This window comes from Parageobacillus sp. VR-IP (genome assembly GCF_013357975.1).
Classification (GTDB): Bacteria; Bacillota; Bacilli; order Bacillales; family Anoxybacillaceae; genus Saccharococcus; species Saccharococcus caldoxylosilyticus.
The window spans coordinates 115,344-171,340 of the sequence record NZ_JABVYQ010000006.1; the positions used below are offsets into that span (position 1 = coordinate 115,344).

Consider the following 55,997-nt stretch of genomic DNA (forward strand, 5'->3'; position numbering starts at 1 on the left):
TCTTTTAGCATTGGAATGTTTGTTTTAATTCCTTCAATTTGATAATTTTCTAGCGCCGCAAGCATGCGTTTGATCGCTTCTTGGCGGTCGTTGCCTTTCGTTATGAGTTTGGCAATCATGGGATCGTAAAACGGCGTGACCGTCATGCCGCTTTGCACCGCCGTTTCATTACGCACGTATTCCCCTTGCGGCAGCCCGAAGACCGTGATTTTCCCTGGCGACGGCAAAAATGTTTTTGGATCTTCCGCATAGATGCGCACTTCGATCGCATGGCCGTCGCGGCGGATATGTTCCTGCCGATAGCGAAGCGGCTCACCCGCGGCGACGCGCAACTGTTCTTCAACTAAATCGAGTCCGGTAATTTCTTCGGTAACCGGGTGTTCCACTTGCAGTCTCGTATTCATTTCAAGAAAATAAAAGTTTTTCTGTTCATCGACTAAAAATTCAATCGTTCCGGCGTTCGTATAGCCGATATGTTTGGCAGCCTTGACAGCGGCTTCCCCCATTTTCCGCCGCGTTTTTTCATCTAAAAACGGCGATGGTGCCTCTTCGACGACTTTTTGGTGGCGGCGCTGAATCGAACATTCCCGCTCCCACAAATAAATGCAGTTCCCATGTTTGTCGGCGAGAAGCTGAATCTCAATATGACGCGGATTGGCGATATATTTCTCTAAATACATCGCCCCGTCGCCGAAGAATGAAGCGGCCCGCTTTTGATTGCCGGCAAACGCTTTGCGCAGCTCGTCTTCATCGCGCACGATTTGCATGCCGATGCCGCCGCCTCCCGCCGAAGCCTTTAACATAATCGGATAACCGATCGCTTCAGCGGTTTTTACCGCTTCCTCGACATCTTGAAGAGGAAAGGCGATGCCGGGTACGATCGGCACTCCGGCCGTTTCCATCGTTTTTCTCGCTTCAATTTTGCTTCCCATTTTTGCGATCACATCCGCTTTCGGCCCGATAAAGACGATGCCTTCTTCTTCGCAGCGGCGGGCGAATTGCGGATTTTCCGATAACAATCCGTAGCCCGGATGGATGGCTTCCGCTTTTGTCGCTTTCGCCACTTCAATAATTTTCTCGATATTTAAATAGCTTTCGCTTACGCGTGGCTTTCCGATCAAATGTGCCTCGTCCGCCAGCTTGACGTGAAGCGAGTCAGCATCTGCTTCCGAATAGATCGCCACCGTTTGAATCCCTAACTTTTTGCATGTACGAATCACCCTTACCGCAATCTCCCCGCGGTTGGCAATCAATATTTTTGCAAACATCCCATCACCCTTTGTCTCCTTAGTTAGTTTCGTTTTATTGCGAGCGAGACGGCGAAATAACGCGCCGCTTCGCCAGACAATTGTTTTAGTTCGTCAGTCTGAGACGCTGTTTCGCCATTTCACGCAATTTAAATTTCTGTATTTTTCCGGAGGCTGTCATCGGATACGAGTCGACAAATTCGATATAGCGCGGGATTTTATGGCGCGAGATTTTCCCGCGGCAAAACTCGCGAATTTCTTCTGCAGTTGCCGTTTGTCCTTCTTTCAAAATAATCCACGCCATCACTTCTTCTCCATATTTTTCATCCGGCACACCGACGACTTGAACATCCAAAATTTTTGGATGTTTGTATAAAAATTCTTCAATTTCACGCGGGTAAATATTTTCGCCGCCGCGAATAATCATGTCTTTTAAACGTCCTGTGATCCGGCAATATCCGTTTTCATCCATCACCGCTAAATCGCCGGTATGCAGCCATCCATCTTCATCAATCACTTCTTTCGTTGCATCTGGATTGTTGTAATAGCCTTTCATCACGTGGTAACCGCGCGTGCATAATTCCCCTTGCACACCTGGCGGCACTTCTTTATTTGTTCCAGGCTCAACGATTTTCACTTCGACATTTGGCAGCGCACGACCGACCGTTTCCACGCGCAAGTGAATCGGGTCATCCGTTCTTGTCTGTGTGATCACCGGCGATGATTCTGTCTGACCATAAGCAATCGTAATCTCTTTTATTCCCATTTTCTCGATGACCGCTTTCATCACTTCAATCGGGCAAGGAGAGCCGGCCATAATTCCCTTGCGAAGCGTTGATAAATCATATTTTTCAAAATCAGGATCGTTTAATTCGGCAATAAACATCGTCGGCACCCCATGCAAGGCCGTGCATCTTTCCGCTTGCACGGTTTGCAACACTTGTTTCGGGTTAAATTCCTGCACCGGCACCATCGTTGCCCCGACCGTAGCGCATGCCAACGTGCTCATCACGCAGCCGAAGCAATGGAAGAACGGCACTGGGATGCAGAGGCGGTCACTTTTGGTGAGCTTCATGCACTGCGCAACATTATAGGCATTGTTGACAATATTGTAGTGGGTGAGCATCACGCCTTTCGGGAATCCCGTCGTTCCCGAGGTGTACTGCATGTTGGTGACATCATGCGGATCGAGCGAGTTCATCCGTTCATCAAGCTGTTCTTCCGGCACATCATGCGCCATCGCAAGAATGTCGTTCCATGTAAACATCCCCGGATAGCGTTTCTCCCCAATGAACACGACATTTTTCAATTTTGGCAAACGCTTGGACTGAAGCTTTCCAGGCTCGCATGTGCGCAGCTCCGGAACAATCTCGTAAATAATATCCACGTAAGAAGAACCGCGATATTGTTCGATTAAAAAGAGCGTCGTCGAATCGGATTGTTTTAATAGATACTCTAATTCTGCGGCGCGGTAGTTTGTATTGACAGTAACAAGCACTGCTCCCATTTTTCCGGTCGCAAATTGACAAGCGATCCATTCCGGCACATTGGTTGCCCAAATCGACACATTTTCCCCTTTTTCAATGCCAAGCCGCATCAACCCGCGCGCCACTAGACGGCAATAGTCATTAAATTGCCTATACGTCATCCGTAGGTCGCGATCTGCATACACAACCGCCTCATGATCCGGATGCAGCCTCGCTTTTTCCTCCAGCAGCTTCCCCACCGTGACCGTCAGCATAAACCGTCTCCTCCCCTTTGTCCAGATTCATTTCTAGCTATATGCGCATTTCCCGGTATTTAGCATCCAAGTTGACGAGCGATGACCAGACGTTGAATTTCGGACGTGCCTTCCCCGATTTCCATTAGTTTAATGTCGCGCAAATGGCGCTCGACTTCATACTCTTTCATATAGCCATAGCCGCCGTGAATTTGAATCGCCTGGTTGCAAACGCGAAAGCCCATTTCCGAAGCAAACAGTTTCGCGAACGATGCTTCTTTTGTGAACGGTTTGCCTTGATCCTTGAGCCATGCCGCTTTATACACCATATTGCGAGCGAGCTCAATTTCCATCGCCATATCGGCAAGCTTAAATTGGATCGCTTGAAATTTTGAAATAGTCTGACCAAATTGGACACGCTCTTTCGCGTATTGAAGCGCTTTCTCAAATGCCGCTTGGGCAATTCCAACCGCCAATGCAGCAATGGAAATGCGGCCGCCATCAAGCGTGTATAAAAACTGTTTAAACCCTTTTTTCGGATCGCCAAGTACGTTTTCTTTCGGCACGCGGACGTTTTCAAACACAAGCTCACACGTATTGGAAGCGCGGACGCCCATTTTGTCGTAGTTCGAGCGAATCGTAAACCCTGGCGTATCCGTTGGAACAATAATGGCGGAAATAATATTTTTGCCGCGTTCATCTTTTCCCGTTACCGCCGTGACAATCACCTGTCTGGAATATTGGGCATTGGTAATCCAGCACTTTTCGCCGTTAATCACATATTCATCTCCATCCAATACCGCTGTAGTGCGTGTGCCGCCTGCGTCAGATCCAGCGTTTGGTTCGGTCAAGCCAAACGCTCCCAACGTTTCTCCTTTCGCCATCGGAACAAGCCACTTTTGCTTTTGTTCTTCCGTGCCGAAATAATAAATTGGGCTTGCGCCTAAGGAAACGGCAGCAGCATAGCTTAACCCGGTGCCGCCGCAAGCACGGCCGATTTCTTCGACAGCGATGGCATAGGAAATCGTATCTCCGCCCGAGCCGCCATACTTTTCTGGAAACGGGATGCCTAAAAGCCCCAATTCTCCCATCTTTTTAAACACTTCAACAGGAAAATACGCTTCTTCATCCCATTTCGCCGCGTATGGCGCAATTTCCTTCTCGGCAAAGTCACGAACCATCTCTTTAATCATCTGCTGCTCTTTTGTTAATTCGAAATTCATTCTCTCTCCCCCATTAGATTTATCATTTATCTTAAAACCGACTAGTCGGTTTTAATCATTAGCAATAGAAACAGATGACAACTGCCTCTGTTTCTATTTAGACCGACTAGTTGGTTTCTTTACAAACACACACATTATTTCTCCTTCGAATACGAATGAAACAAAGACGGAAGCAAAAATCGAGAAATGGACGGTTTTTCCTTCATTTCTTCCCTCAGCACGGCATGCAAAATAAAATCAGCAAAATATTTCGCGATTTGCTCGATCGTAAGCGGGCCTTCTGGGTTATACCATTTATACGTCCAGTTGACCATGCCGATAATCGACATGCCAGTAATTTCAACAGATAGTTCGGGACGGAATTCTCCTGCTTCGATCCCCTCGCGGATGACGCGAAAAATGACTTGTTTGAATTCATCACGTTTTCGGTTGATCTTTTCCGAGTATTCCGGCTTTAAATATGTGCTTTCCTGATAAAAAACAGTAATATGAGGCTTATATAAATGAAACACTTTAACAAATGACTGGATAATGGCATATAAGCGCTCTGTCGGAGTTTTGTAGTTTTCATACGCTTTCTGCGCCTTATTCAAGACATACGTAATAAATACGTCATGAATGTGATAAAGCAGCTCGTCTTTTGACTTAAAGTTATGGTAAAAGCCGCCTTTTGACGTATCGCTTTCCGTCACAATGCGGTCAACGGTCACGCCGTGATACCCATATTTTTCAAAGAGGCGAAGAGCAGTGTCAATAATTCGGTCTTTTAGCGGTTTTTCTGCCATGAATAATCTCCTTTGCTTTTATATTACCACTATTTTCTGAAAAATGAAATATTTTTTATTTAATTATAAAATACGGAATGGTTGCCGGAATTGTCAACTATCGTTTATCATCAATCATGTAACGAAAAAGAAAGGAACGATACGATGGCAAAAATATTAGTATTAAATGGCAGTTCAAGGGAAAACGGAAATACGGAACAGCTTACAAACATGATGTTGGAAGGAATCTCTTGTACCCACGTTCATCTTAAAGACTTTCATATTCAGCCGATTGTTGACAAACGCCACGATCCGGCAGGGTTTACGAAAGTTGACGATGATTATGATCAAATGATGGAGCTCGTTCGCCAACATGATGTTCTTGTTTTTGCGACTCCCATCTATTGGTATGGAATGAGCGGGCATATGAAACAATTTATCGATCGCTGGTCACAAAGTTTACGGGATACACGATTTTCTTTTAAAGAAGAAATGAAAAAGAAAAAAGCTTTGTCGTGATTTGCGGCGGTGACGATCCGTATATAAAAGGTCTTCCGCTCGTTCAACAGTTTCAATACATCTTCCAATTTATCGGTTTGGAATACGTCGGCTATGTGATCGGAGAAGGAAACGCTCCTGGAGACGTTTTGCACGATAAACGAGCTATCAGCCAAGCAAAATACTGGAATGCTTTTTTTCAAGCTCTTTAAAAATTCCTCCGTTTTCAGCGGAGGAATTTTTTCTTTATCCCCCATACGTTATTAATTGCTTCGCTGCGCGGCACGTCTTTTTCATGCTTGAACGTGCCAAACTTTCCCAACGTCTCGTCCCCCCTTATGAAACAAACTCGAGAATCGTCTCAATCACTTCTGTTTCCCAACGATGACCGTCAAACGTATGGTTGGCTCCTTCAATCAAATGGATGGTGGCGCGGCTGCCATAACATAATTGCTTATACAGATGGCTGACGCGGTATGGTACGACATCATCCTTCGTTCCATGAATGAGCAGCACAGGGCCGTCGTACGGCTTGGCCCGCTCAAATACGTTGATCGTTTGTAAATCCTCTAAAAACGCGCGTCCAACTAAGTTTCCCCCGTGATCAAAATAAGGAGCGGTCGCATCGATATTTCCTTGCCGAATCGTCTCCACGATCAACTCGTACATGTTTCCTGCCGGCGCCATAAGAATTAATTTGGCGACATCGTTCGGTCTTTCGCCGGCAACGACACTGGCAACAAGCCCGCCCATGCTGAGGCCGAGCAAACAAATGCGCGATGGATTAATGCGTGCATCGCGTTTGACAAAGTCGACAATCGCATGCGCTTCCTCTATTTCTTTGGATACGGTCATCTCTTCAAAGTCACCGTCGCTTTCCCCGCTGCCTAAAAAGTCGAAGCGGAAGCTGGCGATTCCTTTCTTCTCAAGTGCACGTGATATTTTTAAAAACAAACGATGCGGTTCTAGCTTCGTACCGGTAAATCCGTGAAACAAAATAACGGTAGGGATCTTTTCATCCAGCGCTTTTTCCGGGATATGTTCCATCCCGCGCAACGTCATGCCACGATGAGTCAATGTAATCGCTCTTTGCACCTTGCCCCTCTCCCTCCTGATTTTCTCTATAAATACTATTGTTCGCTATATTTGTATGCGATTCCTCTATGACATATAGGCGGTTTCTACAATTTTATACATAATCATGACGGTTTTTCCAAAACATAAAGATGGAGGTGGCTTCTTTTGGAACCGATGTTATGTCCGAACTGCAAAACAAATCGAACCCGTTTCCATTTAATCGAGCAACATCCGCGAGCAGTAAAGCTCAACCCACAAACAGGCGAAATTGAACAAGAATATACGAACGAGGCGTTAGAACCATTCCATCTTCCATATCGCGGCCCAAGCTACCGCGTCCAATGTGGCACATGCGGGCTCATTGAAGATGCGGAAATGTTTATTCAGCGTGCAAAATCTTCGCAAATGAGGTGACCAATATGGCAAACAAAAAACAAACTCCATCATCATTGGTCGACCAAAAACAACTTGTTAACGACAAAGCAAAAGCAATGAGAGAACAAGGCGACCAACATATTCGCCGCGTCACTCCAAACGGAGCGGACGGGCAATAATCATGAAAGGTGGGCCTACTTCCCAAGTCAAAGTAGGCCCACCCTTTTCTAGCGATACATCGTTCATGTTCGGATATCGCGAAAACCAAGATGTTTGTAAATGCTGCCTGCCTTTGAATTATTGTAAAAATAAGCATAATGTTTTCCCTTCGTTTTGCGTTTACGATCTTTCATGGATTCAAGCTATATTTAACTAAAAGCAGGCAATCATTATATACATAAATTTATGTAAACTGATGATAAACGAAACAGATGGAGGAAAAATAAATGAAATTTGTCGACGAGCTATACGAATACTATAAAAACCGACTCACAGGTGATGAAGAAGATGCGGAAGCGATGACGATGTCGATTTTGGAAGAGCTCGATCGCAACGATTTGCTGCAGCTCATTGAAGAAATGACCGATGAGGAATTAATGGGGATGATGGGGCTTTACATTCTCGAAGGCCTAAAAGCGAAAATGGCGCATGATGGAATCGGACAAACAAAACTACGAGATATACCAAACGTTCATTGAAAACAATATGGGATGGCGTGACCACACCATCCCTGAGGCGGTGTTATTGGAAAAACTCGACGTCATATCCTTCTTTTAACAATACCTGGTGAATTTGATGAATATGATCTTGATTTTTTGTTTCGAGCGAAAAATGAATTTCCGCCTGTCCCGGCAATACTTTTGCCCCAATGCGCTGATGGTGAATGGACATGACGTTTGCTTCTAATTCGGCGATAATGCGCAATAATTTATTGAGCTGGCCCGGTTTGTCGGAAATGACGGTCGTAAACGTGACAAACCTTCCGGATTCGACAAGACCGCGTTCAATAATGCGCGAAATAAGGGTAACATCGACATTGCCTCCGCTTAATATGGCGACGACTTTTTTTCCGGTAAATGGCAGCTTTTGATATAACAGCGCTGCCAGCGGACACGCCGCCGACCCCTCGACTAACAGCTTGTTCCGCTCCAGCAAATATAACATCGTCCGCGAAATTTCCGCTTCTTCGACGCAAACGACGCCATCTACGTATTTCTCAATATATTGGTACGTGATATTTCCTGGCTTCTTCACCGCAATCCCATCAGCAATTGTATCCGAGGAGGCAATCACCACCGGTTTTTTATGGCGAAGGGCCGCCGTCATTCCCGGACAGGCCGCTGATTCGACGCCATACACTTGGATCGACGGTTTTAACTGTTTTAATGTAAACGCCAATCCTGAAAGCAGACCGCCGCCACCAACCGGGCACAGGACAACATCAACATCCGGAAGCTGCTCGAGAATTTCCAAGCCGATCGTTCCTTGCCCTGCCATTACTGCCAAATCGTCAAACGGATGGACAAACGTCATACCGCGTTGCCGCTGCAGTTCAAGCGCATACTCAAGCGATTCGTCAAACACATCGCCATGCAAAATCACTTCTGCGCCGTACCCTTTTGTCGCTTCGACCTTGCTTAACGGCGCCCCTTTCGGCATGACAATCGTACACGGGATGCCGATCATGCCGCCGGAGTAGGCGACCCCTTGGGCATGGTTTCCTGCCGATGCGGCAATCACCCCACGTTTTCGTTCTTCTTCTGTTAACGACATAATTTTATTAAACGAGCCTCGCACTTTAAACGAACCGGTTTTTTGCAAGTTTTCCAATTTCATATATACATTATTGCCGGATAAATTGCTAAACGTTTGCGAATGCTCGAGCGGGGTTTGATGAACAACTCCTTTCATTTTCTCTCTTGCTTCTAGCACATCATTTAACGTTAGCATCGTTTTCATCACCTAACTATTTTCATTTCAGCTATCACACTAATCATTATATAAGAAAAATGAACAGTGCTACAAACTATACTGCATATAGCGCTTTTTTCCCTTCATTAAGTGAAAAGCGTATAAAATAAACCAACAAAGGCGCTAATCCCAATAATGGTCCCAGCCTCCACAGGACTGATTCCTTTCACCTTGGTTAAATAAATCGACAAAAACAGAATCGTCATAAACGTCGCTGTCCTTGCAAACAGCGTACCGATGATAATATGTAAGCTGATTATGTCATGAAAGAATGTTTCGCATATGTTTCCTTCTAGTGCATATATATTTTGCAAATCTTTCCTAACTTTATTATGATAAAAAAGTAGCGAACTTCCGGAGGGAATAATATGAAAAAGAATCGATTTCTTCCCCTTTTATTTGCCATCATGTTTTTAGTGATGTCAGGATTTGGAATTATTATCCCTGTACTCCCCTTTTTAGCCGAAGACGTCGGGGCGACTCCGACACAGTTAGGAATGCTTATGGCGGTTTACTCCCTAATGCAATTGTTGTTTGCCCCGTTTTGGGGGCAGATGTCGGACCGCTACGGGCGCAAGCCGATTTTATTCATCGGCATCGCTGGTCTATCTCTCTCCTTCTTTTTGTTTGCTATCGCTAAAACGCTTGCCATGCTGTTTATCGCCCGCATTATCGGTGGAATACTGTCAGCGGCTACGATGCCTACGGCAATGGCTTATGCGGCCGACGTCACCACGTCGCAGGAACGCGGAAAAGCGATGGGAGCAATCGGTGCGGCTACGGGACTTGGGTTTATTTTCGGCCCGGCAATTGGCGGCATTTTTTCAAAAATGAATTTACATACCCCTTTCTTTATTTCAGGCTGTCTTTCCGCCATCACCGCCTGTTTTGTCCTGCTGTTTTTAAAAGAATCATTATCAAAAGAAAAACAATCGTCTGGTTCAAAAACGAAAGAACCAATGTGGCATATGCTCAAAGGACCTCTCTTGTTTTTATATTTGCTGCAATGGTTCATTACGTTTTCGCTCGCCGGGCTGGAAGCGACCTTCGCTTACTTTGCCGCCAAACGCGCCGGATTATATTCTGCACAGCTAGGGTACATTTTTATGATTATGGGCCTTGCGAGTGCTGTTGTCCAAGGGGGACTTATCGGCAAATTGACTCGCAAATTCGGTGAAGGCCGCGTCATTCAAGGCGGCATTATCGTATCTGCCATCGGATTTGCCTTGATTTTACTTGTTCGTAATTTTCTGACCGCTGCCATCTTTTTATCGGTATTTGGCGTCGGCAACGGCGTCATCCGCCCTTGTGTATCGGCGCTTGTCACGAAACACGCTCCAAGCGGCCAAGGGCGCGCCACCGGGCTTCTCTCTTCCTTTGACTCACTCGGGCGCATTGTCGGCCCGGTAGTTGCCGGTTGGATGTTTACGAAAATGATCGAACTTCCTTATCTTTTTGGCATTGCCTTATCTATTTGCGCACTCGTTCTTTACTACCTATTTTCCAAACAATCAAATGAGATGCGCCGTACATTATCTTAGGGGAAATCTTTCCCCTTTTTAAATTGTTTATTTAGTAAATATTTTAATAAAAATTATGAATATTCATACTATTTTTGTATAATGTTGAATGATAAAATATTTTTTCATTACACGTAACTGAAATTTTATCACAATATTTCGATTAGCGTAGTTTTTCACTCTTTCATAACCTAATTTCTAAATTTACTCACAAGCCCCCCTCTAAACCGAATAGGGACGGAAAAAATTCATATCACAACCTTGCAAAAACCGTCAGATTTATTCAAAATTTGCTTATATAAAAACAAACAATACGGGAAAGGATGAAACAGATTGACGGAAAAATGGTATTACACTTCCCCAACAACTAGCGAATGGACAACAACGATCACAAGCGCAAAAAAAGACGGAGATACATACATTATCACATTGTCAGAAACGGCCTTCTATCCCGAAGGCGGCGGGCAGCCGTGCGACAACGGAGTGATCGCCGATATCCCTGTGCTTGAGGTATTCGAAAAAAATGAAGAAGTATATCATCGCCTCCCTTCCCTCCCTGCTGCATCAACTGTTCGTTGTCGGATTGATATGGCGCGCCGTCTCGACCATACCCAGCAGCATAGCGGCCAGCATTTATTGTCTGCCGTGTGCATCGAACTGTTTGACGCGCATACCGTCGGATTCCATATGGGCAGTGAAGTCGTAACGATTGATTTAAATGTCCCGTCTTTATCGGAAGAGGCGCTTACGGCCATCGAAAATCGCGCCAATGAATTGATTTACACCAACATCCCTGTCGAAACCTATTACGTAACAAAAGAAGAAGCACGCCAGCTTCCGTTTCGCAAGCTTCCTAAGATCGAAGGAAATATCCGCGTCGTCGAAATAAAAGGGATTGATGTTTCCGCCTGCTGCGGCACGCATGTATCGCGGACGGGGGAAATCGGCATGATTAAGCTGTTGAAAGCGGAACGCCACCGTGGAATGACCCGTCTCTCGTTTGTTTGCGGCAAACGTGCGCTTACCGATTATCAGCTGTCCCATCGCATCGCGACCGCTGTTTCTCAGCAACTGGGGACGAATCGGGATATGCTACTTGACGTTCTCGGCAAATGGGAAGCGGAAAAGAAAGAGTTGCAAAAGCAGCTTGAACAATATAAAGAGATCCTATTTGCCATAGAGGCGGAAAACGCCGCTCAACAGGCAAAGCAAGAACAAGTCGTCATGCGCGTTTATAAACAATATACCTTAAAGGACATACAAACCATTGCCAACATGATTGCCAACCGCTATGAAAAAACGGCGGTGCTGGCTACAACATTAGAGCAGCGCATAGTGATCGTTAAAGCGCTTTCCCTTTCTCTGCACATCGGAAAGTGGCTCAAAGAAATACTGTCATTATCAAGCGGAAAAGGTGGCGGAAACGAGCGGCAGGCGCAAGCCGTTTTTCCTTCCGAAGAAGAGATGCAGAAGTTTCTCCGTTTATTGCAAGACGATATCAAAAAGGTGTGCGCCTGTGATTGACGCTCACTTTCATCTTGACCAGTATAGACATATTGAAGAAAATATAAAAACATGGCGGGAAGCAGAAGTTACGGGGTAGTAGCGGTTTCCACCGATTTGCCCTCCAGCTATCGGGATACTGGAATGAAAACAAAAGCATGCGAAACGATCGCCTCCGTCATCACCGCCAATACGAAAAGATTGCGCCTTCAATGATAGTCAAAATAAGTGTATTTTTATACAATAACTAACGGATGTTCAATTAAGGAGTTTGGAATGATGGATGATTTATCCTACGAAAACCTGAAACAGCGAATAGCAGAATTAGAACAACAAATACAATGTTATCAAAATTTTATTAAAAAAATTCCATTTCCATTTGTTTTCACCGATTACAAAACAAGAATAAAATTAGAAAAAAGCCGCGAAAAAGCAGCGCCAATCATGAAGCCGATTCCTGCATCTCCGGCAAAAGAGGCAGAATTGCAATGGGACATCGATTTTTATCGAGACATACCGTTTGAGAAAATCGAAACATTTTTAACGCCGATTCTTGACCTTGTTCCTCATCATATTGTGTTTGTCGATGGCAACGGCATCATTACGCTTTGCAACTTGCAAGCGGCCAACGATACCGGGGTGGACCGCGACACGATTATCGGAAAACATATCCGCGAATTATTGCAGCTGCCCGATGAGCTCATTGTGACACTGCAGTCCATTGAAAAAAAGGAACCGATCTATAATCAGGAAGTATTAGACCGCTTTTACGGCATCATTAATACGCGCATTATTTATAATGACGACGGTTCAATCAAACGGGTCATTAGCATGTTCCAATCGTTAAACATGATGAAGGAAACCGAAAAGCTCGCCGTCGCCGGCCGCATCGCTGCTGGGATTGCCCACGAAATTCGCAATCCACTGACGACTGTTCGCGGTTATTTGCAATTTTTGAAAAACGATCTTCCAGAGCGAATTATTTCGCTTATCGATCGTCTGCTTATTCCCGAGCTGGATCGCGCCAACAACATTATTACTGACTTCTTAAGCACCGCAAAGCCTGCGGATATAAAAATGGAAAAAATCAAACTCAACCAATTTATTCGCAAAGACGTCGGAATGCTATTGCAGAGTGAAGCTTTGTTAAATAATGTAAATGTTTATTTTGATTTAGCTGACCAGCTAGATCGGTGTGAAATAAACGGTGATAAAAATCAGCTGCTGCAAGTGTTTTTAAATTTATTCCGCAATTCGGTCGAGGCTAAAGTAAAAAAGACGATGAATGTCACTATTTCTAGCAAACGATCAAACAACATGGTGCAAATTCAATTTTGCGATGACGGGCCGGGCATACCTCCGACAGTGATTGATCATATTTTTGATCCGTTTTTCTCGACAAAAGAAACAGGCACCGGCCTTGGGCTTTCGCTATCGCGAAAAATCATCGAACTTCACAAAGGAACGATGAAAGTGCAAAGCAGCGACAAAGGCACATGTTTTTTTATTGAGCTTCCCATTGACGATAAAAAGCTGTCCGTATAGTAAACGGGGCAGCTTTTTTGCTTGTACTTTTATTTAAAAGTAGTTTCTTCTTTATACTTTGTATTTAGAACAATGTTTAATAATAAATCATATTGCAAGGCAAGAGATTTCATTCTTGTTTCTTCCTTTCTTTTCTATTATTCTATATTAATAGTGCAATCTTTTTTATAGAAAAGAGGCTGTTGGCGATGCAGCAAACGATGACGTATAGAGAGAAAATCGTTCAATTGCTACATATTTTTCTTCCCGTATTCATCACCCAAGTCGGCCAATATGCAATGAATTTTGCCGATGTCACTATGTCAGGTCATGCCAGTTCCAAAGATTTGGCGGGAGTCGCGATTGGATCCAGCTTATGGGTTCCGGTGTTTACCGGAACGAGCGGCATTTTGCTGGCGCTAACCCCCATCGTTTCCCAGCATCTTGGAGCGAAGCGGCATGAACAAATTCCCCATGCGGTTATCCAAGCGATGTATTTAGCGGGTGTGATCGCACTTTTTATCATTGCCATAGGCGCCATCCTTTTGCATCCGATTCTGAACCATATGAATCTAGACAACAAGGTGCAGCGCGTCGCTTTTCACTATTTAATGGCCCTTTCCGTTGGCATCATCCCGCTCTTTCTTTACTATGTTTTGCGCTGCTTTATCGATGCGCTCGGGCAGACAAAAATGACGATGTTTATCACTTTAACGGCGCTGCCAATCAATATTTTGTTCAACTACTTGCTTATTTACGGCCAATGCGGATTTCCAAAGCTCGGCGGCGTCGGTACCGGCTATGCAACCGCCATTACCTACTGGTATTGCTTTTTTATCGCCGTTATTATTGTCCGGAAGTTTCAGCGTTTTGCCTGCTACCGCCTGTTTACGCGTTTTTATCCTCTCTCTTTCGCTGCGTGGAAAGAGCTTTTGAAAATTGGCGTGCCGATTGGTTTTGCGATTTTCTTTGAAACGAGCATTTTTGCCGCCGTTACGTTGCTGATGAGCGAATTCAGCACGACGACGATCGCCGCCTATCAAAGCGCTATGAATTTTGCTTCGTTGCTATATATGATTCCGCTCAGCATTTCAACCGCTTTGACCATTGCCGTCGGCTTCGAGGTCGGGGCGAATCGCTATCAAGATGCGAAGCAATACAGCTATCTTGGCATCGGCATGGCGGTAGCGACAGCAGTCGTAACATCGCTTTTGCTTTATTTTTTCCGCGCCGATATCGCCCGTATTTATACGAATGAGCCTGATGTTTTAGCGCTGACGGCACAATTTTTACTGTATGCGATTTTCTTCCAGTTTTCCGATGCGGTCGCCGCTCCCATCCAAGGAGCGCTTCGCGGCTACAAAGATGTGAATGCCACATTTTGGGCCGCCTTCGTCGCCTACTGGGGCATTGGGCTTCCGCTCGGTTACACGCTCGCCAACTTTACTACTCTAGGAGCGTTTGGCTACTGGATTGGGCTGATTTCAGGGCTTGCTGCTGGCGCGATATTTCTCTTTTTCCGCCTTCTTTCTATCCAGCGCCGCTACGGATGCAGAAACGAACAAGGCTGACATGCATCCAAGCTGTCAGCCTTCCATTATTTAATACTGTTTTTTATATATTTCAATACTTCGCGATCGATTTTTCTTTTTCCGGTTCGCGCTCCTGAAAAAATGCGTGAAACGGAAAAAGCCTAAGTTTCTCCAACTTCACTTTCCTGCTTTCTAAAAAATATTGGGAAGGTGCTGTACCCCAGCCTCTTCCCATTTGTCGATGTGACTAGTTAACCATTAGCACCATGTTGCTCCGACGATGATGAGCAAGATGAACAAGACGACAATAAGCACGAAGCTAGAACCACGGCCATAGCCGAAGCCGCCATAGCCGAAGCCGCCCCAGCCGCCGAAGCCGCCCCAAGGGCCGCCCCAGCCGAATAAGCCAAATGGCATCATTCTTCACCTCCTTTTACAAAATCACTGGTTGTTAGTACACCCAGCCACCAATACACGCACATCCAACAATAATCAACAAGATGAACAAGACAACAACTAGCGCAAATCCGCCACCGTAAGCTGCACTCACTTGAAAGCACCTCCTTCACTTTTGTACTAGTAGACTATTCAACAAATGGATAAATGGTTAGATGTTTTCATAAAAATAGGTATTTGCCGGGCCGCCAGAAAAACAAAAAAAAAACGGACTGGTTCTTCCAATCCGTTTTTACACTTCAAGGGAATTCCGTTTCATCCATTTGTCATGCAACCATTGCATTCTCTTTGTTTTAGCGAAAGAAAAAATAATAAGCGCCCCCCAAATGCAGCTAAACGCATACATGTGCGTTTTCGTAAACGCCTCATGAAATAAAAACACGCCAAGCAGCAAGCTGATCGTCGGGGCAATATATTGCAAAAACCCTAGCATGGTCATGGAAATTCGCCTTGCTCCTTTTGCAAAATATAAAAGCGGGATCGCGGTTGCCGGACCAGCCCCAAGCAGCAATACCCCCTGCCAAATGGTCACCGATGACAGCAAAGAAGGGGCATCGTTATACAGAAGCAGAAGATAGACAAAGGAAATTGGTGTCACCGCCATCGTCTCGAGCGTCAAACCAACGGCAGCATCGAAGCTTGCCAGTTTTTTTACCAGTCCATAAAATCCGAACGAAAAGGCAAGCGACAGCGCAACCCATGGGAATGTACCGTATTGAAAAGTCATGATACAGACTCCGAGGCAGGCGAGCGCAAAAGAAATCCATTGCCATACGTTAAGCCGCTCTTTTAACACGATCATCCCCAATACAACACTCACGAGCGGGTTAATATAATATCCTAAACTTGTCTCGACAATATGGCCATGATTGACCGCCCATATGTATATAAACCAGTTTGCGCTGATTAAAATGGCAGCCGCGCTGATTCCCCCCACTAATTTTGGCTGCCTGCAAATGGCAGACAGCTGATGGCGCCACGCTTTCAGCTGCCGGGTGGCCCACAGCAGTCCAATCATAAACAGAAACGACCAGATGATGCGGTGCGCTAAAATTTCCAGCGACGGGCGGACTTCCAACAGTTTCCAATACAATGGCAGTATGCCCCATAACAAATACGAAAACGCCGTATAGATGATTCCAATTTTTTCTTCGTGTGATTGGCTCACTTGCTCTATCTCCTTTTACTTTTATTGCTTCCGTTTCATTATAACCCCATTTTCTGTTTCCTTCCAAGAAAAAACGCCTGTAAAAGAGGCAGGCGTTTTTCCTAATTATCTAATTGCCGCTAACACGATGATCAGCAAAATAAACAGCACGACGATTAATGCAAAGGAAAAACCGTAGCCATAGCGATGTCCTCCGTATCCGTAGCCATAGTAATGCGGCACCCATCCGTCATAGTACCACATCGTCCTCTCCCCCTTTCCTCAATAATGAACGATACATGTACAACCAACAATAATTAACAAAATAAACAGTACGACAATAATCGTATAACCGCTGTCGAATATGCCGCTCACGGTGGGCACCCCCTTCGTCTGTTCACCGCCATTATATGCATCCGCCCACTCCTTCGGGCGGGCTATCGCCCAATTTCACGAAAAAAAGATGGGCAGTGTTTCTGCCCATCTTTATTTTTCTTTTGTACCGGTCTCCCCCCACCAGCCTTTTTTCTTAAAATAAAGCGCAATCAAAGCAGCCGTTGCCGCCATCAATAAAAGGGCAAAACCATAGCCGTATCTCCACTTTAGTTCCGGCATTACCTCAAAATTCATGCCGTACACCCCGGCGATAAACGTCATCGGCATAAAAATCACACTCACTAACGTTAATGTTTTCATAATGACGTTCATATGATCGGATTTTAACGAAAGCTGCAAATCGAAAATGCCAGACAACGACTCTTTAAACGTATCCAATGCCGCCGTAATGCGGGCAAAACGGCCAGCGACATCTTGCATATAAGGGTTCGTTTCGGCATTGATATATGGAAGCGTTGTATGCTGGATCGTTTTCATCATCTCTTCTTGGGCTTCTGCCACTTGACGCAACTCATGAATACGAATTTTCCATCGGTAAATACTACGCCCGATTTCATTGGCAAACGGCGTTTTAAATACTTGTTTTTCCAATGCCTGAATGCGGTCGGCAATATCATCAATGACTTGCAAAAAGCGGATAGCAGTGATATCTAAAAAATGGTATATTACATATCCAGGATGTATGGCATGTTCACGGTGGTGAAGCAGCCGTTCCTTTACTTTTTCTACCAGCGGGTCATCTTCTTCCATATAACTAATGACATACCGTTCTGTCGCAAGCAAGCGAATTTTTGCCGTCTGCAGCTCAGGACGAATGACAAAAAGCGCCAGAAATAAATGCTGCCCATATTCGTCTACCATGGGAATATCCGTTCCGAACAACAGCCGCTGTTTTGCTAGCGGATGAACGGAAAGCGCGTCTAACAGCCTCTCTAAATCCATTTTCGAAGCTTTCGTAAAATGCAGCCAACACGCACCATTTCCAATAGGGGCATGATGACGATATTGCCCCTCTATTTCCAGTGTCTGTGTAGGATGGTATGCCATCGTCAAATTCCTTTCTTTCATAAAGTTTGCATATTATAGTGTTTGCATTTTTATATAAAAAAACCTTAACCGCTTGGAAAGAAGGCGGTTAAGGGGTCTTCTCCGGTTCAATATGGACATGCGTCGCCTCAATGTTATAGCGTTTTTTCATTAATCGCTCCACCTCATCGGCGATTTCATGGCTTTTGACAACAGTCAAATACGGATCAACATGGATCGTTACTTCAAGAACAATGTCATTCCCTAACATCCTCGCTTTTATATCCGCAACATCCTTTACTCCATCAATAGCGGCAATTTCATGCTTGTATGCCGTTAACGTTTGTTCATCAAACCCATCGGTTAACGTATGGGATGTTTCCATAAATACTTCCCAGGCCGTTTTGCAAATAATTCCGCCGATGATCACCGCAACAAGCGGATCCAGCCATAGAAGCTTGATTTGTACACCAGCGATGCCGATGACCGTTCCGATGCTGACAAGCGCATCGGACAAGTTGTCTTTTGCAACGGCGGTAAGCGCCTGGCTGTTGGTTCGCTTCGCCAGCCGCATATTAAAAGAATAGACAAATAACATTACAAAAGCAGAGGCAACGGCGACGAACGCAGCAAGCAATTCCGGCGCATTTCCCCTCTTTTCCGGCCGGAGCAGCGCCGATACCCCTTCCACCATGACATCGATGCCGATGGACATCATCATAAACGCTGCAATTAAAGAAGAAATATTTTCCGCTCGTGAATGACCGTATGGATGATTGTGATCGCGCGGTTTTTTTGCAATTTTCATGCCGATATAAACGGCAACCGAAGCAATAACGTCGCTCAAATTATTCCAACCATCCGCTTTTACCCCATCGGAATGGGCGATATAACCGACAAACAGCTTGCTAGCGGCTAAAGCGACGTAAGCAACGATGCTAATGAAAGCCCCTGCTTCTGCCTTCCCTTTTCTTTCCACACACTTCACCAACCTAGTCGTCCTTTCTGCATTTATCAGTGTACCAGCAAAAAAGCGTGTGAGTCTACAGCAAAAAAGTTGACTAACGGAAGGAGTATAGAGACAGGCAAATTTTTTCCCGTTTGGATAACTTTTTTGAATAAAAGCAAATTGCTAAACAACTGCGTATGATAAACCAATCAACTAAACAAATAGTGGGAAAGGAGAATATAGATTGACAACTTATCTCGATATGTTGGCAGAGATGGGAGTCGACGGCGCCCACCCCGGCGGATTTGATTTAACAAAAAATATATTACGTAAACTAAAAATTGACTGCCATACTGCTCTTCTCGATGTTGGCTGCGGAACTGGACAAACTGCCGCCTATATTGCTGAACAATACGGCGCAGACGTAACGGCGATTGACATTCACCCTATTATGCTGGCAAAAGCGAAAGACCGTTTTTCCAGCCTAACACATCCCGTCCACCTTCGCCGCGCTTCCGTTGAAGCTCTCCCGTTTGCCGACGGGCAATTTGATATCGTATTATGCGAATCCGTTTTGGCATTTGTTTCTATTCCTCGGGCATTAGCAGAAATTTATCGGGTGCTAAAGCAAAACGGGGTCCTCGCCGCCATTGAAGCGTGCCATTTGCAATTAACCGATAAAGAAAAGCAAAAAATCGCCGCCTTTTACGGTTTTCGCCATTTGCTTACCAGCCAAGAGTGGAAAAACGAATTGCGGAAAAAAAGTTTCCAGCATATTGACATAACGTACTCGTCGGCTAGTCATCCCTCTGCCGCGCAAACCCCATTTCTCATTACGGCCAATATGTCCTTGCCAATATTAAAAATGATAGAAACCCACCAGCAAATGACAATACAATATGGCGATCGACTAGGTTATTGTGTATTTTCTTGCCAGAAATAGTCATTGGTACAGACGTGTCCATCTTCCTTCACGTACAATGCAATTGTAGCATTTACAAAGGAGGGAGATAAATGTCGCCACATTGGTACCATGTTTGTTGCCGCTACCGCGGTCAAGTGGTACGGATCCATGATAAATTTGGAAACGTCCATGTAGGACGGATCACCCGTGTCACCCCAACCCATGTTTATATTGCACCGGTCGGCCCACGCAACCTTGGCGGATTTGGCTACGCCTTCGCAGGCTGGGGATGGGGATGGGGGTGGGGCTTTGGAATCGCCCTCGCTGCCATCGTTGCCATTGCCTTAATCGGTTTGTTCTGGTGATAAATTTTTCTTATATGTAAAAAAAAGTGGATTACTTCTAAAGAAGCAATCCACTTTTACATTTTTTTGACTATTTTGAAATATTCTTCCAACGTTATGTTTCTTTCAAATATGACTTTCGCTGCTTTTTTGCCGACATAACGAAGGTGCCAAGGTTCATACTGGTATCCGGTGACCGCTTCTTTTCCTTTTGGATAGCGGATAATAAAACCATATTCATGGGCATGTTCAGCCACCCATTTCCCTTCCTTCGTTTCTCCAAACGCTGTTGTCAACGCATAGTCGACCGACGGACTTGTAATATCCATTGCCAATCCGGTCTGATGCTCGCTTCGTCCCGGCAGCGCAACAGCTTGAACAGCTTTTTCTTTTCCTTTTTCTCTGACTTCTTCCGTAAAGATGGCTTGTTGCCGCACATAAGAACGATATCCGGATGCGGCTACCAGATCGATTCCCTCTTTACGGGCCGCGGCAAATAACGCTTCCAATGCGGCTGCCGCTTCCGCCCGCATATATCGTTTATCCACATTCTTTTCTGCAAAAGAAAACGGCACGCTCGGCACGACTAAATCATTCGGCTTATACGTAGAGGGAAGCGACTGTTCCTTATTGACAAGCACCAGTATATTGTCTGGATTCATAATGACTTTCATGCCATTATGCACTTCAACAATATTCCAATATTTCGCTTCCAGCCACAGTTCCGGTTCGGTTGTTTCCCCTGTCTTCGGCGCGTCTTTTTTTCCGCCCGTCTGCGGTGCCTCTATGTTTTCCGCTGTTTCCTTTTTGCTATTATCCTTGCTTTGCGGATGGGCTGCATCATTTTCTCCTGCATTCGGCAATTTTTTTTCCTGTTCGCTGGGCGCACCATTCAGCTGGCTGCACCCGCTGAAAAAAACAAGTGACAAAACGATTATTGCTTGACATAGCTGTTTCATTATTTCACCTTTTCTTCCATAATTAACTAATAATTAATGTGGCAAAAGTCGTCCTTCCCTTTCGCGAGGAAATTGCCGCAACGACAAAGCGGATGCGGCACATAAGCAAAGGACGACACCTTTAGGCGATTCACGCTTCGGCGCGAATCGCTGTTTCTAGCGCCACTTCAATCATTTCATTAAATGTTGTTTGTCGTTCTTTTGCTGTCGTTTCTTCCCCTGTCAAAATGTGGTCACTGACCGTTAATACCGAGAGCGCTTTACAGCCGAATTTTGCCGCTAACGTGTATAGTGCCGCTGTTTCCATTTCAACCGCCAACACACCATAGCGCGCCCACGTCTCCCAATTCGGCTCGTCATTATAAAACATATCGGCGGTAAACACATTGCCCACCTTTAAGGCAAGCCCTTTTTCGACACCAACTTCATACGCCGTACGCAGCAGCGCAAAATTCGCTGTCGGCGCATAATCGCGCCCACGGAAAATTAAGCGGTTCATATTCGAATCCGTAGATGCACTCATTGCTAAAATGACATCACGAACGTTCACATCTTTTTGAATCGCCCCGCACGTTCCGACGCGGATCAATGTTTGTACATCATAGCTTTGAATCAGCTCATTGACATAAATGGAAATAGAAGGAACTCCCATTCCCGTCCCTTGTACAGAAATCCGGTGTCCTTTATATGTACCGGTAAAACCAAGCATGCCGCGCACACGGTTGTAGCATGTCGCTCCCTCTAAAAATGTTTCCGCGATATATTGCGCGCGAAGCGGGTCGCCTGGGAGCAAAATTTTATCGGCAATTTCCCCATGTTTTGCCTCAATATGTATGCTCAATGTATATACCTCCTATTCGTCTTTTCAGCGCCGCGTTTTATACCTTTCTTATCATATCACATATTTGTTGAAAATGGCAGTAAGTATTATACGTAAAAAATAATTGTGATGGGCATACTGTGTATGCGCCTTCCCCATTTTGGTTTCACCAGCGATCACCTTCATGTGAACAAGGAGGGACATACGAATGAAAAAGAAGCTCGAACAAGCCGTCGAATACGCAAACAAAACAAATCCGTCTTCCCGCTCCAACAATCAGCCGTCCACGTCGAAAAAAGAAAAAACAAAGTTTTAAAAAGGGAGAGCTTTTCTCCCTTTTTTAGGACGTTTTTGAATGATAATCATGACTGTCACGGCGGCGCGCTAAATATTTCTCGTTAATATACAATACTTTTTTATCTTTGCTGCGCGTATACTTTTTTTCCCGCCTCTTCCGTTTTCGAAAAAGCCAGCAGCCGAGCAGATAGATGGGAAGGACAAGTTCCAAAGCTCCGATAAACACGTACAAAAACTGCTTGGCAGATGCCATCGTAGACAAATGAAGTTCTATATCGCTTAATTTATAATAAGAAACGGCGACAATAAACCCGGCAACAAGGAAATTGATCACATGCAGGAAAGGAACGTCTTTCCAGCGAAAAAACATTCTTTCTATTTGTTCCTTTACCAATAGCAAAACAGCAATCGAACCTGCACAAAACAGCATGGAAATAAAAAGTGCGGCCATCTTCGTTTCCCCCCTTCCCTCTCACGCTTTACTGCAAGGATTTCCCATCAATGAACCGCTTTTTGCTGTACAAACTAACAGTGAGAGTACTAAACCTCTGCATGACTAAAGCCGGTAGGTTCTGACGTACGAAAGAGTTTTTTCTACACCTGCGCGCGGGCACTCACGCTTGCTCCGTGAAAAGGAGCATGAACAAAAACTCGCTGGTGTTTAGCGGCCTGTTGGCTCCATTCAAAACCGTATTTCTACTTCATCCCGACCACTCAAGTTGCAGGCTTTCGTAGCTATATACTTTTGTAAACAAGGAGGGATCTGTTTATGGGCAAAAAACATCGCAATCGTATTAACGGCCAAAAAAAGAACAACCATATCCCGAAGGAAGCGTTAATCGCAGAGGATGCGGCACATGCGAAAGAATACTCTGCCGCAGGGGGGCGGAAAAACGGGCCAGGGCATCATGACAACCCAGAATCATAATAAGGCTTCATCATGCTAAAATCATAAATGGAAACCCTTGTGTAATAACAAGGGTTTTCATGTTGATGGATCCACTTCATCAAAAGACAGTGTCACCACTTTTGTATACTCCCCGCGGGCAATTTCTTCTTTCGTCGCTTTTTCGTTCAGTTCCTCGTCATCATCAATTCCTGGCGCTATGATTGGTAAGTCGTGCTCCTTCTTGTTGCGTTCCAAATGATCGCCCCCTTTCGTTTATTATCCGTTTCCAAAATCCGCACAAACTATTCGACTTTTTTCTTCATTATACCATATCTATCCCTATTTACACAGAATCTTTTGAATTTTTTTATTAATGAAGATGAAGGCGATTGATTTTTTTCCACCCTTCCGGACATAGTCTGTAATACACTTGTCCCTTTATTCCTTCATCAATGAGTACAATATCTCCCGTACTCATAAAACGGGCGTGATAATCTTTTGGCATTAAATCTGCTACGTTAAACATGCGATAAAGGTAGGATAATGCTTCACGATGGCTCGATGCTTTCACCGTCATCCTATATACTTGCCGATATCCTTTTGTCTGGCCAAAATGCGGCGTCTGAAATATGGTGACATCATAAGTGTGATGGACATGAAGCATTTTTTTCATCAATAAACGTACCATAGTCCCTCTCTCCTTTTGCCTGGCAAATGTTAGTATTTATTCCATAATATTTGTGATTAGCCATGTCGATTCCTTTAGCAAAATTGCTGTTGTTTTGTCGAATAACATCATGAATGTTCATTATCCATTATTTTACATCAAAAAGCCGATATGTCCAGTCAAATAGCAGTTGCCCCTGCGATTTTCTAGAGGCATGGAATTGGCCATCTCCCGAATAAACGACTATCAAACGGAAAAAATGAAAATACAAGATGTACTAGCAAAGGAGGGGGACTGTATTATCCAAATTCGCACGTTCCTGCAAATGATCCATCCAATTCAATACATCTATCGTTCTTTCTTATACCGCCATCATATCCCGATCGTCTCTTCACATCTTTTACTCAACCTTGCCCGCTGCTGGGAAAATCCGACTCCTTCGATAAGTCTAACCGATGAAGAGCGGCAAATCGTCAGTGCCATTCGCCAAAAAACAGCAAAATATAATCGCAATAATATTACGCGGACGGCGGCCTATTTTGATTTTTTTCAGGCTCATCCTGAAGTGCATTGGGCATTTTTGGCACATATCGTTTCGCGAAATGGCGGATGGAATATGACCGATTTGCGTGGAAACGTCATTCCCCGCCTTCTTCCCGAAAATTTGATCAACCCACTCTTTTTATTTTATGAAAGAGCAAATGCGCTTATTTTTCATGATGCCTATCCGCAGCTTTTGCTGTATGAACAAAGCAAGCAAAAGAAAAAACCGCTATTCCATTTGCTTCCTTGTTTTGCTGTATCATCGTTTATGAAGCCGTTTTGGGAATATTTTTGGGAAACAAAAGATGCACCGGTCATCACCGTAGCATTAATTATTAATGAACAGCATTATATTCAAAAGCGAGTCATCGAAAATCCATTTTTCCAGACGCACGTGCTTTCAACGATGCCGTTTATTGTCGAGCAATGGCTTGGTTTTAACGATGTGCTTATTCCGTATAAAGCGGGACGCCGCATTCGTCTTGCCGGCACAACGGTTCGCGATTTTGCCGATGTCCATCACCGCATTCACATCGGTAAAACGCTTTACAGTATATTGTTTTTCGAAAAACGGCTCACACAGCGGGCATATCAATTTGCCCGCGAAATGGCCCATACCGGCTCCCGGGCCGACTTTTGGCCGCAATGGTTTTCCGCACAAGCAACGGATTCGTCCCGCATTTACAGCCCGCGTTTAGAAGAGGTTTGGCCGGACATTTGCCATCCGTTTTCCGACCACCACGACTGGTTTACCGATAAAGAAGCAATTATTCAAATGATGGAAACCATTCCTGCCGTCAAACATAAAGATATAACCGCTGATTATATGCATAACGTAAAGATGCTGCGAACAGCAGCGATCACTGTCCAATAAAAAACGACGAGTGGCATTACTCGTCGTCTTCTATGTCCAGCTCCTCGTCAATAATGCATTTTTCCAACAAATAATCAAACGTAATATCGGCCAGCTCCTCCAATTCCGTCTTCGTCGGCACAAAACCGCGGCGGATCAATTCATGAAAAAAAAATTCAGCAATTTCCTCCGTATCAATGACCACTTCGATTTCCTTCACGACATCTCGCCCCCTTTGTAAATGTTGTATGTACCATTATACCGTTTTATGTCAAAAGAATTTCCTCATGGATGTACTATTTCTCCCGATTTGGCCATATATGTAGTAACAAAAACGATCACGGGGGAATGGAATATGGACAAGCAGTCAGTAGCAGATAAAATAATGGAAACAGTTGTAAACAGTTTGGCAGTCATCGTGATGGTTGCCGGAATTCCTTACTTTCTGTTTATTTTATTTCAATTTCTATTATGGTAATTAGCCATCATTTGTAAACGTTCTACAACTGTTTCCATCATTTGCTTATACCGTTCATCACGAAACCATTCGTATAGGAATTTGTAATCGTTATACATATCAAGCAGCTCATCAATCGATGGCAACTTCGCCTCCCCTTCCGCAGGAGAAAGGAGAGCATATGCTTTCATTGGTGCGGATTGGACAATATTTTGTATGAGAATAATAGATGTTTCTTCATCATCTGCTAGCGGGATCATATCATCCATATGGACCTCAATTTCCCAGCCGTCAATTAACCGTTTTAATTCATAAATCGTTTCTTCCCATCCCTCCCCATGATAGCGGTAAATTTCTGTGCGCACTCCAACCACTTTAAATAAATGGTCTCCGTAGTCGCGAACGCGGACAATTTCTCCCAGAAAAAACGGCAGCTCCACTTCTATTTCTTCGGTAATCCATAAATCGCCGGTAAAGTCAGATAGCAATACCAGCGTGTGTTCCATAAATAAGCTGCGGCTATGGTTAATTTCATATAAAAATGTATCATCGCTTTGTTGAATATTCGTGATCGTGCCAACTGTTCCATACAGCGTGTTTACAACAATATCTCCGACCGAAAATTTTGGGCGCTTTGGGCCACTCATTCATATCCCCCCACCTAAAGCTGTGATAGTATATTATATGCATATACCAATGAGTGGACACCTCCGCGACCGTGGAAAAACATATTGATAGCGCTTTCAAAAAAGGGAGGGGGAGCGGAAGCAATGCCTAATTATGCCTCCTGTAAAAATTGTTCCCAAAGCTCATCAAATACGATCATGCTGTCTAAATAATCACCGTTTAGCTCCAAATACTGGCTAATTTCGTTATAATCTGCCGATGATTTCGGAAAACTATGATCATAATATGCCCCGTTGGCAAATCGCACAAACGGGTCTTCACTTTTGCCGTCACGGAATTTCAATAAATAGCGATAAAATGATTTTGCCATCTTTCACCATCCTCTTCCGTTTTCTTTGTTGCCATTTTAATGATTTTTTTTCATTTTGTGAAGCATTTTGTCTAGAAAAAATTAGGATACCACTCCTTTCCGCTTCTGGCTCTTCTTTGTATTGAAATAGTACGCACTAGAAAGCAGTTTCATGAAAAAAAATTATCAAAAAAGAAGGCGTTTTCATCGCCTTTTTACCATCACCGCTGTTCTACAATACTTTTATGAATCCATATTGCCGCCTGTGCGCCTTCTCCCATGGCGATCGTTACTTGCTCGGAATGAACGCCGATGTCGCCTGCCGCCCAAATATTGGGGACATTAGTTTGTTTCGTGCGCGGATTAGTCGGAATGTGTTTATTTTCTAATCGCTCTACGCCAAGCTGTTTCGCTAAATCCGTATTAACTTTGTTATGGCCAAAGGCAATAAAGCCGCGTTCCGCGAAAATTTCGTTGCCATTTTGCAGACGGACACCGGAAAACTCCGGTCCTTCCTTAATGAGCACGGACGCAATCGGCTCGCGAAAGTAACGAATGCCTTTCGCTTGTAGCTGTTTCTGCCACGTTGCTGATAGTTCTTCGCCATCGTGATTAATATAAATAATGTCGTTTGTCCAATATAACAGCGTTATGGCCATATTGGCCCCGACAGTGCCCGCGCCAAGCACGATTACTTTTTTATTGGTGACTTCATATCCGTCGCAGTCCGGGCATACGTAAATGCTTGTCCCTAAACATGGAATTAGATTTGGAATGGGCGGAATCCGGTCTTTTACCCCTGTTGCAAACAGCAGGCGCTCACTTTCATACGTATTCCCGCTTTTGCCAAACAGAACAAATACGTTGCCTTTTTTCTCGGCGGCAATCACCTCATCGTCGGCAAAATGCACCCCGAATTGTTCCGCTTGTTTTCTTCCAATCGCTCGCAGCTTTTCCCCGCTTACCCCATCCGGCCAGCCGAGCACGTTATGGTACGCGCGGCAAAGGGTGGAACGACCGTTATTGGCATCAATCACCAAAACGCGGTGATGGTAGCGGCCAAGCTGGATCGCCGCCTGCAATCCGGCAATTCCGCCCCCGATAATAATGCATTCATACATGTTGTTTCACTCCCGATTATCGTTTTTATCTTTTATTGTCTGCTCTTTATTCCTATTCATGCATAAAAAAACGCTGTCTCCAAACAGGAGGCAGCATCGGTAAACTTAAGAGCAAATCGTTTGCTCTTCTGCAGAAAAATCAATTTCAAAGCCGAGATCTTCAAGCATTTGATAATCAGCCGATTTCTCTTGACCGGCCGTTGTCAAATAATCGCCGACAAAAATCGAATTGGCCGCATATAAGCCGAGCGGCTGCAGCGAACGCAAATTGACTTCGCGCCCGCCGGCGATGCGGATTTCTTTCGCCGGGTTCATGTAGCGGAACAAGGCCAGCACTTTCAGGCAGTAACGCGGATCCAATTCATTCGTTCCTTCAAGAGGCGTCCCATCAACCGCATGCAAAAAGTTGACTGGGATCGAATCGGCATCAAGAAGACGCAAGCTCCGCGCCATATTCACCACATCTTGTTTTGTTTCTTTCATGCCGATAATGACGCCCGAACATGGAGAAATGCCCGCTTCTTTCACTGTTTTCACCGTCTGCACACGATCATCGTATGTATGAGAAGTCGTAATGTTCGGATGATGTTCTTTCGATGTATTAATGTTATGGTTATAGCGGTCGACTCCCGCCTCTTTGAGGCGCGCCGCTTGTTCCGGCTTTAAGATGCCTAGGCAGGCGCAAACTTTGAGCCCAAACCGCTCCTTAATTTCTTTGACCGCAGAAACAACCGTATCGATTTCTTTTTCGCTCGGACCGCGGCCGCTCGCGACAATGCAGTACGTGCCAATGCGCAGGCGGTATGCTTCTTCCGCGCCGCGCAGGAGCGTTTCTTTATCGACCATTTTATAGGTCTTCACCGGCGCCGTCGAAACGGCGGACTGGGCGCAATAGCCGCAGTTTTCCGGGCACAGCCCCGATTTGGCGTTAATGATCATGTTCAGTTTCACTTTGTTGCCGTAATATTTGCGGCGAATGCGATACGCTCCCTGCAACAACAGCAGCAATTCTTCATCCGGACAGTCCAAAATCGCCAGCGCTTCTTCATCGGTCAGTTCGTGGCCTTCAATGACACGATCGGCTAATTCCAACCAATTTGGCATTCTACCTCTCCCCTTTCCATATGATTACATTTATCGTATCGGAAGAGGAGTTAGATTGTCAACTAAAATTTTATAAAGGTTAACTATCTTGATCCCACACTTCATCAAGATGATCGGCGTAAAATATTAACGCTTTTTCATATGTTTTTATCCAAGGATCGGGGGAAGAAGCGACTAGCGCATGAATCAACATTGATACTGCCTTTTTTTCTTCTCTCATATGATAAAGCGTCATCGCCAAAAATGCTTGTAAGGCTACATTCTCAGGGAACTCTTTTAATCCCTGTCCCAATACGTTTGCCGCTTTTTCATACTCACCTATACAGCGATAACTGCTTCCTAATTGGATAAATGCTCTCTGACGAAGTTCGCCTTCAATACCATAATCAATCGCCTTTTCATAATACGGAATTGCTTTTCTTTCCAAACCTAACGCATCCAAAGCAGTTGCATAATAAAAATAAATGGCTCTATCTTGAGGATGTGCATCAAGCAACGACTGCAATATCGTTTGCGCTTCTTCATATCGCTTTGCTTCGATCAGTTTTATCACCTGATTCAACATTTAGTTTCCCTCCTTCTCCTCAATATGTGGTTGTTCGAGCAAACGAACGAAAAATCCTTCACTAGTCATATAAAAAGGATATGCTGTCCCGTATGGGCGCATATCCTTTGCCATTTATTTTGTTAATTTTTCGACGATATCGCGAGCGATCCATACGCCACAGGCGCTCGCTTGGGCGAGTCCGCGCGTAATGCCGGCGCCGTCGCCGCCGACATATAAGCCGGATATTTCCGTCTCAAACCGGTCGTTTAATTTCGGGCGCGCCGAATAAAACTTCGCTTCGACGCCGTAAAAGAGCGTATGTTCCGAAGCCAGCCCCGGTGTGACGTGGTTCAGCGCCTCTGTCATTTCGATTAAGCTTTTCATCGTATTATATGGAAGCACAAGGCCTAAATCGCCAGGCACGGCTTCTTTCAATGTCGGTTCGATAAATCCTTCTTTAATCCGTTTTTCCGTAGAACGTCTTCCTTTTAAAATGTCGCCGTATTTTTGCACAATGATGCCGCCGTTCGATAAAGCGTTAGCGAGCCGCGAAATTTCATGGGCGTATTCGTTTGGCTTATCAAACGGGTCGGAAAACTTGTGCGATACAAGAAGCGCAAAATTGGTGTTGTTGCTGCCAAGTTTCGGATCTTTATAAGCATGGCCGTTTGCAAGCATAATGCCGGAATGGTTTTCAACGACAACGTGCCCGGAAGGATTGCTGCAAAACGTACGCACTTGCGTCCCGACCGACGTGTTGAAAATAAATTTTCCTTCATACAAATGTTCATTAATCTCTTCCATGACAATGTTGGATGTTTCGACACGCACGCCGATGTCGACTTGGTTGTTGATCATGCGCAAGCGGCGTTTTCGCAATATTTTGCTCAGCCACACCGACCCGTCGCGCCCCGGTGCGATGACGACTTTCTCCGCCGTCAGCGTTTCGCCGTTTTTCAGGACCACTCCTGTCACTCGATGCCCATCGTTCGTTTTTTCCGTTACAATATCCTCCACTTCGGTCTTAAAACGCATCTCAATCCGCTCATGCAAATATTCAAAAATGCTTTTTAAAATTTCCAAGTTTTGCTCCGTTCCTAAATGGCGGACATAGGCGCGAAGCAGCTTCAAACCGGCAGCATAGGCGCGGCGCTCAATTTCTTTCACTTTTTCTGTCATCGGGTCGGTAATCGACGTCGTCGCGCCGTGTTTTAAATTAATCTCGTCGACATAGCGAATGAGTTCCAACACTTTGGACGCCGGCAAATAATCGGTCATCCAGCCGCCAAATTCGCTGGTGATATTAAATTTGCCGTCCGAATAGGCGCCGGCCCCGCCGAAGCCGTTCGTAATCGAGCATGCCGGCACGCATCCGGCATAATCTTTTTTACCGGCCGGCGGCGGGCACTTTTCAATCTTTTTCTGAAGAATCGGACAATTGCGCTTATATATATCGTGTCCTTTATCAATTAACAGGACATTCGCCCCTGGAAGTTTCAACGTTAATTCGTAACAAGTAAAAATGCCTGCCGGACCTGCGCCGACGACAATGACATCGTAATGGCTTTTCATTTGTCCATCCCCCACTTCCCGTATTCCATTTGTAAATATATCAACTATTTTTTTTCTCGTCAAGATAAAATACGAACTTTTTAATGGTTATACACAAATAATGTTCGTTATTTTTTATCTTGTTTTTGCGGGCAAAAATTGATAAGTTGATAAAGTAGCAAAATAGAGAGGGGGAAACCAATGCGGTTTTTCGTAAAAAACTTTATCAACGGTGTCATTACGATTGTTCCGATTATTTTAGCGGTGTACGTATGCTATAAAGTGTTCACCTTTTTAGACGGGCTGCTTGGCAATTATGTGCGTCCGTACTTGCAGGATGATTACATACCAGGGATCGGCATTTTATGTACGATCGTTCTTATCACCGTCTGCGGCTGGCTGTCGACGCAATATATTAGCGGCCGAATTATTCGTCTTCTTGACCGGTTGCTAGAAAGCCTTCCGTTCATTAAAACGGTTTATTCCGTCATTAAAGATACCGTTTCCTCGTTTGTTGGCGAAAAACGGTCTTTTTCTAAAGTTGTGCTTGTCACCTTGCCAAACACGGAACTGAAATGCATCGGCTTTATTACATCCGAGGAAGTCGAAAACTGGCTCAATCCACTCCAAGACCACGTTGCCGTCTACGTTCCGCAGACGTTCCAAGTGGCAGGCATCACTTTTCTAGTCCCAAAAGAACAAGTGGAAGTCATCGACATGAAGCCGGAGGAAGCGATGAAATTTGTGCTTTCCGGCGGAATGGCATCGTCCAAAAAGAAAGGGCTGCCCGAAACATAGGAGGCAGCCTTCTTCATTGTTAAAAATATCGTTTTTTCCAGAAAATATAGGCGGTAGCGGCTGACAAGGAGGCAGCCAGCAACATCGCAACTAAAAAGGCGTATGGGGAATGTTGATACGGAATCGGCACGTTCATGCCATAGAAGCTTGCGACCATCGTCGGCAAGGAAATGACAATCGTAATCGCCGTCAAAAATTTCATGACGATGTTTAAGTTATTGGAAATAACAGAAGCGAAGGCATCCATCATCCCGCTTAAAATGCTGCTGTATACTTCCGCCATTTCAATCGCCTGTTTATTTTCGATAATAACATCTTGCAGCAAATCCTGATCATCTTCGTACATACGCAAATAATTCAGGCGCAACAGCCGTTCCATGACAATATTGTTTGCTTTCAGCGACGTCATAAAATAGACCAAGCTTTTTTCCATGCTGAGGAGGGAAAACAATTCTTTATTTTTCATCGACTGATGCAATCCTTTTTCAATTTCGCTCGTTCTCCGGTTAATTTGTTTTAAATAACGCAAATAATAGGTGGAAATCACATATAGCATTTGTAAAGCAAAGCGCGTCTTCATAAACGTGTAAAAGTTTTTGATTTTGTTTTTGGAAAACTCTTCGAAAATCGGGTTTTCCTGCAAGCAGACAGTAATGAAGCACGTATTTGTAATAATCATGCCAATCGGAATCGTTTCGTACATCGGACCATCTACTTCATCATTGGCGGCAATCGGAATATCGACGATAATTAATACGTGATTGTCTTCTTTTTCGACGCGCGACCGCTCCTCGTCGTCCAATGCGTCTTTGATCGAATCAATCGGAATATCGAGATGATTAGCAATGTAGCGAATTTCTTCTTCGGTCGGTGCTACTAAATTAATCCAGCAGCCGTTTTTAATTTCATCGATTTCTTTCATTTTTCCGTTTGCATCGGATAAATACATTTTCATCATACGCATCCTTCCTCCTTTTCATCGCGAGGAAGTTTGCGCTTCTCCTTTTCCGATCGGAGCTCGTTTTCGTACGATGAGTAGCTGCGACGATCGAAAAAGAAGAAGACAAAGCTCCCCGCTACATTCCGGCTCTGGTTCGCTCGAACTTCGACTACTCATATACGAAAACGTCACTCCTTTCAAAAAAAGTACTCCTCGATTAATAATAACGTTGAATGACGTATTTGTATAGTAGTTTGCCAAAGAAAAAAGCAGCCTACTGGCTACTTTATTCACTGGCTGGCGTTGTGTTAAAAAAATCGCGCTCCTTTTTTTCTTTTTTGGTATGGCCGGATTGTTTTTTCGTTTTCTTCCCCATCAGCCCATCCGATTCGTAACTTAAAGGAAATGGACGTTTTTTCTCCACTTTTCTCCCTCCTTATTTTGTTTTCTCTCTTTACTTTTTGTCAACGGGAAGCAATTTAATCAAAAATGTCATGAGATGTTCATGAAACTTTTTACATAAAGGCCATCGTTTTCTTATAATATTAGTTGAGGAGGAGGAATAATGAACATTATCATCACGCCAAAAGCATTGGACTGGTTTAAAAAAGAAATGGATTTACAAGCGGGAGATGCTATCCGCTTCTTTGCCCGCTATGGAGGATGCAGCACCATACAAAAAGGGTTTTCTCTTGGTATGGCAAAAGAAGATCCGATAGAACCAGTTGCACAAACAACGGTTGATGGAATTACTTTTTTTGTAGAAGACCAGGATAGATGGTATTTTGATGATCACAACCTAACCGTTGATGTAAACGAAAAAACAAATGAACCAATGTTTATTATTCAGTAAATAGCTAAGTAAAAAAGCTAGCGTTTTTGCCAAAAACGCTAGCTTTTTTTGATGACAGCGATCGTACAGCGGGAAACGCAGACAAGCCGCTCCTGTTCGTCGACGATTTTGATATCCCATACCATCGTTGTTTTGCCGCGGTGCAGAATCTTCCCTGTGGCCGTGACCGTGCCGCTGCGGACGGCGCGGACGTGATTGGCGTTGATTTCCAAGCCAACGACGCTTTCTTTTTCCGGATCAATGAGCGCATAGGCGCCGATGCTCGCCACCGTTTCTGCCAGTGCTACGGAAGCCCCGCCATGGAGCAATCCAAACGGCTGGTGGGTGCGATGATCGACCGGCATCGTTGCGACAACATGACCCTTGCCAACTTCCGTAATTTCAATCCCTAATGCTTCGAGCAACGTTCCTTTTCCAATCTCCCCTAAATTTGTCAAATCCATCTTTTTTCCTCTCCCTTATCTAACTATAAATGAAACCGCAGTAAATGCTCCGTCAACCCTTCTTGCTGCAAAATTTCCTTTTGCGTTTCCCCGAGCAAATCGAAATGGGAAAACTCGCCGCGGCGATGGATCCATTCTTTGCGCAATCCGTATTGTTTTCCCCAGGCTGCCAGTTTTTCAATATCCGAACAGCCTACTTTTGTCACGCTCGTGTATTCCGGAAACCGTTCATCATACCAATAATGCGTTAAAAACGCAATTTCTCCCCTTTTTACTTTCTCCTTCCATTCCATTAACTCCCACCTGCGAATGCCAAATGCCATCGGATGTATCTCCTTTACTTTTTCGCCCGTTCGTACGCTTCATGCCAATCAGGAAAATATTTGCGGATGACAATCGGTCGGAAGGTGTCACGTTTGACGCAAACATGCTGCGATTTTCCCGTTACCGCTATTTCTCCATCCGGCGTCAAAATTTCATATCCATAAGTGACGCGAATGCCATCATAAGCATCAATCCAAGTGCGAACAGTCGCCGTTTCCCCGTAACGAAGCGGCTTTTTGTAGGAAACTTGCAGATCGACAACAGGAGAAATAATCCCTTTTTTTTCCATATCAGCATAATGAAATCCTAACTGTTTAATAAGCTCTGTTCGTCCTACTTCCATCCAGACAAGGTAATTGGCATGATACACAACTCCCATTTGATCCGTTTCCGCATAGCGAACTTCAATTTGTTTTTCAGCTATTTTCATGTTTCTCCCTCCGTTTAACATCCTCCACATCCATACAACTACATCTTACCATATTCTTCGTTTTGCTCGATAAAAAAACGGAGTCACCCATCCATAAAGGGTAACTCCGTACCGCCGATTATTATTGGTAGCCGTTTTCACGTGCCGCTGCTTCGTCTCTAATTTCGGCACGCATTGCCGCAATCGCCTCTTCACGGCGTTTATTTTTTTCGCGAATTTTTTCCCGCTCTTCTGGGGAAGCAAATTGCATCGTTTCCTCTGCCTTTTCGATATTTTCAATCGTGTTTTGTACCATATCTTGCAGTTTTTCTACGTTGTCGCTGCGGTCATCCGGTTTCGGACGATTAGACATTACGCTTCCTCCTTCGTGCTTTTCATTTCATTTGAGTATTTATGGAAATAAACGATTATTCGCCCTTCGTTTGAATCACTTGAGCATGTTGCCCAGATTGGTCTTGCATTTGTTTCCCTTTATTTCCTCCAGCAGCACGAGGCTGTGTACCTAGATGGTTGGGAACGAAATGTTTACGGCTTCCTTTCGGATTGCTCATGAACCTCGCCTCCTCACCATCTAGTCTGTCCGCCCGGATGACCGCTATGCATGACTTATTCTGCTTTTTTTAACATGCGTTCTTCCAATTTTTTTTCGATTTTCTCCATTGCTTCGCGATCATTTAATAATTGGCGTTTATTTTCCATAATTAATTCTTGAAATGTTATTTTACGGGTTCTTCTCATCATTTAACCCTCCTCTCACTTATTATTTTAATTTCATTCATTTCCAAAAGAGATGAAAATTATTACAACTTTTTGAAAAATAACAGTTTACTTTTTCTTTTTTAAACAGCAAAAAAGCACCTTTCACTTGAAAGATGCTTTTATTGGCGGAGCGGCGCGGTGATTTCTTCCATCTGCTTATACGTCATCGGACCGATCACTTTTTTCCGGATTACTCCATCGCCGTCAATAATATACGATGTCGGAATCGTTTGAATATGATATTCGTTTAATACTTTTTGTTTTTTATCAAGCACCACCGGAAATGATAATTGATAGTCGTGGATAAAGGATTTCGCATTTTCGACCGTATCTTGCGATGTTAAATGAACAGCAAGCAAACCTACTTTAGAATGGTGATTTTGATAAAACTTTTCCATGTCAGGCATTTCTTTTTTGCACGGCGGGCACCAAGTCGTCCAAAAATTGACGATGACTGGCTTCCCACGGAAATCAGATAAACGCACCGTTTCGCCAGCCAATGTCTGCAAAGCAAAATCAGGAGCAACGTCTCCGACCGATAGACCAACTTTTTTTGTTTTTTCTGCCGCGAGCGCATTCCAAATGCCGTACCCAGTAACTGCCAGCAGCAAGACAATGGCAATGAATTTTCTCATGTATGTCCCTCCTGTAAGCATAGTGAAAACGGAAGTTTAGCCGCTTTTCCATCAAAACAAGTCATGCTTTTTATGCGATATGTATATCTTCTCATCCAAAACTCTTGTCCGGTTTGGAGCGAGGCGTAGTCTAAACATTCATCACTACCGTTTATTAAAGCATAAAACAGGACAGAAAAAAAGCAAAAAGAGGGGCTACTCAGACGCCCCTTCCCGATCAGCGGATATTTTTATGTCCGTTTTTCATTTTTTTTGTTTCTACCTCGGCATAGGAAGCAAATTCACTATTCCATTCTTGATTGAATCCGTTTTTTTGTTTCGCGTTATTGTTTCGCTGTGCATTGGCATTGCCAAGCTTTGTACGTCCCACACGGCATTCCTCCTTTGTGATCGGGGTACATTTTTAGTATCGGCCGGTGGGCGAAAAATATTGTCGCTATTTTTCTCCACCCGCAATCGGATGGTCTGGATATGAAATCCAGTCGCTCCAGCTGCCGGCATATAAACGGACATTTGTGTAACCCGCTTCTTTTAAGGCAAGCACGTTTGGACATGCCGTCACCCCTGAACCGCAATATACGATAATCGGGGCGTCTTTACGAATGGAGGCAAAACGCTGTGCCTGTTGTTCCTGACTTTTCCAATATCCGCCAGTCATGATCCCATCTTTCCAAAACATATGGACCGCTCCTGGAATGTGGCCGGCAACAAGGTCAATCGGTTCTTCGATTCCCGCGTAGCGCTTCCATTCGCGTGAATCAATCAAAACAGCGGATCCTTCGCGGACGGCGCGGCGCACATCATCAACGGTCGCCAGCCATGACGGCTGCAGGCGCGGACGAAACGAACGTGGCGGTACTGTCGGAATCTTATCAGTGACAGGAAAGCCTTTTTCTTTCCATTGTGTATAGTTCCCATCAAGGACATAGACGCGCTCATGCCCAAGATAGCGGAGCAGCCACCAGCACCGCGCCGCCATCGCTCCGTCTTGATCGTCATAGGCTACGACTGTAACTGTTTCATCAATGCCGGCCGCACCTAATTTTTCCGTCACTTCTTCCACAGATGGAAGCGGATGGCGGCCGCCATGTTCAGAAACCGGCGCCGACAAATCTTTTTCCAAATCGAAATAGAAAGCGCCATGAATATGGTCTTCGATATATTCCGCCAATCCGCGCTTTGGATCGTTTAAATGAAAGCGGCAGTCGATGATGCGGACATCTTCCTTGTTAAGCCGCTCCGCCAGCCATGTTTGTGAAACGATATGCTTCATTTCGCTCCCCCCTCACTTTTTGCTGCGTTCCACATACTCCTTGACCATTTCTACTGTTACATATTTTCGTGCCGGCACCACCCCTTGTTTTGCCAGTTCATTCATCTTTTTGGTTACCGCGTTAATTTTTTCAACCGTAAACGGCTGCCCGTTTCGGCAAAGCATCACAGCTTCCTCAATATAGCGCTCGCGCTCTTGTTCGAGTTCGGCAAACTGCTTAAGGATGGCATGCTGTTTTTGCAAATGGGCGGTAATCGCTTGGTGCACTTCAGTCATTGATGATCTTCCTTTCTCATTTCTTTTTCCATTAGCTTCCGCACATTGGGCTTTGGCGTCCAGCAGTTGAATTGGTAATATGGCTTTGTTTCATAGCCAAGCCTCCGGCAATACGTGTAAAGTCCTTTTTCCGTCTTTTCCATTCCATAATGAATGCATGTGGCGCACGCATGAAACCGATTCATCCCATCTCCCCTTTTATACGCCTAACAGCGTCCATGCCAATTCATCAAGCATGCGGACATCGAGCGGCTCGCCTGCCGGCAGCGTTTCAATGACGGACGGATCAACGTCAAGGAGGGCGGCTACTGCTTCCGGCGCAAATAGGCGAACATCCGTCTCTTCTCCTTGTTTGGCCAGCTTCAGCCGCTCTACAAACTTGCGTAGCGACGCATCCCCATCCACCAATTCCGTAAACAGAAGCGGTGGCAGCGTGCCGCGGCATACGATCCAGCGGAACATAAGCGCGCCGCGCAACGCTTGTACATACGTTTTTATATATGCTTTTGGCTCCATTTCTTTTTTTGTGAGAGTACGAATATTTTTTATTGCCAGCGAATGGTAATGGTGGGCCAAAACTCGTAATGAGTAATGCCTACCAATCATTTCCTTCATTTTCGTGTAAAAGAAATCGTCCTTTGCGTAAACGATCGGCGTCGAGAACCACTCATACAACGATGGGTTGGATTTGCGAAGCAGCTCCAGCGCTTTAAAAATATCCCAGCTGTGCCACTCATACGGCGGGGCAGAATGACTCCATGCCAAAGATGGTTTGACAACCGATACATACGCGCGGACCGGTTTCATCGTAATCAGCCGGATGTCATAATCGCTCGATGGCGTCTCCATTCCATAGGAACGGCTCCCTGCCTCGCACGCGTACAATATGCGAACCGCTTGCTGTTTTTCAATCGCCATCAATCCGCGTTCGATGACCTTGTTCATCGTTCATCCCCGCTCCTCCAGTATGCGAGCTAACTGTGCTGCACATTGGTACAGCTGTTCGATATCAAGCACATCCGTTAACGCCGTGTATAGTCCCGCAAAATGGTCGTCGACTTGTTGGGTTAAAAAAGCAACTAGCTCCTCTATCACCGCTTTATATTGCCCCTCGTAAGCGGAAAGCAGCTGTTGCTTTTGGGCGGCAAGGTATTCATCGATTGGCTGCTGTAATTGCTTTTCGATTTCCTCTTTCATGTGCCGCTTTTCGTCCCGCTCAAAAAACGATTTCGCGTTTTTATACATCGATAATGCTTTCGCAAATCTGGACCGGTCCATGTGTTTCAATCCGTTGTCAAATTCCGGTGTAGCAAAGGAAACAGCTTCTAAATTGGACAGCGGCATCCCTGGATGAATCTGTTCCAGCTTTTTGCATGCATCAGCAAATTGATCTTGAAGCCGCTCTTTCAAAAAATTCTCCACTCGTAAACTCGTCGCCCGCATTTCTTGCGCTAAGTCAAAGCCCACCGAATGCAGCAACTCTTCGAGACACATGTTTAAAGCGCGGCGGATATCGCGTTCGTCATCCCTTAAAGAAGCCGGATTAAACGCTTCTTTAAACCAGTCGTTCAGCCGCAGCAATACGCGCTGTTTGACGTAATACACGAGTTCATTTGTTTCCTGGATAAGCGCCTGCCAATCGTGCCCGGCCGTTATCTTGCCGAGAATATCATGCATTTTTGCCTGTTCCTCTAGCAGCGCCTGCCGTTTCGCCGCTTTTTCCTCCCCGTTTTTTTGCGCGGCATGGATGTATTCCACTACCGTTTGATGCGCCCGTTCGATTTCCGCATATGCGCCTTGAATCGCCACTTCCATTAACTCCCCGGTTATAAAGCGCATAAAATCTTTCTCAAACGCGCCAATGCCTGATTCGGTCAAAAAGCCGTATTGCCCCTTTGTTGGCTCACCCACTTTCTCCTCCAAGGCGAAACGGCTTGACAGCGCGTAAAGGCGCGGAAAACGAATACCAAAGCGGGCAAGCTGGTCTTTCATATACGCCAAGACAGCGTCCAATTCCTCTTTAGAGCGAGCTAAGTCCGCGGCATTGACGATAAAAAACATTTTATCGAACGCGAAAGTGTCTTTGACGCGGCCGAGCTGGATTAAAAATTCGCGGTCTGCCTTGGAAAACGCATGGTTGTAATACGTAACAAACAAAACCGCATCGGCGTTTTTAATATAATCAAACGCCACCCCCGTATGGCGCGCGTTAATCGAATCGGCTCCCGGCGTGTCGACCAAGGTGATTCCTTGGCGGGTAAGAGCGCAGTCGTAATAAAGCTCCACCCATTCAATAAAACAGGCGGTCGCTTCATCGGCCACATATTGATAAAACTCATCAAGCCCGATGCGGAACGTATGGCCGATCCGGTCTTTCATGCGCTCATAGCCGGAAAGAACCGCGCAAAGAAAAGCATAGTGCGGCTTTTGGTGCGGCTCCACTTTTTCTAAGTTTGCTATTTTCCGGACCATCGCCCATGCTTTTTCCCACGTTTCCGCCTCCTGCTGAAAGTGGCGAAGCGACGCTTGGATGTCGGAAAACAGCTGTTTGCTGCTTTTTACTTGCACTAGGGCCGTGCCATGCGGGTTCACTTCGGTTGGCGGCACAATTTTATTAATCGTTGCCGTCGTCGGATTTGGCGATGACGGCAGCAGCCGTTCGCCCATCAGCGCGTTGGCAAACGATGACTTGCCGGCGCTGAACGCGCCAAAGAGCGCGACGGTAAAGGCGCGGTGCTGCAATCGATTCGTTTTCTCGATTAGGGAGGAGACAAACCGATTCATGATGCCGATCGTTTCGATTGTTTTTGCCGCTGCTTTCAGATGCTGTACCGTTTGCTGCACTTTTTTGCGCGACGATCCGCTTGATCGATCGAGCGCTTGCTCTGAAACGGATGGTGGCTGTTCTTCCTCCGTCTGTTTGGAAGCCAATGCCGCCACTTTATGCTGCTGTTTTCTTATCGCAGGAGATTCGGTCAGCTCAGCAAGCCGCTTTTCATCGATGTCTTCTCCACTGCACTCCGCTTCAAGCAAGTTCATTAGCTCCTGCCGCTGCTGTTTCCGCTCTTCGCTGCGGCAAGACAGCTCGCAAAGGAGTTCATACTTTTCTGATTCTACGGCCAACCGTTCTTTTAACTGGCGGCGTTTGTCTTCCGCTTGTTCCTTCCATTTTTCCAGCAGTGCGGCAAACAGCTGCATCGCCGCGTTACGATACCGCTTTTTCATTTCATAGGCGACATCGCTCGTATAATTTAACACCGCCTCTCCGGTCACCCCGGCTCCTTTTTTGACCAAGTTTTCCAGCATTTCCGCTTCCCATGTCACCGTCCATTGCTGGCAATCACGAAGCAGTTCGTGGTCATCGATGGCATGTTCTTTGCTGAAGCGAGTAAACAGCTGGCGCACATGCCATTCGATTTGCGCCACCGCTTTTTCTTTGACATTTTCATAAAATGCCTGCAATCGCTTTTCGCGCTCCTGTTCCGTTTTCGCCTTGGCAAAGAAAAAGCCGATTTTAAAACCCGGTTGCATCGATTGCAAATATGCTTTTGCCAGCTCCCTTGTTTCAAACGGCATGACATAAGCATGTTCCAATATTCCGTCCAGCTCGCGGCAAAAGCCCTCTTCCAACTGACGTGGGGCTGTGTCAAGCTCTTTCAGCTCCTCTTGCAGGCGCGCCAGGCTTTCCCGCACCGCTTCTTCTTCCACTTCCGTGCCTCCTAGCTCCGAAAGCCGCATCCGCAGCGCCTGTTCGTATTCTTCGTTCCGCTCCTTAAGCCAATGAACATGCTCGTCAACAAGCCGCTTTAGCGCCGTTTCCACTCCATACAGAAGTCGGCCGTCTTTGTCGCGAAACAGCGCATGCATGCAGTGTGCCAGCTCGTTCCACTCATTATATGGATGGTCTGGCTCCTTTAACGATATAAAAAACACGCGCTCTGCTTTCACTCCCCAGTCACAAAACGCTTCTTCCACCGACTGGCGAAATGCGCAAAACGGCAATTCCTGCTCGCGGTGCTTATCAATTTGATTGACAATCAAGTACAATGTCTTTCCATGGTTCGTTAAGTCTTTCGTAAACTGAAAATTCAACTCTGCTTGCACATGGTTATAATCCATCATATAAAACACAATGTCAGCTAAATGCAGCGCCGATTCGGTGGCAAGCCGGTGGGCATCGTCGGTCGAATCGATTCCCGGGGTATCCATCATGACAATGCCGCCAGGAATGCGCGGAGTCTGCCGGCTTACTTCAATTAATTCAATCGCATCCCCGTCTTTGTATTGGTCGCGAATCAGCTCTTCATTGTACGGCGGGTCGTATTCGACCGGCGGTTCGTGTCTATAAAAAACACGCACATATTCTTTTCCCGATTTCACTTTAACTAAGTTGGCGCTGGTGGGAATCGGGCTTGATGGCAATAACGGCTCGCCAAGCAACGCGTTAATCAAGCTCGATTTGCCGGCGGAAAAATGGCCGCAAAACGCGATCACCAATTCCCGTTTTGCCGTTTTTTCCAACAGCTGACGCACTTTTTTCGCGTTCGTTTCATCGCCGCGGGCGATGAATATGTCGTGTATATGGATCATTTTTTGCAACCATGGCTTTAGCGACGTTTGCTCTGCCAGTCGACTCATGCACAATACCCCTCACACGTTAATATCGTATATATTCATTTTACTGTATTTACACACTTTTCCCAACAAAAAAATAAAAAGTCCCGCCTTTTACTTAACGGGACGAAACGGGAAAAAGCGAGGGCGTACCGCAAACTGCTCGCCATAATTCGTTAGCGACCTTAGCGCCTCTTCTTCGGCGTCAATGCGAATCAACAGCATGATTGCGTTGGCGATCGAGAAAACAAGCGCCGTCCAATACGCCTGAAACATCAGGGGAATGAGCCATATTTCCAGCGCGACAATGAAATAATTGGGGTGGCGGATCCAGCGATACGGCCCCTTGGCAACAACCGGCGCATTGGGCAGCACTAAAATTTTCGTATTCCAAAAACAGCCGAGCGATGATAGCGTCCATATCCGCAATCCTTGCACGATGAGAAACAAACTAAAAAGAAACGGCCACCATCGAGATGGCTCTGCACCCTTCCATAATGACTCGACCGTAAATGAAAGCAAAAACAGGACATGCATCGCCACGATCCATGGATAATGGCGCGCGCCAAATTCTTTCGCGCCCATCGCTTTGACGATCCGCTCATTTCGTTTCGCGATAATAAGTTCTATGATGCGCATGCCGACAACCCACAGCAAAAAGAGGTAAAACACGATTGTCGTCACTCCCATCTAAGCAAAATCATTTCTGCGCTAAATCCCGGGCCGAGCGCCACCATCAGCCCGTAATCTCCCGCCGGGATCGGCTGTTTCATAAAGTGCTCGAGCACGACGCAGACGGTGGCCGAAGACATGTTGCCAAACTCCTTCAGCACTTGGAAGGATATGTTGGTTTTTTCTTTATCGATGCCAAACGCCTCTTCATACGCCGCAATAACTTTTTTGCCGCCCGGATGGGCAATAAAATGGCTGATGTCATCAAAGACTAGCCCGTGTTGTTGCAAAAACGACTGCGCTTGCGGCCGCAGCCACGTGCGGATGAACGAAGGAATATCTTTTGAAAAAACAACGAACAGGCCGTCACCGCGGATATCCCAGCCCATCACATCTTCCGAATCAGGCATCAGTACGGATTGCGCAGCAATAATATGTGGTCGTCCTGCTTCAACGGCCGCCTCGTCGCCGGCAACGCATACGCACGCCACTCCATCTGCAAACAGCGAGGTGCCGATGAAATTGCTTTTCGAATGATCGTCCGGCTGAAACGTTAGACTGCAAAACTCGGCCGCAATGACCAGCACTTTCGCTTTTGGAAACGCCAGGCAATATTCATAGGCGCGCGCAATTCCTGCCGCTCCCCCCGCACATCCTAACCCCCAAATTGGAATTCGCTTCGTATGCGGCGAAAAAGGCAAAATATTCATGATGCGAGCTTCGATGCTTGGAGTAGCCAGCCCCGTCGTCGAAATATAAAAAATCGCTTCGATTTCATCGTATGTAATCGGCTTGGCTAAAAACGCCGGATTGTTTAGGCATGCTTGAATTGCTTCACATCCATAACGAAGCGCGCTTTCTATATATAAATCATTTTTCTCGGCAAACCGATGGCGTTTTCCGTACCATGCAAGCGGTTTTACAAACGATCTTGATTCAATTTCTCCGTTTTCGAACACATGAAGAAGACGGTCGATATGAGGAAAACTGGAGGCAAACAGTTGTTTGACATATTGCTTCGTTTCTGCTTGGCTTACTTTATATGGCAATATCGCTGTCCCAACCGAAAAGATCACCGGCATAGCAACACCTCTGTTTTTTCCATTTCCTTTACCGTTATGTTGTTACTAATACCGGCATCGTATGCATCAATAAAAAAGAGCCGCATATTACAGCAACAGGTTTACTTCAGGGAGGGAAAAATATTAAAAAATACACCAACTAACAAGGTAATTAGCCATACATTTAACACAAAAATACACATATAAATCGCAAAGAAAAACGCTCGGATTTTCATTCCGAGCGTTTTTCTTTTTTGAACTAACGCATCTGTTCAATAACAATGTTTTTTATAAATTAACCTCAAATGAAGGAATCCTTATGTTAACGTTATAATTGAGCTTTTAGTTTTAAATTCATTTACGACCTCTACCAGGGATAAAGGGAGAATCCGGTCATTTTGGGGTTATTTGCCCAAAAAATGAAAAAAACTTGAGAACCACATGGGAACTCAAGTCATTTCGTATTTAAGGAATCACCGTATCAAAAAACTTTTTCTTGACTTTGTGAACACTTTCAAATTCCTAACTCCTGTATCAAACGCTGAAATGTATAAAACGCCGGTTTCGGAGTATAATCATCCCGCATGATGCCAAATTGATGAAAGAGATCATCTTTGGAACTGTCTGCATCCCTGAGACCGAAAAGCTCATAATGTGTGATATTGAGTTCTTGACGTAGTTTATAAACTGTCCGTATGATCGTCTCTAGTACTTCAGATTGATGTTCGTAAGATCTGTCTTTGCCTGTAAAAGGGTTTTTGCCAGTAGGCCATCCGTTTTCTGTAATGCGTATGGGGATGGAATCGGGTATGCCGGCTGTCTTGAGATTCACTTCGCGAAAACGCCGCAACAGGTGCTCGACGGAAGCCGGAATTTTTTCCAAAGAGAGCGGCGGTTCAAATACATCTACATAAAAATTATGTGCGACATAATCCAATGAATCCACGAATACCTCTCCGCCAAGTTCGGCAAGGTTTTCCCAAAAATGTGGGACCACCTTCGGACCAATATCCGGTACAGATCCAAATCCGATATCCACTTGAACATTCGCTGCTTGCGTTTCCTCTTTTGCTGCAATAACACCCTGCACCAACAATGACAAGATGTTAGGATTCGATCCGTCCATAAAGGCCAAGTTGGGTTCATTCGTAATTTGCAGTGAATCAATGTAGGAACCATACTGTCTAATTATTTTCCTAATAAGCCCGAGCCAGTGGTCCATCTCTATGTTCGGTGCCAAAGAACCTACTACCAAGTCTCCCATTAATCCCAAACGCACATATTTCTCCACGATCGATAAGAGTTTCTCCTCCGAATCAGCAGGTCCCGTATAAACGAGATAAATTCTGGGTAACAGCGATTTAGATTCTCCTCGAAGGCGTTTTAATGCCAGTTGAATTTGCTCATAGTCGTCCCGAGGTCCGACAGCTAAACCGGCGGGTGTACCGGCCACACTAAGCGGATATATCCCAAACTTCAACCCGGATGAATACATAAAAAACACTCCTTTTTCTTTATACTGTGTTGTGATAAATCGATTAATAAACATATATTAATTATACACACATAAATAATAAATATATATTTACTATTTTTATTATATATTAACCAAAAAAGTAAATATAAATTTACATTATAACCTACCTAATAATAAATTATTATTTACTTTATTGTCAATAGGATTTTGAAATACAAAAAAAAGATGTTTAGCACCGCCTCCAAAAATCGAATATGATTCAACTTCTTTCTTTGTTTCAAGACAAGATTTTTAAGCCGATCTTAAAAAATGCGGCGAATCTGAAAGAACAGCCCGTTTAGCACATCCATTTTTCAGTGACCATCATGATTGCCATTTTGCTAATTCATATGTGAATTTAGTTGCGATTTTATACGCCAAAACAATAAAAATGTTGATATATCAACAAAAATTAAAAGACCAATTCTAATGCGAATTGGTCTTTTAATAGAAATAGATATGTTATTTTCTCCCCCGCAAGTGAATCCGTTAATATTAAAAGCCAGCCTTTTTCATCAATTACGATACTTGCTGTTGATAGACAGAAGATGCGCATTTTACACGCTTTTTATTCGGAAGAACATGGAATAAAATGTTTAACACGATCGCGGTGAGACTGCCGGCGACGATGCCGCTGTCCGTTAAAATACGAATGTTTGCCGGAAGTTCAGCGAATAAGTTCGGAACAGCGGTCACCCCAAGCCCCATGCCAACCGAGCAGGCAATGATAAATAAGTTTTCTTGCGATGCAAATTCAACTTGGCTTAACATTTTAATTCCATAGGCAATGACCATGCCAAACATCGCCAGCATCGCGCCGCCGAGCACCGGCGCTGGAATAATCGTTGCTAACGCGGCGATTTTCGGAACCAATCCAAGCACAATCAGCATGATCCCCGCCGCATAAATGACACGGCGCGTTTTTACCCCCGACAATTGGACAAGTCCGACGTTTTGTGAATAAGTCGTATACGGAAACGCGTTCAACAATCCGCCGATCACCATCGCTAGCCCTTCAGCGCGGTATCCGCTCGCCAAATCGTTATCCGTTAATTTCCGGCTGCAAATATCGCCAAGCGCAAAATACACGCCGGTCGATTCGACTAAACTGACGAGCGCGACCAAAATCATGGTCAAGATCGCCGTTGCGTTGAACGTCGGGATTCCAAAGTAAAACATGTGCGGCAGATGAACCCATGAAGCTTCGGACACCGCGCCGACATCTACTTTTCCCATCAATGCCGCCGCGATCGTTCCAATGACCATACCGAGTAAAATGGAAATGGAGCGGATGAATCCGGTAAAGAAGCGATATAAGATGACAATCAGCGCCAATACGCCAAACGAAAGCGCGATATTGCTGATATCGCCGAAATCTTTTGCCCCTTGTCCGCCGGCCATATTATTCATCGCCGCCGGAACAAGCGTAAGCCCGATGACGGTAACGACCGAGCCGGTCACAATCGGCGGAAACAACACGCGCAGCTTGCTAAAATATTTGGCAATGATCACGACAAACAGTCCAGCGGAAATAATTGCGCCGTAGACGGCAGATAACCCGTATTGCTGTCCAATCGCAATCATCGGGCCGACCGCCGTAAACGTACAGCCGAGCATGACCGGAAGACCGATGCCGAAAAATTTGTTTTTCCACACTTGCAATAACGTCGCAACCCCGCACGTAAACAAATCAATCGCCACTAAATACGTCAACTGTTCCGATGTCAAGTGCAGCGCCCCACCGACAATAAGCGGCACAATAATCGCTCCCGCATACATGGCCAGCACATGTTGAACTCCTAATGAGCATAATTGCAATGGCTTCATTCACACATCACCTCTTCGATAAGTTTCACGGTTCCGTCTTGCAATGAAGCGATTCGCGCCAATGACACAACGCGATAACCGCGGGAACGAAGCAGCTGTCCGCCGCCTTGGAACGCTTTTTCAATAACAATGCCAATGCCGGCAACATGTGCCTTCGCCTGTGCAACGATATCCGTCAAACCTAATGCTGCTTGGCCGTTTGCTAAAAAGTCATCAATAATTAACACGCGGTCTTCGCAGTCAAGCAGCGTCTGCGAAACGAAAATTTCTGTTTCTTCTCGTTTCGTAAACGAATATACACTCGCTTTATATGTGTTTTCCGACAGCGTTACCGGTTTTCGCTTCCGCGCCACAAGCAGCGGAACGTTTAACTCATAAGCAGTCATCAAAGCCGGGCTGATGCCGGAAGACTCTAGCGTCAGCACTTTCGTAATCCGCTCATGGCGAAACTCATCGGCAAAATGTTCGCCGATTTTCTTCATCAACTGCGGATCGACTTGATGGTTTAAAAAACGATCCACTTTCAACACATGTTCGGAAAGCACTTCTCCTTCTTCCATGATCTTTTCGATTAATTCGCGCATACCGTTCCCCCTTTAAATAAAAAAGCTTAAAAAACACTGTCCTCACTCATTTCATGAGCCAGGCAATGTCTTTTAAGCCAAAACAAACGAGACAAATGCCTATCCAGCATTTGCCGCTGATTCCGTTCTGACATTGCCACCCATAGTCGGCCGATTTACGGTCGGCCGGTAGAGACTTGCAGGCCATATTCCTGCAATTATATGAGTGAGTCAGCATAATGAAGTTATTTGCAGTATACCATGGTTTTTGACGTTTGGAAAGCATTTTTTCGATATTTACACGAACATTTTTTATTAATAAAAAATTATTGTTCGTATAATAATCATTTTCTCTCTAACATCGATGCTTTTCCTATACGGGTAGCGAAGAAAATCGTACGCTCGCTGCCAATGGCCAGGGACAAGTTTGAAACCGCTGCCTGTTATTGAGTCGATCCAATTGCTGCCGTTCTCCTGTTATGATGAAAGCGACTGTTCACAATATTTTCACATTTTCCCTCCCGCCTATGTGAGAAAAATCACTGTTATATCAATTTTTTAAGGTTATTATAGTGACAAAGTAAGGAATGAATAATTTGTGAACTAGTAAAATGCGCCTACCATTTTCCACATGATTTTGTATGATGAAGTTAGGGAGATGACTTTTGTTGGGAGGAGGTATAGGAGATGGCAAAACCAGAATTGCAGCGAACAAAAACAAACACAAAAAAAATGAAAGAGCACGACACATCATTAAAAGGCACGCTTGCTTCTGTGTTCTTGCTCGGGCTTTTCATCATTTTCTCATGGGTTAGTGTTTATTTCTTATTCTTGCATCGCTTATAGCTTATAAGGGAGGGGATATAGCCATGCATATGCACAAATACGAAAAAATTTGGCTTACGTTTGGCATTGCCTGTCTGTTTGTCTTCTTGACCGTCATCGGCGTAAGCGCCTTCGCCGAAGGCAAACAGCCACCGAGCTGCTTGACGACCATTGATCCCGAGAAGGTAGATCAGACACCGCCGTTTAATAAACCTGGCTTAGTCAAAACCGGAGATAATGAATATCAGCTAAACATTGTCGTATCTGCCTTTGCATTTACGCCAAACCAAATCGAAATTCCGAAAGGCGCAAAAGTAACGATTAATGTGACTTCAAAAGATGTTATCCATGGTTTTGAAGTAGCAGGCACAAACATTAACATGATGGTGGAACCGGGGTATATCAACACTATTACGAAAACATTTAATCAAACAGGCGAATATACGATCCTTTGCAATGAATATTGCGGTGCTGGTCACCATATGATGACTGGACGAATTAAGGTGGTGGAGTAAATGATGAACGAAACAGTGAAAGTAGACCGTCGTGATGCCAAATTAGCTTTAGCGTATATTTATGTCGCATTTATCGCTCTTGCTTTAGGAGGATTAGCTGGATTATTGCAAACGCTAGTGCGTTCCGGAAAGTTTCAGCTGCCGGCAGGCATTAGCTATTACACGATTTTAACGACACACGGAACACTGCTTGGCCTTGTATTAACGACATTCTTTATTATCGGATTTCAATTCGCCGCGATAAGCCGCACATCTGGAACGCTTTCCGATCGCGTCCGCTTTTGGGGCTGGGTTGGCTTCTGGATGATGACAGTCGGCACGACGACGACAGTATTTTTCATTTTAACTGGGCAAGCGTCCGTTCTTTATACATTCTATGCTCCGCTGCAAGCGCATCCTGGCTTTTATCTTGGTTTAACTCTCTTGGTCGTTGGCAGCTGGATCAGCGGCTTTGCGACCTTTGCCCACTATGCGCGCTGGAAAAAAGAGCATCCTGGCAAAGCAAGCCCATTGCTTACCTTTATGGCTGTTACGAATATGGTTTTATGGCTTGTTTGTACTCTGGGGGTAGCAGCCACCGTTTTAATCCAATTGTTGCCATGGTCGCTCGGTATTGTTGACCGAGTGAATGTTCTAGTCAGCCGGACTTTATTCTGGTATTTCGGCCACCCGCTCGTTTATTTCTGGCTGCTTCCGGCTTACATGGTCTGGTATGTTGCCATTCCAAAAATCATCGGCGGAAAGATTTTCTCTGATTCTTTAGCACGTTTGGCATTTATCTTGTTCCTATTTTTCTCGATTCCTGTCGGATTTCACCATCAATTGCTTGAACCGGGGATTACACCGTTCTGGAAATATGTGCAAGTTGTCTTAACATTTATGGTTGTTATTCCATCGTTAATGACAGCGTTTGCGATGTTTGCAACATTTGAAGCATACGGACGCTCGAAAGGTGCCACCGGCCTGTTTGGCTGGCTTCGCAAACTGCCGTGGGGAGATGCGCGCTTTTTCGCGCCGTTTGTCGGTATGCTGTTCTTTATTCCTGCCGGTGCTGGCGGAATTATTAACGCTTCCCACCAAATGGACCAAGTCGTCCATAACACGATTTGGGTGACAGGGCACTTCCATTTAACGGTTGCAACAACGGTCGTGCTTACGTTCTTCGGCGCTGCCTACTGGCTCGTTCCACATTTAAGCGGCCGGGTGATGACGAAAGCGATGAACCGCTTAGCGATTATTCAAACGGTGGTATGGGCGGTCGGCATGTCGTTTATGTCCGGTTCGATGCACTTTGCCGGTTTGCTTGGAGCGCCGCGCCGTTCGGCATTTTCCACTTACGGAAACTCGCCGCAAGCGCTCGAATGGATTCCGTATCAAATCGCGCAAGCGGTCGGCGGCACGATTTTATTTATCGGCATTATTTTAGTCCTTGTCATTATCACCAACTTAGCGTTCTTCGCACCGAAAGGAGAAACGGAATTCCCGGTTGCCGAAGCGGCAGAACCGCAAGAACGCGCCGCACTTGCTATGGATAACTGGAAACTATGGATTGGCATTACGGTCGCGCTTATTTTGGTTGCCTATACAGTGCCATTCATCGATATGATTCAAAACGCGCCGCCAGGATCAAAAGGATATAAATTATGGTAAGAAAAACCCCCCTCCCCGAAGCGGGAGGGAGGATTTTTTCTTTTATAATTGGTAGATGGTTTTATATTTTTCTTCTAAATAGCGGAGCAAATAGTCGGCATTCAATGCTTCTCCGGTTGCGTCTCGCAAAATTTCCAGCGGTTTTTTCGTTTTGCCGAATTGATGGATCCGCTCTGTCAGCCATTCGCGAATTGGCGTTAATTCCCCTTTTTCGAGCAGTTCATCGAAATGAGGCAAGTCTTTTAGCATCGCATGCTTGAACTGTGCCGCATACATATAGCCGAGCGCATACGATGGGAAGTAGCCGAAGCTGCCGCCAGACCAATGGACATCTTGCAGCACGCCGACCGCATCGTTATGCGGGCGAATGCCGAGGTATTCTTCGTATTTATCGTTCCAAATTTCCGGCAAGTCCTTTACTTCGATCGCTCCATTGAACAGCTGCTTTTCGATTTCGTAACGAACCATAATATGTAACGGATATGTCAACTCATCGGCTTCGATGCGAATCAACGACGGCTTCGCTTCATTAATCGCCCGGTAAAACGCATCAAGAGAGACGTCAGAAAACTGCTCCGGAGCATATTGCTGCAGGCGAGCATAGTTGCGTTTCCAATAGGAATAATGGCGGGCAATAAAGTTTTCATAAAATAACGACTGCGATTCGTGAATTCCCATCGATGTACCCGTGCATAGCGGCGTCCCGATCAATTTCTCCGAAATGTGCTGCTCGTATAGAGCATGGCCGCACTCATGAATGGTTCCAAAAATGGCGGTGCGGAAATCTCGCTCGTCATACCGCGTCGTAATACGGACGTCGTTTGGATTCAGACCGATGGCAAACGGATGCACTGTTTCGTCCAACCGGCCTTTCGCAAAATCATAGCCAAGTTCCTGCAGCAGCTCCAGACTAAAAGCGCGCTGTTTTTCTTTCGGGAACGGATGGAATAAAAACGATGTTTCCGGCTGATGCGGAGAAGCAACGACTTCCTGTACCAACGGGACGAGACGCTCACGCAGCTTGCCGAATACTTGATCCAACACGTCGACCGTCATTCCCGGCTCAAATAAATCAAGCAATGTATTGTATGGATTGCCTTCATATCCCCAATAGTTAACAAACCGTTTATTGAATTCCACTAATTTTTCCAAATACGGACGGAACAGAGAAAAATCCGCTGTCGCTTTCGCTTCTTCCCATACGCTTTCTGCTTTCGACTGCAATACGACGTATTCCTTATACTCATCAGCTGGAATTTTTTTATTTCGCTCGTACTCTTTCTTGCATTCTTCTAACGTGTAGCGGGTCACTTCCGAAAGCTGCTCATACGCATGTTTTGGCGACAATTCAGCGATAAACGCGGCCATTTCCTCCGATGTGGACATTTTAAATACTTCCTGCGAAAGCATGCCAATGACTTCCGAACGCTGCTCGACCCCTTTTTTCGGCGCCCCTGTCCGCAAGTCCCAGTACATAAGGCTGATCGCCTCATTATAACTCATCATTTTTTTGACATATTGTAAAAATTGTTGTTCTATTTTTTTAATCATGGTAGCGGCCTCCTGTGCTTTTTGTTGCATTGATAATATTTCCATAATGAAGGGTTGTTTTCCTCTTTTTTGCGATAAAAAAAGAGAGAAGAAATTATTCTTCCCTCACTGATGTCGGCAGCACTCCTTTGATAGCTTCAATCACTTTTTGATTTTCGTCATCCGTCACAAAAATGGAGACAATGCCGCGGTCTTCATGGGTGCGGATCAAGCGCCCTACCCCTTGGCGCAGCCTTAGCAGCATATATGGAACGTCGACACTCCAAAACGGATCTTCATACGCTTTTCGCTTTGCCTGAAAAACTGGATCGTTCGGCGGATATGGCAGCGACCAAATAATGACGTTTGATAGCGACGGTCCCGGAATATCAAGGCCTTCCCATAAATGTTCGGCGCACAATATCGTTTCTTCATTCTCTTGGAAGATGGAGACGAGCTCGCTAATTTCTCGATCGCCTTCAAACAAAAAGGTGAATTGCTTCTCGCCGCTCGCCGCCTCTTTGAATTGTTGCAGTTCTTGCCGTGTCGGAAATAAAATAAGGGCTCGTCCCTCTGTTTCACGAATTTTTTCGAGGGCATACGCATACTTTTGCGCAAATAATGTTTCATCATTTCTAAACGTTGGCATAAAAATCGTCATTTGCCGCTCATAATCAAACGGCGAGTCGACGCTGAAAGACAAATATTCATCAATGCCAAGGCTATTCGCAATATATTGAAACGATTTGCCGCTTGATAATGTCGCCGAAGAAAATATAAACGGAATGCGCTTGCTGAATACTTTTTCGCGCAATACTTCCTGGACGGTACGCGGCATGACGACGAGCGTTGCTTCTTGCCGGAACGACTCGAGCCATATGATCGCATCGGCGTTATTCATAAACAAATCAAGCGAATATTCAATTTGATCTAAATATTCATCAACAATATTTAATTGATAATGATCAATCGTATATGTCTCGCTTTCAAACACGAGCTCATTGCCAATCTCCACTATTTTGCCGTGTAATTGTTTCGCAAGGCGGAGCAACTTTGGCGAAAACATAATTTCTTGACGGTTGGAGCCAGCGACTTCTTTTGCACATGATTTCAGTTCATCAAAAAAGCGGACCATGATTTGCAGCGTTTCCTCGATTAAATAAGCCAGCTCTTCGCGGATATCGTTTTCTAAAAGTCTTGTTAACAGCGACTCGAGCGTCGTTTCTTTCATTCGGTATGTCAGCGCTTTTTGCGCGGCAAACTCGAGCAAATGCCCCTCGTCAAATACGACGCAGCTCGCTTCCGGCAGAAGCGGAAGCTGTCCTTCACGTTTACGTGCTTCATATGTCCAAACATGCTCCATGTAAAAGTCATGGGAACAGACGATTAAATCAGCGGCTCTTCGATAATATTCGCGCCACAATGTTTGTCCGCAGCGATGGCGCTTTTCACATGTAAAGCAGTCTTGAAACGGATCCCAGGCGATTTTTTTCCATTGCTCATCCGTTAAATGAGCGTATTCTTTCCGGTCCCCGTAATGATAGAATGCTTGCATTGGCTTATTGTCATGCACGAATGCCGGAAGTTCATCATAAATTTGTTCGTAAAGCTCGATATCTTTGTCATCATATGTCGTTACTTCTTCGAGTTTGTTTAGACATAAATATTGATCCGGAGACTTGGCCAGCCGCACATCAATATGTAAACCAAGCACATCCGATAATTTCGCGATGTCCCCTTCTTTTTTCACCAGCTGTTCAATCAGCGTCTCATCGGCGCAGGCAATAATAGCCGGCTTCCCTGTATAGCGGGCATAACAAATCGCATACAGCAAGTAGACAATCGTTTTTCCCGTACCGACTCCCGCTTCGGCAAAAATTACTTTTTTCTCGCGAAACGCGCGCTCTAACTGGAACGCCATATAAATCTGTTCATCCCGCAGCTCAAAGCCGGCTTCCGGCAAAATGTCATAAAATACATCGCCAATCCACTGGCTTAACTTATCAAAAAAATTCTCGTTTTTTTCTAATTTAAAAGGATAGCGCTCACGGTTCATCGTTGAAAAACCCTCCAAAAATAAATAAATAAAAAACTTCCTGCCCACTACAATTTGTTGTGTATGCATGCATAAGCGCGCAACGGTCTTTTGCTGCGCGCTTAAGGTTCTGTAAAGTCTAACAAAATAATATTATGATTGATCATTCTCGAGAAGTCAAATAATATCCGCCGATGAACGAGCGCAAACTTTCTTTAGCCCCCTTATGCTTTCAACGGTCTGGATATGCGGTATGTAAACGCTTGTTTCCACATATTTTTTGCCGCTTCAATTTGTTTTAAATGTTCGCTATCGGCATTTTGCTGTACTAAACATTCGTATGTGCGGTCAAGCGCTTTGGAAATTTTCATCCAGTCGAGCGAACAATACGTCATTTTCATCCCCTTCCTGCCGAAAATAGTTCAAGGATAATATCCGTATTATATGCAGAAAGGAATGCCTCTATTCCTTGCCGGAAGCGCCTATTTTTATTGGCTGTTCGGTTTTTCTTTCGGCGGCCGCGGCCCCCAGTATTGGTAATAATGCGTTTCGATAAAACCATTGAATAATTTGCGGCGCTTCGTCGCTTTTTTTCCATAATGTTTTTCAAACTCTTTATGCGCCGTCAAAATATAAATGGACCACGTATCTAAGGCGGAGAACGTTTTGCCCATGTTCCGATACATTGCTTCTACTTCCCTACGCTCGCCGAGCCGCTCGCCGTACGGGGGATTGCCGACGATCACTCCATATTCTTTGCGTGTGCGAAAATCTTTTACTTGCATTTGCTTAAATGACACTAAATCGGCAAAGCCGGCTTCCATCGCGTTTGCTTTTGCGATTTCCACCATGCGATGGTCAATGTCAAATCCGGAAATATCGAGAGGCTGGTCATAGTTGGCCAAATCTTCCGCTTCCTCCCGCGCTCGCTCCCATGCTTTTTCGCCAATCCATCCCCATTGTTCAGACACAAAATTGCGATTAAATCCTGGCGCGATATTTTGGCCAATCAGCGCCGCTTCAATCGGAATCGTTCCCGATCCGCAAAACGGATCGACAAACGGACGGTCCGGCGTCCAGTTCGTCAGCTGCACGAGCGCGGCCGCCAGCGTTTCTTTTAACGGCGCTTCCCCTTGGAAGGCGCGATAGCCGCGTTTATGCAAACCAGCTCCGCTCGTGTCAATCGTTAGCGTAGCGATATCTTTATGAAGCGCAACTTCAATACGGTAAAGCGGTCCGGTTTCTTCAAACCAGGAAACATGGTAATGTTTTTTTAAACTTTCCACCACCGCTTTTTTGACGATCGCCTGACAGTCTGGGACGCTAAAAAGCTTGGATTTTACCGATTTTCCGATCACCGGGAAGTTGGCATTCACCGGCAAATAGTCCGCCCAAGGCAATGCTTTTGTCTGTTCAAACAGTTCGTCAAACGATGTAGCTTTAAATTCTCCGACTTTCAGCTTGACCCGATCTGCCGTGCGCAGCCATAAATTCGCGC

At 45.1% G+C, this 55,997-nt stretch carries 67 protein-coding genes, 2 pseudogenes and 1 riboswitch (2 of these 70 cut by a window edge); of the genes and pseudogenes, 19 read left to right on the forward strand and 50 right to left on the reverse strand.

Translation table 11 applies throughout. The features are described from left to right. The 4 genes from accC to HT574_RS15380 form a co-directional block, all read right to left on the reverse strand. Positions 1–1,268, reverse strand: partial view of an acetyl-CoA carboxylase biotin carboxylase subunit gene (accC, locus tag HT574_RS15365; RefSeq protein WP_175245282.1) — the 5' portion only. The gene continues 85 nt to the left of window position 1, outside the view; only the first 1,268 of its 1,353 coding nucleotides appear in the window; it begins with the start codon at positions 1,266–1,268; the stop codon falls past the left edge of the window. An 85-nt stretch (positions 1,269–1,353) separates the two neighbouring features. Beyond that, a complete protein-coding gene (locus HT574_RS15370; RefSeq protein ID WP_175245283.1) occupies positions 1,354–2,988 on the reverse strand; it encodes an AMP-binding protein in 1,635 nt (544 codons plus the stop codon). A 59-nt stretch (positions 2,989–3,047) separates the two neighbouring features. Then, the gene (locus HT574_RS15375; RefSeq protein WP_017437438.1) at positions 3,048–4,190 is read right to left on the reverse strand and encodes an acyl-CoA dehydrogenase; all 1,143 of its coding nucleotides are present in this window, start codon (positions 4,188–4,190) and stop codon (positions 3,048–3,050) included. Between the two features lie 134 nt (positions 4,191–4,324). Then, a complete protein-coding gene (locus tag HT574_RS15380) occupies positions 4,325–4,975 on the reverse strand; it encodes a TetR/AcrR family transcriptional regulator (RefSeq protein ID WP_175245284.1) in 651 nt (216 codons plus the stop codon). Between the two features lie 153 nt (positions 4,976–5,128). Between HT574_RS15380 and HT574_RS15385 the strand changes: the two are divergent. Continuing rightward, positions 5,129–5,664 (forward strand): annotated as a pseudogene (locus HT574_RS15385) (flavodoxin family protein). A gap of 124 nt (positions 5,665–5,788) precedes the next feature. Here the strand turns inward: HT574_RS15385 and HT574_RS15390 are convergent. Next, a complete protein-coding gene (locus tag HT574_RS15390; RefSeq protein WP_175245285.1) occupies positions 5,789–6,547 on the reverse strand; it encodes an alpha/beta hydrolase in 759 nt (252 codons plus the stop codon). Between the two features lie 147 nt (positions 6,548–6,694). Between HT574_RS15390 and HT574_RS15395 the strand changes: the two genes are divergently transcribed. The 3 genes from HT574_RS15395 (at position 6,695) to HT574_RS15400 (ending at position 7,602) form a co-directional block, all read left to right on the forward strand. Further along, positions 6,695–6,943, forward strand: a complete 249-nt coding sequence (locus tag HT574_RS15395) for a hypothetical protein (RefSeq protein ID WP_017437434.1) — start codon at positions 6,695–6,697, stop codon at positions 6,941–6,943. Between the two features lie 5 nt (positions 6,944–6,948). Continuing rightward, entirely contained in the window at positions 6,949–7,083 is a 135-nt protein-coding gene (locus tag HT574_RS20260) for a hypothetical protein (protein WP_256411186.1), read from the forward strand. Between the two features lie 267 nt (positions 7,084–7,350). Next, positions 7,351–7,602 (forward strand): DUF6154 family protein, encoded by a 252-nt coding sequence (locus HT574_RS15400; protein WP_175245286.1) that lies wholly within the window; start codon positions 7,351–7,353, stop codon positions 7,600–7,602. Positions 7,603–7,645: 43 nt separating this feature from the next. On the opposite strand, the gene ilvA is transcribed toward HT574_RS15400, so the two are convergent. Both ilvA and HT574_RS20040 read right to left on the reverse strand, forming a co-directional pair. After that, positions 7,646–8,854, reverse strand: coding sequence for a threonine ammonia-lyase (gene ilvA, locus HT574_RS15405; RefSeq protein WP_175245287.1), 1,209 nt, complete (start codon positions 8,852–8,854; stop codon positions 7,646–7,648). 125 nt (positions 8,855–8,979) lie between these two features. Continuing rightward, a pseudogene (locus HT574_RS20040) lies at positions 8,980–9,159 on the reverse strand (hypothetical protein); the annotation flags it as partial. A gap of 84 nt (positions 9,160–9,243) precedes the next feature. Between HT574_RS20040 and HT574_RS15410 the strand changes: the two are divergent. From HT574_RS15410 to HT574_RS15430, 5 genes are all read left to right on the forward strand, one after another. Next, positions 9,244–10,416: an MFS transporter gene (locus tag HT574_RS15410; RefSeq protein ID WP_175245288.1), complete on the forward strand. Its 1,173-nt coding sequence runs from the start codon at positions 9,244–9,246 to the stop codon at positions 10,414–10,416. Between the two features lie 312 nt (positions 10,417–10,728). After that, positions 10,729–11,919 carry an alanyl-tRNA editing protein gene (locus HT574_RS15415; protein WP_175245289.1) on the forward strand — a complete coding sequence of 397 codons (1,191 nt, stop codon included), beginning with the start codon at positions 10,729–10,731 and terminating at the stop codon, positions 11,917–11,919. Between the two features lie 51 nt (positions 11,920–11,970). Then, positions 11,971–12,114 carry a hypothetical protein gene (locus tag HT574_RS15420; RefSeq protein WP_175245290.1) on the forward strand — a complete coding sequence of 48 codons (144 nt, stop codon included), beginning with the start codon at positions 11,971–11,973 and terminating at the stop codon, positions 12,112–12,114. Between the two features lie 63 nt (positions 12,115–12,177). Continuing rightward, positions 12,178–13,443 (forward strand): two-component system sensor histidine kinase NtrB, encoded by a 1,266-nt coding sequence (locus HT574_RS15425; protein ID WP_175245349.1) that lies wholly within the window; start codon positions 12,178–12,180, stop codon positions 13,441–13,443. A 188-nt stretch (positions 13,444–13,631) separates the two neighbouring features. Beyond that, complete coding sequence (locus tag HT574_RS15430; RefSeq protein ID WP_175245291.1) at positions 13,632–14,993, forward strand: MATE family efflux transporter; 1,362 nt, start codon at positions 13,632–13,634, stop codon at positions 14,991–14,993. A 219-nt stretch (positions 14,994–15,212) separates the two neighbouring features. Here the strand turns inward: HT574_RS15430 and HT574_RS15435 are convergent, their stop codons facing one another. From HT574_RS15435 to HT574_RS15465, 7 genes are all read right to left on the reverse strand, one after another. After that, complete coding sequence (locus HT574_RS15435; protein WP_175245350.1) at positions 15,213–15,371, reverse strand: YjcZ family sporulation protein; 159 nt, start codon at positions 15,369–15,371, stop codon at positions 15,213–15,215. Between the two features lie 34 nt (positions 15,372–15,405). Further along, positions 15,406–15,504, reverse strand: coding sequence for a YjcZ family sporulation protein (locus tag HT574_RS15440; RefSeq protein WP_175245292.1), 99 nt, complete (start codon positions 15,502–15,504; stop codon positions 15,406–15,408). A gap of 138 nt (positions 15,505–15,642) precedes the next feature. After that, a complete protein-coding gene (rarD, locus tag HT574_RS15445; protein ID WP_175245293.1) occupies positions 15,643–16,578 on the reverse strand; it encodes an EamA family transporter RarD in 936 nt (311 codons plus the stop codon). A 105-nt stretch (positions 16,579–16,683) separates the two neighbouring features. Beyond that, positions 16,684–16,821, reverse strand: a complete 138-nt coding sequence (locus HT574_RS15450) for a YjcZ family sporulation protein (RefSeq protein ID WP_175245294.1) — start codon at positions 16,819–16,821, stop codon at positions 16,684–16,686. A gap of 18 nt (positions 16,822–16,839) precedes the next feature. Beyond that, on the reverse strand, positions 16,840–16,932 hold the full coding sequence (locus HT574_RS15455) for a YjcZ family sporulation protein (protein WP_175245295.1): 93 nt from the start codon (positions 16,930–16,932) through the stop codon (positions 16,840–16,842). 111 nt (positions 16,933–17,043) lie between these two features. Then, positions 17,044–18,000 (reverse strand): magnesium transporter CorA family protein, encoded by a 957-nt coding sequence (locus tag HT574_RS15460; protein WP_175245296.1) that lies wholly within the window; start codon positions 17,998–18,000, stop codon positions 17,044–17,046. Between the two features lie 88 nt (positions 18,001–18,088). Then, on the reverse strand, positions 18,089–18,970 hold the full coding sequence (locus HT574_RS15465; protein ID WP_026078658.1) for a cation diffusion facilitator family transporter: 882 nt from the start codon (positions 18,968–18,970) through the stop codon (positions 18,089–18,091). Positions 18,971–19,172: 202 nt separating this feature from the next. On the opposite strand from HT574_RS15465, the gene HT574_RS15470 reads away from it, so the two are divergent. Further along, positions 19,173–19,871, forward strand: coding sequence for a class I SAM-dependent methyltransferase (locus HT574_RS15470; RefSeq protein ID WP_175245297.1), 699 nt, complete (start codon positions 19,173–19,175; stop codon positions 19,869–19,871). Between the two features lie 71 nt (positions 19,872–19,942). Continuing rightward, complete coding sequence (locus HT574_RS15475; RefSeq protein WP_042409520.1) at positions 19,943–20,197, forward strand: hypothetical protein; 255 nt, start codon at positions 19,943–19,945, stop codon at positions 20,195–20,197. Between the two features lie 56 nt (positions 20,198–20,253). On the opposite strand, the gene HT574_RS15480 is transcribed toward HT574_RS15475, so the two are convergent. From HT574_RS15480 to HT574_RS15490, 3 genes are all read right to left on the reverse strand, one after another. Then, complete coding sequence (locus HT574_RS15480) at positions 20,254–21,135, reverse strand: M15 family metallopeptidase (RefSeq protein ID WP_175245298.1); 882 nt, start codon at positions 21,133–21,135, stop codon at positions 20,254–20,256. 130 nt (positions 21,136–21,265) lie between these two features. Beyond that, entirely contained in the window at positions 21,266–21,976 is a 711-nt protein-coding gene (deoD, locus tag HT574_RS15485) for a purine-nucleoside phosphorylase (RefSeq protein ID WP_175245299.1), read from the reverse strand. A 319-nt stretch (positions 21,977–22,295) separates the two neighbouring features. Further along, positions 22,296–22,703 (reverse strand): hypothetical protein, encoded by a 408-nt coding sequence (locus tag HT574_RS15490; RefSeq protein ID WP_175245300.1) that lies wholly within the window; start codon positions 22,701–22,703, stop codon positions 22,296–22,298. 318 nt (positions 22,704–23,021) lie between these two features. Here HT574_RS15490 and HT574_RS15495 point away from each other — a divergent pair, with 318 nt between their 5' ends. Continuing rightward, entirely contained in the window at positions 23,022–23,180 is a 159-nt protein-coding gene (locus HT574_RS15495; protein ID WP_017437412.1) for a hypothetical protein, read from the forward strand. A gap of 57 nt (positions 23,181–23,237) precedes the next feature. On the opposite strand, the gene HT574_RS15500 is transcribed toward HT574_RS15495, so the two are convergent. Together HT574_RS15500 and HT574_RS15505 are read right to left on the reverse strand one after the other, a co-directional pair. After that, on the reverse strand, positions 23,238–23,396 hold the full coding sequence (locus HT574_RS15500) for a hypothetical protein (RefSeq protein ID WP_175245301.1): 159 nt from the start codon (positions 23,394–23,396) through the stop codon (positions 23,238–23,240). Positions 23,397–23,511: 115 nt separating this feature from the next. Beyond that, a complete protein-coding gene (locus tag HT574_RS15505; RefSeq protein WP_017437410.1) occupies positions 23,512–23,829 on the reverse strand; it encodes a YodL domain-containing protein in 318 nt (105 codons plus the stop codon). A gap of 280 nt (positions 23,830–24,109) precedes the next feature. Here HT574_RS15505 and HT574_RS15510 point away from each other — a divergent pair, with 280 nt between their 5' ends. After that, on the forward strand, positions 24,110–25,225 hold the full coding sequence (locus HT574_RS15510) for a DUF2515 domain-containing protein (protein WP_375154127.1): 1,116 nt from the start codon (positions 24,110–24,112) through the stop codon (positions 25,223–25,225). Positions 25,226–25,241: 16 nt separating this feature from the next. On the opposite strand, the gene HT574_RS15515 is transcribed toward HT574_RS15510, so the two are convergent. Next, entirely contained in the window at positions 25,242–25,424 is a 183-nt protein-coding gene (locus tag HT574_RS15515; protein WP_017437408.1) for a YozD family protein, read from the reverse strand. 135 nt (positions 25,425–25,559) lie between these two features. Here HT574_RS15515 and HT574_RS20265 point away from each other — a divergent pair, with 135 nt between their 5' ends. Then, positions 25,560–25,682, forward strand: coding sequence for a hypothetical protein (locus HT574_RS20265; protein WP_017437407.1), 123 nt, complete (start codon positions 25,560–25,562; stop codon positions 25,680–25,682). On the opposite strand, the gene HT574_RS15520 is transcribed toward HT574_RS20265, so the two are convergent. From HT574_RS15520 to HT574_RS15545, 6 genes are all read right to left on the reverse strand, one after another. Next, positions 25,664–26,308 (reverse strand): hypothetical protein, encoded by a 645-nt coding sequence (locus HT574_RS15520; protein WP_175245302.1) that lies wholly within the window; start codon positions 26,306–26,308, stop codon positions 25,664–25,666. The genes HT574_RS20265 and HT574_RS15520 overlap by 19 nt on opposite strands. A 131-nt stretch (positions 26,309–26,439) precedes the next feature. Then, a complete protein-coding gene (locus HT574_RS15525; RefSeq protein WP_017437405.1) occupies positions 26,440–26,658 on the reverse strand; it encodes a YozE family protein in 219 nt (72 codons plus the stop codon). A gap of 200 nt (positions 26,659–26,858) precedes the next feature. Next, on the reverse strand, positions 26,859–27,758 hold the full coding sequence (locus tag HT574_RS15530) for an NAD(P)/FAD-dependent oxidoreductase (protein ID WP_175245303.1): 900 nt from the start codon (positions 27,756–27,758) through the stop codon (positions 26,859–26,861). Positions 27,759–27,863: 105 nt separating this feature from the next. Beyond that, entirely contained in the window at positions 27,864–28,862 is a 999-nt protein-coding gene (gene bioB, locus HT574_RS15535; RefSeq protein ID WP_175245304.1) for a biotin synthase BioB, read from the reverse strand. A gap of 79 nt (positions 28,863–28,941) precedes the next feature. Further along, positions 28,942–29,427 carry a tetratricopeptide repeat protein gene (locus tag HT574_RS15540; RefSeq protein WP_175245305.1) on the reverse strand — a complete coding sequence of 162 codons (486 nt, stop codon included), beginning with the start codon at positions 29,425–29,427 and terminating at the stop codon, positions 28,942–28,944. Between the two features lie 114 nt (positions 29,428–29,541). Then, positions 29,542–30,981 (reverse strand): NAD(P)/FAD-dependent oxidoreductase, encoded by a 1,440-nt coding sequence (locus tag HT574_RS15545; RefSeq protein WP_017437402.1) that lies wholly within the window; start codon positions 30,979–30,981, stop codon positions 29,542–29,544. A gap of 180 nt (positions 30,982–31,161) precedes the next feature. On the opposite strand from HT574_RS15545, the gene HT574_RS15550 reads away from it, so the two are divergent. After that, positions 31,162–31,758 (forward strand): DUF502 domain-containing protein, encoded by a 597-nt coding sequence (locus HT574_RS15550; RefSeq protein WP_017437401.1) that lies wholly within the window; start codon positions 31,162–31,164, stop codon positions 31,756–31,758. A gap of 19 nt (positions 31,759–31,777) precedes the next feature. Here the strand turns inward: HT574_RS15550 and HT574_RS15555 are convergent, their stop codons facing one another. Together HT574_RS15555 and HT574_RS15560 are read right to left on the reverse strand one after the other, a co-directional pair. Continuing rightward, positions 31,778–32,716: a magnesium transporter CorA family protein gene (locus HT574_RS15555; RefSeq protein WP_017437400.1), complete on the reverse strand. Its 939-nt coding sequence runs from the start codon at positions 32,714–32,716 to the stop codon at positions 31,778–31,780. A 268-nt stretch (positions 32,717–32,984) separates the two neighbouring features. Next, complete coding sequence (locus HT574_RS15560) at positions 32,985–33,122, reverse strand: hypothetical protein (RefSeq protein WP_017437399.1); 138 nt, start codon at positions 33,120–33,122, stop codon at positions 32,985–32,987. 141 nt (positions 33,123–33,263) lie between these two features. Here HT574_RS15560 and HT574_RS15565 point away from each other — a divergent pair, with 141 nt between their 5' ends. Beyond that, positions 33,264–33,551 (forward strand): HesB/YadR/YfhF family protein, encoded by a 288-nt coding sequence (locus tag HT574_RS15565; RefSeq protein ID WP_175245306.1) that lies wholly within the window; start codon positions 33,264–33,266, stop codon positions 33,549–33,551. Between the two features lie 38 nt (positions 33,552–33,589). Here HT574_RS15565 and HT574_RS15570 read toward each other — a convergent pair whose 3' ends face one another. The 18 genes from HT574_RS15570 to HT574_RS15655 form a co-directional block, all read right to left on the reverse strand. After that, positions 33,590–33,994, reverse strand: a complete 405-nt coding sequence (locus tag HT574_RS15570; RefSeq protein WP_175245307.1) for a hotdog fold thioesterase — start codon at positions 33,992–33,994, stop codon at positions 33,590–33,592. Between the two features lie 23 nt (positions 33,995–34,017). Beyond that, positions 34,018–34,317, reverse strand: coding sequence for a hypothetical protein (locus tag HT574_RS15575; protein ID WP_017437396.1), 300 nt, complete (start codon positions 34,315–34,317; stop codon positions 34,018–34,020). A gap of 14 nt (positions 34,318–34,331) precedes the next feature. Beyond that, on the reverse strand, positions 34,332–34,748 hold the full coding sequence (locus HT574_RS15580; protein WP_175245308.1) for an acyl-CoA thioesterase: 417 nt from the start codon (positions 34,746–34,748) through the stop codon (positions 34,332–34,334). 121 nt (positions 34,749–34,869) lie between these two features. Then, positions 34,870–35,100 carry a small acid-soluble spore protein Tlp gene (gene tlp, locus HT574_RS15585; RefSeq protein ID WP_017437394.1) on the reverse strand — a complete coding sequence of 77 codons (231 nt, stop codon included), beginning with the start codon at positions 35,098–35,100 and terminating at the stop codon, positions 34,870–34,872. A 55-nt stretch (positions 35,101–35,155) separates the two neighbouring features. Next, positions 35,156–35,299 carry an acid-soluble spore protein N gene (locus HT574_RS15590; protein ID WP_017437393.1) on the reverse strand — a complete coding sequence of 48 codons (144 nt, stop codon included), beginning with the start codon at positions 35,297–35,299 and terminating at the stop codon, positions 35,156–35,158. A 55-nt stretch (positions 35,300–35,354) separates the two neighbouring features. Next, a complete protein-coding gene (locus HT574_RS15595) occupies positions 35,355–35,486 on the reverse strand; it encodes an FbpB family small basic protein (RefSeq protein WP_017437392.1) in 132 nt (43 codons plus the stop codon). A 140-nt stretch (positions 35,487–35,626) separates the two neighbouring features. Beyond that, the gene (locus tag HT574_RS15600) at positions 35,627–36,142 is read right to left on the reverse strand and encodes a redoxin domain-containing protein (protein ID WP_042409544.1); all 516 of its coding nucleotides are present in this window, start codon (positions 36,140–36,142) and stop codon (positions 35,627–35,629) included. Between the two features lie 217 nt (positions 36,143–36,359). Next, positions 36,360–36,512, reverse strand: coding sequence for a hypothetical protein (locus HT574_RS15605; protein WP_017437390.1), 153 nt, complete (start codon positions 36,510–36,512; stop codon positions 36,360–36,362). Positions 36,513–36,578: 66 nt separating this feature from the next. Continuing rightward, positions 36,579–37,415, reverse strand: coding sequence for a sulfurtransferase (locus HT574_RS15610; RefSeq protein ID WP_175245309.1), 837 nt, complete (start codon positions 37,413–37,415; stop codon positions 36,579–36,581). 12 nt (positions 37,416–37,427) lie between these two features. Further along, entirely contained in the window at positions 37,428–37,691 is a 264-nt protein-coding gene (locus HT574_RS15615; protein ID WP_175245310.1) for a YpbS family protein, read from the reverse strand. Next, positions 37,688–37,876 carry a hypothetical protein gene (locus tag HT574_RS15620; RefSeq protein ID WP_175245311.1) on the reverse strand — a complete coding sequence of 63 codons (189 nt, stop codon included), beginning with the start codon at positions 37,874–37,876 and terminating at the stop codon, positions 37,688–37,690. Before HT574_RS15620 ends, HT574_RS15615 begins: the two co-directional genes overlap by 4 nt. Positions 37,877–37,889: 13 nt before the next feature. Further along, positions 37,890–38,636 (reverse strand): nucleotidyltransferase domain-containing protein, encoded by a 747-nt coding sequence (locus tag HT574_RS15625; RefSeq protein ID WP_175245312.1) that lies wholly within the window; start codon positions 38,634–38,636, stop codon positions 37,890–37,892. A 3-nt stretch (positions 38,637–38,639) separates the two neighbouring features. Then, the gene (locus HT574_RS15630; protein WP_175245313.1) at positions 38,640–42,329 is read right to left on the reverse strand and encodes a dynamin family protein; all 3,690 of its coding nucleotides are present in this window, start codon (positions 42,327–42,329) and stop codon (positions 38,640–38,642) included. 90 nt (positions 42,330–42,419) lie between these two features. After that, positions 42,420–42,995, reverse strand: coding sequence for an isoprenylcysteine carboxyl methyltransferase family protein (locus HT574_RS15635; RefSeq protein ID WP_033314077.1), 576 nt, complete (start codon positions 42,993–42,995; stop codon positions 42,420–42,422). Further along, a complete protein-coding gene (locus HT574_RS15640) occupies positions 42,986–44,059 on the reverse strand; it encodes a type III polyketide synthase (protein WP_175245314.1) in 1,074 nt (357 codons plus the stop codon). The genes HT574_RS15635 and HT574_RS15640 overlap by 10 nt, the downstream gene beginning before the upstream one ends. A 493-nt stretch (positions 44,060–44,552) precedes the next feature. Then, positions 44,553–45,533: a hypothetical protein gene (locus HT574_RS15645; RefSeq protein WP_175245315.1), complete on the reverse strand. Its 981-nt coding sequence runs from the start codon at positions 45,531–45,533 to the stop codon at positions 44,553–44,555. 540 nt (positions 45,534–46,073) lie between these two features. After that, positions 46,074–47,381: a nucleobase:cation symporter-2 family protein gene (locus HT574_RS15650; protein WP_175245316.1), complete on the reverse strand. Its 1,308-nt coding sequence runs from the start codon at positions 47,379–47,381 to the stop codon at positions 46,074–46,076. Continuing rightward, a complete protein-coding gene (locus HT574_RS15655) occupies positions 47,378–47,965 on the reverse strand; it encodes a xanthine phosphoribosyltransferase (protein WP_042409568.1) in 588 nt (195 codons plus the stop codon). The genes HT574_RS15650 and HT574_RS15655 overlap by 4 nt, the downstream gene beginning before the upstream one ends. Before the next feature lie 123 nt (positions 47,966–48,088). Next, a riboswitch (purine riboswitch) is annotated at positions 48,089–48,190 on the reverse strand. 486 nt (positions 48,191–48,676) lie between these two features. Between HT574_RS15655 and HT574_RS15660 the strand changes: the two genes are divergently transcribed. Genes HT574_RS15660 through HT574_RS15670 form a run of 3 tightly spaced genes read left to right on the forward strand, consistent with a single transcriptional unit; the run spans position 48,677 to position 50,934 of the window. After that, positions 48,677–48,790, forward strand: coding sequence for a cytochrome c oxidase subunit 2A (locus HT574_RS15660; protein WP_375154128.1), 114 nt, complete (start codon positions 48,677–48,679; stop codon positions 48,788–48,790). A 23-nt stretch (positions 48,791–48,813) separates the two neighbouring features. Further along, positions 48,814–49,284 carry a cytochrome c oxidase subunit II gene (locus HT574_RS15665; protein WP_017437378.1) on the forward strand — a complete coding sequence of 157 codons (471 nt, stop codon included), beginning with the start codon at positions 48,814–48,816 and terminating at the stop codon, positions 49,282–49,284. Further along, on the forward strand, positions 49,285–50,934 hold the full coding sequence (locus tag HT574_RS15670; protein WP_175245318.1) for a b(o/a)3-type cytochrome-c oxidase subunit 1: 1,650 nt from the start codon (positions 49,285–49,287) through the stop codon (positions 50,932–50,934). Positions 50,935–50,976: 42 nt separating this feature from the next. Here HT574_RS15670 and HT574_RS15675 read toward each other — a convergent pair whose 3' ends face one another. From HT574_RS15675 to HT574_RS15690, 4 genes are all read right to left on the reverse strand, one after another. Then, positions 50,977–52,485 carry a carboxypeptidase M32 gene (locus HT574_RS15675; protein WP_175245319.1) on the reverse strand — a complete coding sequence of 503 codons (1,509 nt, stop codon included), beginning with the start codon at positions 52,483–52,485 and terminating at the stop codon, positions 50,977–50,979. 94 nt (positions 52,486–52,579) lie between these two features. Next, positions 52,580–54,520 (reverse strand): ATP-dependent DNA helicase, encoded by a 1,941-nt coding sequence (locus HT574_RS15680; RefSeq protein ID WP_175245320.1) that lies wholly within the window; start codon positions 54,518–54,520, stop codon positions 52,580–52,582. A 203-nt stretch (positions 54,521–54,723) separates the two neighbouring features. Beyond that, positions 54,724–54,900 carry a hypothetical protein gene (locus HT574_RS15685; RefSeq protein WP_175245187.1) on the reverse strand — a complete coding sequence of 59 codons (177 nt, stop codon included), beginning with the start codon at positions 54,898–54,900 and terminating at the stop codon, positions 54,724–54,726. 87 nt (positions 54,901–54,987) lie between these two features. Continuing rightward, a protein-coding gene (locus tag HT574_RS15690) for a THUMP domain-containing class I SAM-dependent RNA methyltransferase (RefSeq protein ID WP_175245321.1) crosses the window boundary here: on the reverse strand, positions 54,988–55,997 show its 3' portion. The gene runs 139 nt beyond the window's last position; the window shows 1,010 of its 1,149 coding nt (coding positions 140–1,149); the start codon falls outside the window, past its right edge; the stop codon is at positions 54,988–54,990.

Bases quoted from the DNA above. Each gene is read 5' to 3' on its own strand.
- HT574_RS15595 (WP_017437392.1), bottom strand. From the start codon at position 35,486: ATGAGAAGAACCCGTAAAATAACATTTCAAGAATTAATTATGGAAAAT.
- HT574_RS15495 (WP_017437412.1), top strand. From the start codon at position 23,022: ATGGGCAAAAAACATCGCAATCGTATTAACGGCCAAAAAAAGAACAAC.
- HT574_RS15380 (WP_175245284.1), bottom strand. From the start codon at position 4,975: ATGGCAGAAAAACCGCTAAAAGACCGAATTATTGACACTGCTCTTCGC.
- HT574_RS15660 (WP_375154128.1), top strand. From the start codon at position 48,677: ATGAAAGAGCACGACACATCATTAAAAGGCACGCTTGCTTCTGTGTTC.
- HT574_RS15670 (WP_175245318.1), top strand. From the start codon at position 49,285: ATGATGAACGAAACAGTGAAAGTAGACCGTCGTGATGCCAAATTAGCT.
- HT574_RS15540 (WP_175245305.1), bottom strand. From the start codon at position 29,427: ATGTTGAATCAGGTGATAAAACTGATCGAAGCAAAGCGATATGAAGAA.
- HT574_RS15650 (WP_175245316.1), bottom strand. From the start codon at position 47,381: ATGAAGCCATTGCAATTATGCTCATTAGGAGTTCAACATGTGCTGGCC.
- HT574_RS15640 (WP_175245314.1), bottom strand. From the start codon at position 44,059: ATGCCGGTGATCTTTTCGGTTGGGACAGCGATATTGCCATATAAAGTA.
- HT574_RS15420 (WP_175245290.1), top strand. From the start codon at position 11,971: ATGGCGGGAAGCAGAAGTTACGGGGTAGTAGCGGTTTCCACCGATTTG.
- HT574_RS15615 (WP_175245310.1), bottom strand. From the start codon at position 37,691: ATGACTGAAGTGCACCAAGCGATTACCGCCCATTTGCAAAAACAGCAT.
- HT574_RS15370 (WP_175245283.1), bottom strand. From the start codon at position 2,988: ATGCTGACGGTCACGGTGGGGAAGCTGCTGGAGGAAAAAGCGAGGCTG.
- HT574_RS15630 (WP_175245313.1), bottom strand. From the start codon at position 42,329: ATGAGTCGACTGGCAGAGCAAACGTCGCTAAAGCCATGGTTGCAAAAA.
- HT574_RS15620 (WP_175245311.1), bottom strand. From the start codon at position 37,876: ATGAATCGGTTTCATGCGTGCGCCACATGCATTCATTATGGAATGGAA.
- HT574_RS15610 (WP_175245309.1), bottom strand. From the start codon at position 37,415: ATGAAGCATATCGTTTCACAAACATGGCTGGCGGAGCGGCTTAACAAG.
- HT574_RS15600 (WP_042409544.1), bottom strand. From the start codon at position 36,142: ATGAGAAAATTCATTGCCATTGTCTTGCTGCTGGCAGTTACTGGGTAC.
- HT574_RS15655 (WP_042409568.1), bottom strand. From the start codon at position 47,965: ATGCGCGAATTAATCGAAAAGATCATGGAAGAAGGAGAAGTGCTTTCC.
- HT574_RS15550 (WP_017437401.1), top strand. From the start codon at position 31,162: ATGCGGTTTTTCGTAAAAAACTTTATCAACGGTGTCATTACGATTGTT.
- HT574_RS15555 (WP_017437400.1), bottom strand. From the start codon at position 32,716: ATGATGAAAATGTATTTATCCGATGCAAACGGAAAAATGAAAGAAATC.
- HT574_RS15435 (WP_175245350.1), bottom strand. From the start codon at position 15,371: ATGCCATTTGGCTTATTCGGCTGGGGCGGCCCTTGGGGCGGCTTCGGC.
- HT574_RS15375 (WP_017437438.1), bottom strand. From the start codon at position 4,190: ATGAATTTCGAATTAACAAAAGAGCAGCAGATGATTAAAGAGATGGTT.
- HT574_RS15475 (WP_042409520.1), top strand. From the start codon at position 19,943: ATGTCGCCACATTGGTACCATGTTTGTTGCCGCTACCGCGGTCAAGTG.
- HT574_RS15425 (WP_175245349.1), top strand. From the start codon at position 12,178: ATGGATGATTTATCCTACGAAAACCTGAAACAGCGAATAGCAGAATTA.
- HT574_RS15460 (WP_175245296.1), bottom strand. From the start codon at position 18,000: ATGGCATACCATCCTACACAGACACTGGAAATAGAGGGGCAATATCGT.
- HT574_RS15680 (WP_175245320.1), bottom strand. From the start codon at position 54,520: ATGAACCGTGAGCGCTATCCTTTTAAATTAGAAAAAAACGAGAATTTT.
- HT574_RS15545 (WP_017437402.1), bottom strand. From the start codon at position 30,981: ATGAAAAGCCATTACGATGTCATTGTCGTCGGCGCAGGTCCGGCAGGC.
- HT574_RS15580 (WP_175245308.1), bottom strand. From the start codon at position 34,748: ATGAAAATAGCTGAAAAACAAATTGAAGTTCGCTATGCGGAAACGGAT.
- tlp (WP_017437394.1), bottom strand. From the start codon at position 35,100: ATGTCTAATCGTCCGAAACCGGATGACCGCAGCGACAACGTAGAAAAA.
- HT574_RS15570 (WP_175245307.1), bottom strand. From the start codon at position 33,994: ATGGATTTGACAAATTTAGGGGAGATTGGAAAAGGAACGTTGCTCGAA.
- HT574_RS15635 (WP_033314077.1), bottom strand. From the start codon at position 42,995: ATGGGAGTGACGACAATCGTGTTTTACCTCTTTTTGCTGTGGGTTGTC.
- HT574_RS15525 (WP_017437405.1), bottom strand. From the start codon at position 26,658: ATGGCAAAATCATTTTATCGCTATTTATTGAAATTCCGTGACGGCAAA.
- HT574_RS15685 (WP_175245187.1), bottom strand. From the start codon at position 54,900: ATGAAAATGACGTATTGTTCGCTCGACTGGATGAAAATTTCCAAAGCG.
- HT574_RS15575 (WP_017437396.1), bottom strand. From the start codon at position 34,317: ATGGCATTTGGCATTCGCAGGTGGGAGTTAATGGAATGGAAGGAGAAA.
- HT574_RS15590 (WP_017437393.1), bottom strand. From the start codon at position 35,299: ATGAGCAATCCGAAAGGAAGCCGTAAACATTTCGTTCCCAACCATCTA.
- HT574_RS20260 (WP_256411186.1), top strand. From the start codon at position 6,949: ATGGCAAACAAAAAACAAACTCCATCATCATTGGTCGACCAAAAACAA.
- HT574_RS15490 (WP_175245300.1), bottom strand. From the start codon at position 22,703: ATGGCCGCACTTTTTATTTCCATGCTGTTTTGTGCAGGTTCGATTGCT.
- HT574_RS15645 (WP_175245315.1), bottom strand. From the start codon at position 45,533: ATGTATTCATCCGGGTTGAAGTTTGGGATATATCCGCTTAGTGTGGCC.
- HT574_RS15480 (WP_175245298.1), bottom strand. From the start codon at position 21,135: ATGAAACAGCTATGTCAAGCAATAATCGTTTTGTCACTTGTTTTTTTC.
- HT574_RS15665 (WP_017437378.1), top strand. From the start codon at position 48,814: ATGCATATGCACAAATACGAAAAAATTTGGCTTACGTTTGGCATTGCC.
- HT574_RS15530 (WP_175245303.1), bottom strand. From the start codon at position 27,758: ATGTATGAATGCATTATTATCGGGGGCGGAATTGCCGGATTGCAGGCG.
- HT574_RS15520 (WP_175245302.1), bottom strand. From the start codon at position 26,308: ATGAGTGGCCCAAAGCGCCCAAAATTTTCGGTCGGAGATATTGTTGTA.
- HT574_RS15400 (WP_175245286.1), top strand. From the start codon at position 7,351: ATGAAATTTGTCGACGAGCTATACGAATACTATAAAAACCGACTCACA.
- HT574_RS15675 (WP_175245319.1), bottom strand. From the start codon at position 52,485: ATGATTAAAAAAATAGAACAACAATTTTTACAATATGTCAAAAAAATG.
- bioB (WP_175245304.1), bottom strand. From the start codon at position 28,862: ATGCCAAATTGGTTGGAATTAGCCGATCGTGTCATTGAAGGCCACGAA.
- HT574_RS15565 (WP_175245306.1), top strand. From the start codon at position 33,264: ATGAACATTATCATCACGCCAAAAGCATTGGACTGGTTTAAAAAAGAA.
- HT574_RS20265 (WP_017437407.1), top strand. From the start codon at position 25,560: ATGGACAAGCAGTCAGTAGCAGATAAAATAATGGAAACAGTTGTAAAC.
- HT574_RS15410 (WP_175245288.1), top strand. From the start codon at position 9,244: ATGAAAAAGAATCGATTTCTTCCCCTTTTATTTGCCATCATGTTTTTA.
- HT574_RS15430 (WP_175245291.1), top strand. From the start codon at position 13,632: ATGCAGCAAACGATGACGTATAGAGAGAAAATCGTTCAATTGCTACAT.
- HT574_RS15505 (WP_017437410.1), bottom strand. From the start codon at position 23,829: ATGGTACGTTTATTGATGAAAAAAATGCTTCATGTCCATCACACTTAT.
- ilvA (WP_175245287.1), bottom strand. From the start codon at position 8,854: ATGCTAACGTTAAATGATGTGCTAGAAGCAAGAGAGAAAATGAAAGGA.
- HT574_RS15625 (WP_175245312.1), bottom strand. From the start codon at position 38,636: ATGAACAAGGTCATCGAACGCGGATTGATGGCGATTGAAAAACAGCAA.
- HT574_RS15450 (WP_175245294.1), bottom strand. From the start codon at position 16,821: ATGTGGTACTATGACGGATGGGTGCCGCATTACTATGGCTACGGATAC.